Source organism: Mariprofundus sp. KV (genome assembly GCF_013387475.1).
Classification (GTDB): domain Bacteria; phylum Pseudomonadota; class Zetaproteobacteria; order Mariprofundales; family Mariprofundaceae; genus Mariprofundus.
Genome location: NZ_VWNB01000008.1, coordinates 57,672 through 115,342, shown reverse-complemented (window position 1 = coordinate 115,342; position 57,671 = coordinate 57,672). Strand labels below are relative to the sequence as shown.

Here is a 57,671-nt window from a genome sequence, read left to right as displayed (position 1 = left end):
ATCCAGTGGCGAACGTCAACGCACAGAACTGGCTGCGCTTATGCTACGCCAGACACCCATATGGCTGCTCGATGAGCCGACTGCACATCTCGATCTCAAACATCAGATTCACTGTATCAATATGATGAAAGAGGAGTGCAAACAGGGGCGTGCCATTGTCACGGTACTGCACGATATTCAGCAGGCGATGGCTGTTGCCGACCACCTCATACTCATTGATGGTAAAGGCGGTGCCGAATATGGTGAGGCGAAACAGCTTTTTGCAAGTGAGCGATTAACGAAGCTGTTTGATGCACCAGTCATCACACAGGGAACTGTTCTGGTTCCTGATTACGGAGTAATGAAATGAAATCACGCGATAAACGACAGGGCGTTGTGCTGGTACATACCGGCGAAGGTAAAGGCAAAAGCTCATCGGCTTTTGGTGTCGCTTTCCGCGCTGCGGGCTGGGGCATGAAAGTGTGTGTGATCCAGTTCATCAAAGGCAAATGGAAAACCGGAGAAGAGCGGGCAGCCAAACAATTCGATAACATCGAGTGGCATGCACTCGGTGATGGTTTCACCTGGGATACCAAAAACCCTGAGCAGGATATCAAAACCAGTCGTGAGATATGGGAACTCTGCAAAGCCAAGGTTCGCTCTGAGGAGTTCGATCTGGTGCTCTTCGATGAGATCAACTACTGCTCTGGTTACGGCTGGATCAGCGGCGAGGAGATCGCTACCTTTATCCGTGATGAAAAACCGCAGTGGATGCATATGATCCTCACCGGGCGTAATGCAGCCCCCGAAGTGATCGAGGTTGCCGATACCGTCACCGAGATGAAGATGATCAAACACGCCTATCAAAATGATATTAAAGCAACTCAGGGCATTGAATTTTGAGAGTACTGCTTGCCCACGGCTCTTCTGACTCGGCACATGCAGAACAGGTCGATGCCCTGGCAGGCAACGTTTCCACACTGCTTGGCGACTCGGTCACAACTGCCTTTCTCTCTGACGCCCGACTGCCTGCAGGAGCTGAGATCCTTCCTCTGTTTCTTGGTGCTGGCGTTCATGTCACGAAGGATGCACCTGCGCTTGCAGCTGTTTCAAATTGCCGTCTGCTACCGGCATTCAGCACTCAAACCGATGCCATCAGCTCCCTTATTCTTAAAAACAGTTCGCAGAACAGCATCTTTCTGCTCTATCAAACCACAGGTTTTGAGGCGCTGCAAAACAGACTGCAGGAGCATGGCCCGGTTGCCTGTCTGCATGGTGAGCCATCACTGACAACAGTTCTGCAACAGCAACATCAAGCAGGGGCTAGCGGCATAACCGTGCAACCGGTACTGCTGTTTCCGGGACACTCACTTGCTAGAGTTCGCAGCATGATCAGTGAATCTGCCATCCCCGATGTAACCGTTGCGCCCGTACTGAGTGAACTCGATGGTTTTGCCGAATTGGTCGCAGAGTGCTTCAGGAGTGCTGAATGAAACTTGATGCCCCTTTGCAATCCGGTGAGGTCGCACTGGTCGGTGCCGGTCCCGGTGCGGCATCACTGCTCACACTGGCCGCAGCAACACTGATCGCTGAGTGCGATGCTATTGTATATGACGCACTGGTCTCCGATGAAGTGCTGAATATGGCGGCCATCGGTGCTGAACTGATTGAAGCAGGCAAACGCGGTGGCAGACCTTCAGCCAGTCAGCATGATATCTGTGAGACACTGATTGAACTGGCCAGCGCCGGGAAACGGGTGGTACGCCTTAAAGGTGGTGATCCGTTTGTCTTTGGCCGCGGTGGCGAGGAGATGCGTGCGCTGGCCGCAGCCCGGGTACCTTTCCGGGTGATTCCGGGTATTACATCCGGGGTGGCAGCTCCTGCTATGGCCGGCATTCCGGTTACTGATCGCTCGGTTAATGCCACGCTGGCTTTTCTTACCGGTCATGAAGCCAGCGAGAAGAGTCGTATGGACTGGCAGGCGCTGGTAGAGGCGTTTCCGGTACTGGTCTTCTACATGGGAGCGCGGAATCTGCCACAAATTGCCGGGCGCCTGCTTGAGGCCGGTCTTGCACAACAGACGCCAGTTGCCATTATTCACGCTGCTACGCTGGATAATGAGCAGACGACAGTGACCACGCTGCAAGCGGTAGCCAGTGGAGAGGTCACGGCTCAATCACCATCGATTATTATTATCGGTGATGTGGTGAACGAAAGAATAAGCTGGAAGGATTAAGCCATGCCAAAACCGATGATGATGCCCTACAAACGCCACGCCATTATGTGCTGTGGTAAAAGCTGCGGAGAGAACCTGCCACTGCTCAACTATCTGAAAGATCAGGTGGTTGCTGCTGGTCTGGTTGTCGGTGATCCCGATGCTGTACGTGTGAACCGGGCTGGCTGCCTTGGTGTCTGCATGGAGGGACCGGTGATGGTGGTTTATCCTGAAGGGGTCTGGTACTGCAATCTGAATCAGAGTGCCATTGACCGCATCATCGAAGAGCATTTTCGTGGTGGCAGGGTTGTTGAAGAGTTCGCATTTTACAAGATGTAACAGCTTCTTACGTTCACCCTGTGGATGCAATCTCGCACACGAATCATCTAACCACTGGCAATAACAAAAGAAACCCTCTACGCTAGGCGGCGGGAAGCAGCCAGCAAAGGGGGCTGAAATGCGCTTAAACGGCTTGATCATCATCGTCTCACTGCTCTGTGCATCTTTTGCGCAGGCGGCCACGCCGACGCATAACCGAACCACCTTCGAAGCGGCTCGCGCAGCCCTGAACAGCAACGACCTTCACACCTATCAAACCCTGAAAGCCAAGATTCCAGACTATCCGCTTACACCCTATCTCGATATCTGGGAAGCCCGAAAAGCGCTTGCCAAGGGTAGTGACAGCACAGTTCAGGATGTCGTTGAACACTTTTCCGATATTCCTGAATCGATCAACCTGCGTGTGGCATGGCTTCATCATCTTGCCAAAAAAGGTGACTGGAAAAAGATTGGTCAACAGCTTGAAAAGTTTCCTGCTGATCGCAAGCGGACACCTGAGATTGCCATGCTCTCAGCATGGAAAGCTGGCGACACCAAACAGGCGCTGGCGCTCTTCTCCAAACGCTGGATCAAAGCGAAAAAAGTCAGCGGATACACACATCCGCTCTATCAACAGTGGCAGAAGTCTGGGCACCCCACACTCTATGAACGCTGGCTGCGCATTGACCACTATGCCAATAGCGGCAAATGGAAAAAGATAAAGGGCGAGAAACGCCATCTGCCAAAAGATCAGCAATCACTGATCAGCTACTGGCAGAAGATGCAGACCGATCCTGAAACGATGTTAAACCGGTTCCCTGCAATCCACTCGCCACTGATTAGCGAATTAATGCTTAATGATGGAGTGCAACGACTGGCTCGCTCCGATCCCGCCAAGGCGTGGTTACAGGTGCAGACACTTGCTCTTAAAGCCGGTCTCAGCGCAGCTTTCCTGACTGATCAGCAACGCCAGATTGCCCTGCGCGCTGCCCGCCGCCATATGCCTGAAGCGATCACCTGGCTGAACAGCCTGCCTGCATCGGCACAGAACGAAGATACCCGCAGCTGGCTGGTACGCCTGTATATTGTCAATCAGCAGTGGCCGCAAACTGTTGCCGCCATTGACGCCATGCCCGATAACGAACGCCAGCAGAGCAACTGGCTCTACTGGAAAGCTCGCGCACTTGAAATAACAGGCCATAGCGATCTGGCTGAACCGCTCTATCTTCTCTTGGCCAATGATCGCGGTTACTACAGCTTCCTCGCCTCTGAAAGGCTCGGCATCCCGCTCAAGCTCGAAAGCAGCATTGTTGATGCCTCCGCGGCGGCCATTGCAGAGGTGGCCAGCATGCAGGCCGTACACAGGGCTTATGAGTGGCTGCAGCTGGGAAGCAGCAACAAAGCCAGTCGGGAGTGGCATTTCGCCCTGCAAGATGCCTCCAAAGAACGTTGGGCTGCTGCCACCAATCTTGCCAGCCATTGGGGCTGGTTTGATCAGACGATTCGTTCCGCCTATAAAGCCGACAACCTTGATGCCCTTGAAGCGCGTTTTCCACTGGCTTTTGAGGAAGAGGTCAGATCCGCATCGATGGAGAGTGGCCTCTCCTCATCCGAGATCTGGAGCATTATCCGGCAGGAGTCAGCCTTTAATGCTCAGGCTGTATCCTATGTGGGAGCCAAAGGTTTGATGCAGCTGATGCCGCGTACGGCCAGAGCCGTGGCCAAACAACTTAAACTGCGCTCTCGTCATCCCGACCTGCTCTCTCCGGAGATTAATATTCGTCTTGGTTCAACCTATCTGGCCGAAATGAAACAGCGTTTTGGCTCTCTGGCGCTGGCGGCAGCGGCCTACAATGCCGGGCCACACAGGGTATCAAGCTGGCTGGAGCGCACAGCGTTTACTGCTCCGGAAGCGTGGGTGGAGGCGATCCCGTTTAATGAGACACGCCGTTATGTGCAGCAGGTGATGGCTTTTGTCACCGTCTATGAGTGGCGGCAGGAAAAAACACCGGGCAGCATGATCGCCAGGATCGGTGGCGAACTGGAAAAAGTGAGCCTGATCCAGGCACATTGATCCACATATAGCCATATTCGCCAGCCCTTGTTAGTCTGCGCGCCGAATTTGTGAGTGAGGTAATAACCCATGGCATTTGTAGTCACCCAACTGTGTAAGGATTGTGTCGATACCGCTTGTGTTGCGGTATGCCCGGTAGACTGTTTTTATCAGCCGAAAGAGATCTCTGATGAGACACCGAATATGCTCTTCATCTCTCCGGAAGAGTGCATCGACTGTGCGGTCTGTGAGCCTGAGTGCCCATGGGAAGCGATCTACCCTGAAGAGGATGTACCTGAGGTGTTCGAATCTGATATCGCACTCAATGAGCTCTGCGATGATGAACGTGACCTGTTTGATCTGGCAGAAGTGAAAGATCATACCCCGCCATCAGCTGAAGAAGTGGCTCAGAACAAGGCCAAATACGGCCTCTGATCTCAACAGGATCAATAATTCAGAACGCATGTGCGGGCAACTGCACATGCGTTTTTTATTTCCCCTATGAAAAGTGACCTTCCGCCACTGATCGGCATGAGCTTTGAGCAGATGGTTCAGCTCTGCCATGATGCAGGTGCCAAACCGGTGCATGCCGAGCGCATCGTTGCCTCCCTGTTTCGCTACTACAACAGTGATATCAGTGCTATTCCCGAACTGCCGAATATCCTGCGCAGCTATCTGGCCGAACACACCAGCATGTTTGAGCCCGAATGTACGGCGCTGCAACAGGCTGAAGATGGCACCCGCAAACTGCTGCTGAAAATGCCCGATGGCAGAGAGGTGGAGACTGTATTGATTCAGGGGCCGGGCCGCCTCACCCAGTGCATCTCCACCCAGGTTGGCTGTGCGGTTGGCTGCACCTTCTGCCTGACCGCAACCGCAGGTCTGACTCGCAATCTCTCAGCCGCCGAGATGGCTGCACAGGTGATCGCAGGCCAGAAGATCGGCGATTTCAAGGTGCGCAATCTGGTATTGATGGGCATGGGTGAACCGCTGCATAACTACGATGAGGTCGCGAAATTTGTGCGCATCGCCTCTGATCCGAAAGGCATGGCCTTCTCTCCCAACCGTATTACCCTCTCCACTTCAGGCATGGTGCCGGCCATCTACAGGATGATCGAAGACAAACTGCCATGTAATCTGGCCGTTTCGCTCAACGCTACAACCGATGAGGTACGGGATCGGGTGATCCCGATCAACCGCAAATATCCGATCCATACGCTGCTGGAAGCGGTGCGCGCCTATATCAAAGCGCGTGGTAACAAACGGGTGCTGATTGAGTATGTGATGCTGGCCGGAGTCAATGACACCGTGGAAGATGCCTATCGCCTCTGTGAACTGGTCAACGGTATGGGCTGCACAGTAAACCTGCTGCCATTCAACGCCTTTGAGGGTTCACCATTTCAGAGCCCAGATGATGCGGCACTCTCCGCCTTTCGCGAGATACTGGTTGCGGCGAATATCATCGCCGTGGTGCGCTCTTCCCGCGGCAATGAGATCTCTGCTGCCTGCGGCCAGTTGAAAACGGAAGTGGCACAGCGGCGCAAGTCGGCCGCATAAACAAAACGGCCCCTAAGGGCCGCCTGGTTAAACTGAACTTTCACCTTAACCGTCTGCTGATTTTACACCGCATGTATTTGCTCCAACGATGAGGTAAAGCGGGCAAAACTTAATCACTGCTGTCAGCACAAATACACTGCCTGCTGCAATCGCCACCATATTCCATGGTGCTGCCAAACCGCCCATATAACCAAATGCAATCGCAGCTGCACCAACCACTAAGCGTAAAACCCGATCAATTGTTCCTACATTTGCTTTCATTATTAAGCCTCCACTGAGAATCTCTTAGCTGATGGAGGGACTATAGACCTCTAAACATTATCGTTCCGTGATATTGTCACAGATCCTCAGTGGCCAGTCGTTTCATGGCAGCCAGATCGGACAGGCGCACCTCACCACGTTTGAGCATCACCAGTGAACGACGTTCAAAATCCTTAAGAATACGACTGACGACCTCACGCGCCGTGCCCAGTTCGGTGGCCAGCTGCTGGTGTGTCAGGCGCAGTGTATGGCTGCCGTCATCAAGTTCGAGCAGGCGACGGGCCAGGCGCACATCCATACGCCCGAAAGCAACATCCTCTATCAATGCCATCAGATCGGCCACACGATCCGAGATCATGCCCAGCGTAAATTTTCGAAAGGCGCTGTCTGAGAGCAGCTCATCAAAACGTCTGGCCGGAATCAGAGCCAGCTCGGTCTCCACCTCGGCAATACCCTCGGCAGGGTAGCGTTTGCCTCCCAGCAGACAGGAGGTGGTCAGCATACAGGTCTGCCCATCCTCCACCCGATAGAGCACTATTTCACGCCCCTCACTATCCATCTTCTGCACACGCACTGAACCATCGAGCACAAACACATAACCCTGACAGGCGTCACCATCACGAAACAGCACCGTACCCTTGGGCACCCTCATGGTTTTCAGTGCGGCAAGCTCGTCGCTCACTGCCCCGGAGAGTCCCGTTAGCGCCGGAAAAAGTGAAAGCCAGTCAGCTCTGTTCATTGTACCTCCAGATGCAAACGTCTGATGCCGCTTAGCGAGCGATCAAATTTCGCCCAACTCCACTGTCTGCCCGGATCCCACTTGCGCCCCGGCGCGATATCCTGATGACCGACAATACGTTGCCGGTTGATCGCTGGAAAGCGCTGCATCAGCTGCCTGCAAAGGCGTGCCGTTTCGCGGTACTGGGCCTGTGTGAAGGGGTGCGTTTCATCACCGATCATCTCAATGCCTATCGCAAAGTCGTTACACCCTTCACGCCCCTGCCATGCTGAAACACCGGCATGCCAGGCACGACGCTGACAGGGCACAAACTGGGTAATGCCACCCTTGCGATCGATCACAAAGTGGGCGGAAACCTTTAATCCCTGCAGATCGGCAAATGAAGAGTGAGCACTGCAATCAAGTCTGCCCATAAAAAGATCCTCGATATAATCCATATCAAACTGTCCCGCAGGCAAACTGATCGCATGCAACACAATCATATCAACCGCCATATCAGGTGGCCGTTCATTCTGATGAGGAGAGTTGATCCATCGCATGCCACTATCATGGTCTGTATAAAAGGTGATGTCATGCCTTTGCTTGGCAACCGGATGAATACTATTTTATTCAATGGAGGAATCGGGCATCATCTCCGCATGAACTCCATCTCCTCTGAGGAAAAAGCACGATTGATGAAGCTGGCGACCTACGCCTCCACATCGGTCGCCCTTACCCTGATTATCTGTAAAGCCGTTGCCTGGTTGATGACCGATTCGGTCAGTCTGATGGCCACCCTCATCGACTCCTGCCTGGATGCACTTGCTTCGATCATTAATCTCATCGCTGTACGTCACGCTCTGGCACCCGCCGATAAGCAGCACCGCTTTGGTCACGGTAAGGCCGAAGCGCTGGCCGGCCTTGGCCAGGCCACCTTTATTACCGGTTCAGCCATGTTCCTGCTGCTTGAGGCAATCTCCCACTTCTGGAATCCACACCCGATCTCAGAGATGCCGATCGGTGTCGGCATTATGGTTATCTCCATTATTGCCACCTATGGCCTGATGATGTTCCAGCAGCATGTCATTAACAAGACAGACTCCACCGCTATCAAGGCTGATCGTCTGCACTACAAAACCGATCTGCTGGTCAACGGCAGCGTGATCATCGCCCTGCTGCTGGCCTACTACGGCTGGGTTGGTTTTGATCCGCTCTTCGCCCTGATGATTGCCGGTTATATCCTCTACAGTGCCTGGGAGATTGTGCAGGAGTCACTGAATCTGCTGATGGATCGTGAAATGCCCGATGAGGATCGTCAGAAGATCAAGGCCATTGTACGCAGTCACCCTAAAGCGCTCGGCATGCATGATCTGCGCACCCGCAAGTCCGGCATGACGGTATTCATTCAACTCCACCTTGAACTCGACGATACATTAACCCTGATGAGAGCACACGAGATTGCCGATGAGGTCGAAGCGCTGCTACTGGATGCATATCCGGGAGCCGAGATCATCATTCATCAGGATCCGCACAGCCTGAACGAACCACAGCCGGAGTTTGTCGGGTGAAACCGCTGCTGCTGAGTCTGCTGCTGCTCTGCGGCATGAGTACGTCGACATGGGCAGCCACCGAAGCACTCGAAATCTATTTCCTGCCACTCTCCGATGCTGCTGCAGCGGTACGCAGCCAGCTCTCCGCTAATGGTAAAATCGCCCCGATACCATCCCGTCGTCTGCTGGTTATTGATGACGACAGGGAACACATCAACAAAGCAAAAGCACTGCTTAAAAAACTGGATCAACCTACCCCACAGTTTACCGCCGTGGTTGAGATCGAGGATATGAGCAGCAAGATCATCTCCAACGCCCGCGCCTCAGGTGCCGTCAGACTTGGCGATCTGCCAGGCGGCTGGGTGCAGCTGGCTCTCGGGAAAAACAGTCAACGCCACAACAGCACCCATCTGCATCAGCTGCGCATCAGTGCAACTGAACCGGCCAGACTGGAGAGCGGCACAATCCGCTCATTCAGCCGCGAGACCCGACTCTGGCTCAGCGGATATGGCATTGTGCAAGCCAACAGTGTCGAGATGGTTCCGATCACCTCGGGATTCAATGTCATTGCATGGCCGGTCGGCACAGATCAGGTGCGCGTACGCATCACCCCGTGGATGCAGCGACTGGAACCACAGGTAACCGGCAACCATGAGATGCTGATTGATCTTGGTACGGCCAGAAATCCTGCCACCCCGCCCTCACCCAATGCCAACATGCGCCTGAATGCCTCGCCGCAACTGCAAAATAATCCGGTCATTGAGATTGCCGGAGCCTCTACCGAGGTGACCATTCCACTGGATAAGACCGTCACCATTGCAGCATCGAGCAACGAAGCAGGCAGACTCGGCACCGCCCTGCTCGCCGGACGCTCTACTATCGGCAAAAGAGATTTTGTCATCCATCTGCGTGTAACCCGTTAATACCACTGCAGCTTAAGGAGAGCAGAACGCATGAGAAAATCACCGCTAACTGATCTCATTGGCATCGAGCTCAACCCTTCCAGTCATAGCGAAAAACTTATATCCGGCATCGGTGCTTTCATCGCCATTTTCGCCATCTATAACATCAGCTTTCTGATCCTAGGTGAAGATGCACTTCTGCTTGTTACCTCAATGGGTGCTGCAGCTGTACTGCTGTTTTCTGTGCCGCATGGTCCATTGTCACAACCCTGGCCACTGTTTGGCGGCAATATGATCTCCGCCTTTGCTGGCGTCAGCTGTGCCCAGTCTGTTCCGGATACATTTATCGCCGCCGCAGCGGCTGTCGGGTTATCCGTAACCCTCATGTATTACCTGAAATGCATTCATCCACCAGGTGGCGCTACAGCACTCTCAGCTGTGGTTAGTGGATCAGCAGTCGATTCACTCGGTTTTCAATATGTTATTACACCGGTACTGCTCAATGTGCTGGTTATTTTTTCGGTTGCAGTCCTGTTTAACTTGCTGTTCAAATGGCGGCGATACCCGGCCAGACTGGCTAAAGTCGAGGCAAAAAACAGTACGACCGCCAACGAGTCACCCATGCTCTCGCATCAAAGCATCGAGCATGCTTTAAGAGAGATTGATTCTTTCATTGATATCAGTGAAGAGGATTTAAACCGAATTTATCTGCTGGCCAGTGAATATGACAATTCAACTGAAGTAAAAAAAGGTGTGAATAAGCCCGGTCAATAAAAGCTAGCGTTCCAGACGATACCACTGGGCTTTTTTCTGCTGCCAGAAGTCGCGGTATTCCGGGTCTGTCACTTCGCCATCACGATTGGCATCTATCTCTTTAAAGCGATCCTTGGCGCGCTCATTGACCATCAGCAGATACTCATCGAGTGAAACACCTTCACTTGCATCCTGATCCAACTCAAGAAAGCGATCGACAATCTTGTCGGTGGCGCTTTTTGGCTCAGCCCATGCGCTGTTTGCACTTAGCAGCAGTGTCATCAGGAAAATCGAACGGATCAGCATGGTCACCTCACATCAGTTTGACAGGCCTTCCGTGGCCTGCATGGATACTTTGAGAGTATCCATAATTGCCGTGAACGGCAGGTGACGGCATCATATCCAAATTGATTTCAGCAGGCGAGGGGAAACATGAAGGCCTATCTAGATTTAATGCGCCATGTGCGCGATCACGGCAACCAGAAGGGTGACCGCACCGGCACCGGCACCAAATCGGTATTCGGCTACCAGATGCGCTTTGATCTTTCTGAAGGGTTCCCGCTGGTCACCACCAAAAAGGTGCACCTGAAATCGATCATTCATGAACTTCTCTGGTTTCTCAGCGGAGATACCAACACCCGCTATCTGACCGACAACGGTGTTTCAATCTGGAATGAGTGGGCGACTGAAGATGGATCACTCGGCCCGGTTTATGGTTTCCAGTGGCGCAACTGGGCTACACCTGATGGCCGTCTTGTCGACCAGATCTCGGAACTGATCGAACAGATCAAAACCAAGCCCAATTCACGCCGCCTGATTGTATCGGCATGGAATGTCGCTGACCTGCCGGATGAGTCGATCTCGCCACAGGCCAATGTCGCCAATGGCAAAATGGCACTGCCTCCCTGCCACACCTTTTTCCAGTTTTATGTCGCCGACGGCAAACTCTCCTGCCAGCTCTACCAGCGCAGTGCCGATATCTTCCTCGGCGTGCCTTTTAATATCGCATCCTACGCTCTGTTTACTATGATGGTTGCACAGGTGTGTGACCTGGAGCCCGGTGATTTTGTACACACCTTCGGTGATGCCCACCTCTACTCCAACCACATGGAGCAGGTAGAGACACAGCTGGCCCGCGAACCCTTCACCCTGCCAACCATGAAGATCAATCCCGATGTTAAAAACATCTTCGACTTCACCTATGACGATTTTGAACTGATCAATTATGAGTGCCATCCCGGCATTCGTGCCCCGATTGCGATATAGAAAGCACTCTTTGGAGAAGGTCAGGAGGTGACCCGATGAGCAGTTATCAAACCGGCATTCTCGCCGATGTGCCTGCACAGGCACGTTATCTTAGCTTCTCTATCGATGCCGATGGTGACCTGAAAGAGGCGCTGCGGCAGCTGGCTGGATTTGCTGATGGTGATGCTACTGTTGTCGGCATCGGCGCATCGGTAACCGAAGCCGTTGCAACAGAGGTGGCCGGATTAACCAGCTTCCCGATCTTTGAGGATGCGCTGGTTGAGGTTCCTGCCACACACAGTGATCTCTGGTGCTGGCTGCGCGGGGATGATCGCGGTGCGCTGGTGCATCGGACACATCAACTGGTCAACCTGCTGGCGGACGGCTTTATCTGCGATCAGATTATAGACGGCTTCCGCTATGATATCGGTCGAGATCTCACCGGTTATGAGGATGGCACGGAGAATCCGGTCGATGAAGAGGCGCTGAAATGCGCGATTGTAGCAGGAGCAGGAGCAGGCATGGATGGCTCAAGCTTTGTGGCAGTGCAGCAGTGGGTGCACAATCTCGATGATTTCCTCTCCCGCCCTCAATTAGAACAGGATGAGACCATTGGCCGGCGCAAATCCGACAATGAAGAGCTCGAAGATGCTCCCCGTACTGCCCATGTCAAACGCACGGCACAGGAGGATTTCAGCCCTGAAGCCTTTGTCGTTCGCCGCTCCATGCCCTGGGCTGACGCCGCCCATGAAGGGCTGGTTTTTGTTGCCTTCGGCCACAGCTTTGATGCCTTTGAAGCACTACTGGAGCGCATGGTCGGAGCCGATGATGGAGAAATTGATGCCCTGTTCAGCTTTACCACACCGGTAACCGGCAGTTATTTCTGGTGCCCCCCTATGCTCAATGGGAAGCTCGATCTGCGCAGGCTGGGGTTATAGTGCCAACGCTAAAGCCGTTGCAATCGGCGGCTGATTTCCTGAGCCTTGGCCAATGAGCAAACCAATGATCTCCCTGATCTGGGGCATGGATCGCAACCGACTGATCGGCAAAGAGAACGGGCTGCCGTGGCGTCTGCCTGCCGACATGGCCTGGTTCAAAAAAAGCACGATGGGCAAACCGATTCTGATGGGGCGCAAAACCTACGAGTCAATCGGTCGCCCTCTGCCCGGCCGTACCAATCTGATCCTTACCCGTCAATCCGACCTGAACATTGAGGGCTGTACGGTCATTCACTCCATTGATGAGGCACTGGCGGAAGTAGCGGATGCCGATGAAATTATGGTGATGGGTGGCGCAGAGATCTACGCACTGCTGCTGGATCAGGCAGATCGGCTCTATATTACCGAGATCGACGGCAGCTTTGAGGGTGATGCATGGTTCCCCGAGTTTGATCTCAGCTTATGGCGAGAGACCAGCCGCGAAGAGTATCTTCCAGATGAGAAGAATCTGTATGCCTACGCCTTTATCACCATGGAGCGCATCACAGTCTGATCAAGGCAACAACAGGCTCTAACAATCAGATTCCGGCAATCAGCTTGCGATTGGTGCGGATCATCGCCTGAATTGTCTTCACATAAGCCATGCCGCGTTCGGAGTATGATTTAAGACCCATGGCCAGCTTCTCGGCATCCAGTGCCTGCTTCTGTTGACGCAATGCCGATCTGATTTGACGGAATTCGCGATAGGCACGACTGCGATTGATGTTCCGGATATAGGCCTGCACAGATTCTGCCGGCGAACTAAAACGACGCACCTCATGCGTTGAACCGGCGTTACGCTGGCTGGGTACAATGCCGCACCCCTTCGAGTAACACCACTGACCGAAATAATTTTTTCCCTCTTTGGCGAAACGGGACTGACCCCATGCTGACTCATTGGCTGCCTGCACCAGCGCCATCTCTACCGGCACAACACCAACCCGCCTCAACAGCTTATCCCAGAACTGCTGATCAGGCTGCCCCTGCAGCTCCAAATTATATCTGGCTGCAACAGTCGTCAGCCACTCCAGATCCGACGACTCCAAGGCATCCGAGGTACGCATCTCAAGCAGGCGACCACGCAGTTCCCGCAAGCGATTGTTCTCTTCAACAACAAATGGCTTCATGTAGGCGAAAAAGCGGCGTTTCTTCTCAGCTGTACTCATCACCTTGGGCGCTTTTTTCTGCACCACCTCTTGCACAGCCGGCTCTGCAGGTTTTTCCGCGACCGCCTCTTGCACAACCGGTTCTGCAGGTTTTTCCGCGGCCACCTCTTGCACAACCGCCCCTGCAGGCTTTTCCGCGACCGCCTTCGGCTCTACTTTGGCACATGATGCCAATAGCACTGTGGCCAGCATGGTGAACAGAATACGATTGAATCGTGTGGAGTGTTTGGGGGTCAGATGATCAGAGTTCATAGCTGCAACCTTGCCGGGGAGTAGGGAGTCAGACCGTGATGGGTAACACAACATAAGCGAGCATTTTACAGCCATCTCTACCGCATGCAATCGATCTGCTAGGTTCAGCCCATGAAAAGTGAATCCACATCCTCGTTTTATAATCTTGGCCCTGAGCAGGTGCTGCAGGCGGTTGAGAGTGCAGGCTACCACTGCAACGGCCAGCAGATGGCGCTCAACTCCTATGAAAATCGTGTCTATATGGTTGGTATTGAGGATGGACCATCGCTGGTGGTGAAGTTCTATCGCCCCAACCGCTGGAGTGATGCGGCGATTCATGAAGAGCACCAGTTTACGCTGGAGCTAACTGAATTTGATATTCCGGCCGTGCCGCCACTGACCATTGCAGGAGAGACACTGTTTCATTTTGAGGAGCACCGCTTCTCTCTCTACCCACTGAAGGCCGGGCGCGCTCCGGATCTGGAGAGTGAGGAGCAGCTGCAGCAACTCGGTCGTTATATCGGCCGCATCCATGCACTCGGCGCAACACGTGATTTTGAGCACCGGCCGACACTGGATGTACACACCTTCGGCGATGCTTCATATGAATTTGTCATCGAAAACGGTTTTATCCCTCTCGAACTGGAGGCTGCTTATGAGGCGGTGGCTGAAGAGCTGCTGGACACCGTTGAGTCCCGTTTTGAGTCGATTGACCCGCAACTGATCCGCCTGCATGGCGATGGTCATCAGGGTAATATCCTCTGGGATGTCTCCGGTCACGGGGCTGGCAACCCCTATATCATCGACTTTGATGATGCCCGCATGGGCCCTGCCGTTCAGGATCTCTGGATGTTTTTATCAGGTGAAGCTGATCAGATGAGCAGTTCCCTCGATATTCTTCTCTCCGCCTACAGTCAGTTCTGCGATTTCGACTGTCGTGAGCTCTCGCTGATTGAACCGCTACGAACCCTGCGCATCATGCATCATGCCGCCTGGCTGGCTCGACGCTGGGATGATCCGGCCTTTAAATATGCATTCCCCTGGTTCAATACGCAGAGCTACTGGGAACAGCATATTCTGATGCTCAAAGAGCAGGTTGCCGCCATGCAGGAGCCACCACTACAGTGGTTATAGACAAATCAGTACTGCATTCGTGCAGTCGCTAAAGTAGAGTGCGCGACATGGAAGAGCGACTGATTGAACTGGAAACCAAAATCTCCTATCAGGATCACCTCATTGGTGAACTTAACGATGTGGTGACCCGCCAGCAGAACCAGATTGACCGGCTGGAAAAAGCGATGTCGCGGCTGCATGAGCAGATGAAAAGCGGCAGTGATTCAGGACTGGCGCGGCCTGATGAAGAGGCCCCTCCTCCGCACTATTAAGCGCACGTTTAACCTCTCATCTGTGGGGAGCAGCCTCCTGCAACAGTTGTGCCTGTTTCCGTTCGCACAAAGCAGAGCTATAGTTGCCAGATCACTGCTACTGGATAATTAATATGTCTGAAAAACCCTGGGGTGGCCGTTTTGAGTCCCCTACCAATGAATTTGTAGAAGCATTCAACGCATCGATTGATGTGGATGCCCGCATGTATGCCGAAGATATCGCCGGATCACGTGCTCACGCCAAGATGCTGACGGCACAGGGCATCCTCTCTCAGGAGGATTGTAACGCGATCCTGCGCGGTCTCGATGAGATTACCGGCGAGATCAACAGCGGCGAATTTGAATTCACCATCGCCCTTGAAGATGTGCATATGAATATTGAGGCGCGTCTGACCGAGAAAATCGGTGATGCCGGCAAACGACTGCACACGGCGCGCTCCAGAAACGATCAGGTTGCTACCGATACCCGCCTCTATCTGCGTCGTCGCACAGCCGATATCGTAGCTCGCATCCGTCATCTGCAGAGGGTGCTGGTAGCACTGGCCGATGAACATGCCGACACCATTATGCCCGGCTTCACCCACCTGCAGACAGCACAGCCAGTCACACTTGGCCATCACCTGCTGGCTTATGTCGAGATGTTTGATCGCGATGCCGGTCGCTTTGCTGACGCCTCAAAACGCATGAATCGCTGCCCTTTAGGATCAGCTGCACTGGCTGGCACCACCTTCGCCATTGATCGTGTTATGACTGCCAAAGAACTCGGTTTTGATGGCCCGACCAGCAACTCTCTCGATGCTGTTTCTGACCGTGACTTTATTATGGAACTGCTGGCTGCTGCATCGATCAGTGCGGTGCACCTCTCCCGCTTCTCCGAAGAGCTGATCCTCTGGATGAGTGCCCAGTTCCGCTTTATCGATCTTCCTGATGCTTTCTGCACAGGCTCATCAATCATGCCGCAGAAGAAGAATCCCGATATGCCTGAGCTGGTGCGTGGTAAAACCGGGCGCATTATCGGTGGTCTGGTTGCCATCCTCACCACGGTGAAATCTCTGCCGCTGGCCTACAACAAGGATATGCAGGAGGACAAAACCGCTATTTTTGACGCCTTCGACAACCTTGAGGGAAGCCTGCGCGTTTTTGGTGACATGCTGCCCGGCATCACCGTTAACAAAGCGGTACTGCATCGCGCTGCATCCTCCGGTTTTGCAACGGCGACTGATCTTGCCGATGCACTGGTGCGTGCAGGTGTGCCGTTCCGGGATGCGCATGAGATCGTCGGCAAATCGGTCGGCCACTGTATCAAAGCTGACATTGAACTGCATGAGATGGATGATGCGGCCTGCAGTGCCATTGACGCACGTCTGAGCGTGGATATGGTGCGCGCACTTTCAGTCGAGAGTTGCGTGGCAGCACGTGATCATGTTGGCGGCACAGCACCTGCCCAGGTGCGTATTCAGGTTGCAACCTGGAAAAAGGAGCTGAAAAGCTAATGAAATCCAATCGTCTGTTTCACACCCTGACCATGCTGATGCTTGCAGTACTGCTGCTTGGCGGCTGTGGCCGCAAAGAGGCACCACAAATAAGCTCAGCCGACATCAAGCCGGAAATCGTTAATATGGTCTATAAGGCTGAAATTGCGCTGGTGCACATGAACTTCTCACTTCAAGGCAATCCGGCCGGTGTCGGTTATCAGATTGACCGCACCGTAGAGGATCCCTACTGCAAGTGTCCGGGATTCTGGCGCCGCTATCAGGATCAGACCCCCAGCCCAAAGCTGCTCGAGAAACCGATCAATAAGATGATCACGTTGACGACCAAAGATCAGGAGTATCTCTTCCGCATCCGCGCTTATGACATTGATGGCAATATCGGACCATGGAGCAAGACCATGCGCGCCAAATATCACGACCCGCTAGGCGACTGATCATGCAGGAGAAATCACATCAGGCTCGCCTTGAACAGCTGGGCGCTTACCCGTTTGAGCGTCTGAAGCAGCTCTTTGGGGATATCACGGCCAATCCCGATCTGCCTCATATTGATGCCGGCGCAGGTGAACCGCGCCTGCCGCTGCCAGCCTTTGTCGCAGATACCCTCAACAGCCATATCGGCGGCTTTTCCAAATACCCCTCGACCATCGGTGGTTTGGAGCTGCGGGGGGCGATTGCCAACTGGTTGATGCGCCGCTATGGACTGACAAACGTTGATCCGGCCACACAGGTATTAACTGCCAACGGCACCCGCGAAGCGCTGTTTGCCATCGCGCATGCTCTGGTAAACCCTGACTGCGCCGCCGATGACAGGCCCGTTGTGATGATGCCCAACCCGATGTACCAGATCTATCTGGGTGCTGCCTATACCGCAGGAGCTGATCCCTGGCTGCTGGCATGCAACAGTGAAACCGGTTTTGCGCCTGATTTGAGTGGTGTTGAAGAGGATATCTGGCGAAGAACCGCGCTGGTCTATGTCTGCTCACCATCCAACCCGACCGGCTGGATAGCTGATGAGGCCTATTACGCTGAGCTGCTGGCGCTTGCCGATAAGTATGATTTTTATGTTGTTTCGGATGAGTGTTATTCCGAGATCTACTGGCAGGATAAACCTGTTGGCCTGCTACAGGTGGCTGAGAAGCTTGGCCGTAAAGGTTTCTCTCGCTGTCTGGTGATGAATTCACTCTCCAAGCGCTCTGCGCTGCCCGGCATGCGATCAGGGCTGATTGCAGGCGATGCAGAGCTGATTAAACGCTTCACCAAGCTACGCAGTTATACAGGGCCTGCTACACCTCTGCCGCTTCAGCACGTGGCTGCTGCTGCATGGTCAGATGAGAAGCACGTAGAGGAGCATCTGGATGTTTACCGTCAGAGTCTGAAGGCCTTTTTCGATATTTTCGGCGGTCAGATACCAGCCGGCTCGTTTTTTGTCTGGCTGCCGGTTGCTGATGATGAGGCCTTTGCCAGGGCTGCCTATGAGCAGCAGGCGGTAACAATACTACCGGGCAGCTATCTGGCTGCTGCGGATGCGCTGGGCATCAACCCCGGCTCAGGTTACATTCGTGCAGCCCTTGTCGATGGCCCCGAAGCCGCTGCAGAGCTTGCCCGCCGCCTCAAGGCAGTAAGGATTTAATCATGAAAACACCTCTGAATGTTGAAACCACCTTGCGCGAGCTGGCGGCAAGCGGCAACACCGTGAACTGCTACATCTACGATACAACCGAAATGCGAACCAAAATCGCTCACCTGACCGAAATCATGCCTGCCGGTGTTGAAGTCTTTTATGCCATGAAGGCCAATCCGCATGCCGCTTTTCTTGCCGCCGCACTGAAGGCCGATGCCAAAGGCATTGAGATCGCCAGCCTTGGCGAAGCGGAAAAAGCGGTGGCTGCAGGTTTTGATCCATCGCGGCTGATCTATACCGGCCCCGGCAAATCACCTGAAGAGTTGAGCTGGGCAGTAGAGAATGGCATTCGCACCGTTCATATTGAGTCTCTCACTGAAGCACACCGGCTTAATGCCATCGCAGAGCGAGCGGGCAAAACTCAGGATGTACTGCTGCGCATCAACGCCGACTTTGATATTCACGAAGCCCAGACCACCTTCTCCGGTGGCTCCAAAAAATTTGGTGTGGATGAGGAGAAGCTGGCCGATATCCTGCCTCAGATTCTGGCCCTTACATCCCTTAACTTCCGCGGTCTGCATGTCTATGCCGCCTCCGGTGTTCTTAACGTGGACGATCTGCTGAAAAACTGTGAACTGGTATTCGGCATGGCCAGACAGATTGAGACCGATTTCCCCGCTGTGCTCTGTGACATCATCGATTTTGGTGGCGGCTTTGGTGTCGATTACCTTGAAAGCGATCACGATTTTAATCCGCAAGCCTATGCCGATGGCCTGCAAGCACTGATTGAACGCTACGGCTATCAGGGACGCACCTTCTTCCTTGAGCTGGGGCGTTATCTGGCTGCCGACTCCGGCTGGTTCTGTACCGAGATCCTTGATATCAAGGACTCGCGGGGTAAAAAGCAGGTGATCTGTGCCGGTGGCATCAACCATTTCCGACGCCCGGCTGCACTGGCGATCAATCATCCACTGGCCATTGTAAAACTAAACAGACCAGCCCTGTTTGATGGACAGGAGTCGATCAGAAAAGAGGCGGTCTACTTTGGCGGTCCGCTCTGCACCGGCGCCGATAAGCTGGCCAACAATGTCTATGTCGAAAGCGCCGATATCGGTGACATCGGTGTATTCGGTCTGGCCGGAGCCTACGGGCTGACCATGTCGAACATGGAGTTCCTCAGCCATGAAAGACCCGATGAGATTGTTTTAAGCTAAAGCAGAAGGTTGCCGAGACTGGATTGCAGCAGGCAACTCTATATAGTTGTTACTCACAAAATTACTTTAACAAGGTTAATACAGGAGTTTGTCCGTGAATCATTTACAGAAAGTCATTGAAGGCGCTTGGGATACAAAAAATGAGTGGGATATGCGATCGGCCACAGCCGAAGTTCGCGACGCTGTTGAGCACACCATTCAGTTGCTGGATGATGGTGGCGTACGTGTCGCCGAAAAAGATGATGCGGGCAACTGGATTACTCAGGAGTGGCTGAAAAAGGGCGTGCTGCTCTACTTCAAACTGCACGACAATCAGGTCATCCACGGTGGCGGCACCAACTACTACGATAAGGTTCCACAGAAATTTGCCAGCTGGGGCGAAGACATGTTCCGCAAAGGCGGCATGCGTGTTGTTCCTCCCGCATCGGTTCGCAAAGGTGCATACATCGCACCGAAAACCGTGCTCATGCCCTCCTATGTCAATATCGGTGCCTATGTTGATGAGGGCACCATGGTGGATACCTGGGCGACTGTCGGCTCCTGCGCACAGATCGGTAAAAATGTTCACCTCTCAGGTGGTGTAGGCATCGGTGGCGTTCTCGAACCACTACAGGCCACCCCTACCATCATCGAAGATAACTGCTTTATCGGCGCCCGCTCTGAAGTGGTTGAAGGCTGCATTATCCGCGAAGGTTCAGTGCTCTCCATGGGTGTCTATATCGGTAAATCGACCCGTATTTACGACCGTGAGACCGGTGATGTATACTACGGTGAAGTTCCACCTTACTCCGTGGTGGTATCAGGTTCGATGCCGGGCAAATCCGGTGGTCCTAACCTCTACTGCGCGGTGATTGTGAAAAAGGTGGATGAGCAGACGCGTTCAAAAACAGGCATTACGGAGCTTCTCCGCGAGGCCTGATCCGCAACTGGGGGATTAGAGATGTCGTTGAGCAAGATGGAAACCAGCATTGAGATCAATCGTCCGATCAGTGAGGTGATTGCCTTTGTTGATGACTGCAACAATGACCCGATGTGGCAGACATCCATACTGGAGTCGCGCAAGAAGGGCGATGGTGAGCCTTGTGTTGGTACCATCTACCACGTCAAAGAGAAGTTTCTCGGTCGCGTCATTGAGCAGGACTGGGTTGTCACTGAACGCAACCCCGATGGCAGCTACTGGGCAGCCAAAAGCACTACCGGCCCGTTTCCGATGCAGGCTACAATGGAGTTTACAGCCAACGGTGACGCCACCATTGTCACCCGCACGTTGAGCGTGGATGTGGGTCGCTTCTTCAAGGTGGCGTCTCCTGTGGTCGGACACATCGCCAAACGGGAACTTGAGATGGATTTTGCCAATCTCAAAGAGCTTCTGGAAGCCGCGATTTAAACCAGATGTTCACAACCCAACTGAACAAGGCCCCGATGAATTCGGGGCCTTGTTTGTTACAGGCAGATTAGCAATGCGCTGTCTCAATGAATAAATATTCATCTTTGATCCATTTTTCATTTATACCTACAGGCGCATATTGCGCCATCTTTTGACCTCAGGAGGGGATTATCTCATGCGACAGATTACAATGCTCACTCTGGCTCTACTGGTTGCTGCTCCTGCAGCCCATGCGGAAAATGTACTTGAGTGGCTGGAGTCATCGGCCAACGCGATCAGCAACAAAACAGCCCACGCGCCTGCAGATAGTGCCGAACTGCTGACACTGGAGAACAAAGAGAGTGAGATGTATCCGCAGCCCTCTCCGGACGGCAGGTATCTTCTGACCCTCTCGCATCAGGGCAAGCACGCCTCGATCAGCCGCCGCTACAGTGAAAATGGTGATCCGGCCAACACGGTTATCGCCAATGATGTGCGGGCACTGGACTCCTCAGGCTGGAAAGATGAGGGGCATATCTACTACCTCTCAGATCGCGCTGGCGGCCTCGGCCTGTGGGAGAAGATATCCGATGGCGAAGGCATGCAGCGCCGCATCCAATCGCTGCACGGCGCCCTCACCCAACCACTGGTACTGGCCGATGAGTCAATTATTGCTGTGCGCATGAGGCCCATTGACTATAAAAAGAAGATTACGAACAAAAGTAAACATGATGATTTTAATAACTGGCAGGTAGCAGGATTCACTTCTGAAATCGTTCGTTTTAACCGGGATGGTTCTGAGCACGTACTGGCGGAGGGTATCAATCCGGCCCTCTCACCGGATGGTAAAAGCATTGTGTTTGCCATGCAGGCAGGGCGCAGCATGCATCTGTTCCGGATCAACACCGATGGCACCGATCTGATTCAGGTCACCGATGCCAGGAGTGTCGATGTGCAACCCTCCTGGAGTAATGATGGCCAATGGATCATCTTCACCTCCAATCGTGCTGATGCGGACATGCGTAAAAAAGAGAAATCACAGTGGGATATCTGGGCTATCGGCAGTGATGGCCGCAACCTCACCCAGATCACTCGTGATACAGCCCGTGATGGTGCTGCCCGCATGGGCAAGGATGGTCGTATCTATTTCCACTCCGATCGCGCTATCAGCAAGGAGATGCTTAACCAGCATCAGGTCAAATCAGCAGCAGCCCACAGCTTCCACATCTGGACTATCGGCTGGCCAACAGCTGCTCAACAGTAAAATCCAACCCCGATTATCAGAAGGCCCCGCATGGGGCCTTTTTTTATTATCATCAAAATCACTTGTCTTGATAAACATCCAACCCTCACATGTTGATCCGGCCTCTGTCGAAGCCTCTCTGAAGCGATTGGAAGAAGGTCGCTTCTCCTATGAATCGTTGATAGCGGACACTTTGAGGCACTGCAGTGCCCTCTTATGTGCCAGTGCAATCATCTTTTTACTGTACTGGGTTTTGGGTGGCTTGATACCGAACTGCTCAATGATCATGTCCAGCACAACAGGGTCGGAATCACCATCGACCAGCTCACTTAAGGCAGCCTTGGCAAATCGTTTGCGCCTTGTCAGCTCAAAGATACGCAGTGCCCGGGCCAGATAGATATGGGGTTGATGCTTCAATCAGCGAGCCAGCAGATCCCAGGCCTGCAGATATTCACCAAGATGAGGACGGGAATCGGATTCTGTTTCGAGATAGTTGCGGATACCGATCAGGGTGCGGGCATATGCACCTTCAGTCAGTGCACCGCAAAAGAGCTGCTGGCGCAAAAAGATCAGCATCGTCGATAAGACATCGGTTTCGCAGTAGTTACGGATTGCTTGAATCTGCCCCGTCTCAAACATTTCACGCACATTCTCCCCGGCGGTATCCAGTTTGCCGGGCACATTAAACACTGCCGCCACCTCATCCATTGAGCAGCGGGCCGAGGCTCCGAAATCGGAGAGCACTTCGATCAGATCGCAGTGATACTCTCTGGAGTAGCGGGAGTCATAACCGTTCCATTTATCACCCTGCGTAAACCAGCGCGGGCATGAGAGACCATGTGCCATAGCCCGGTATTTCAGTACCGGCACATCAAAACCGCGACCGTTAAAACTGACCAGTTGCGGTGCACGCGTCTCAATCAGATGGAAAAAGCCCTCCAGCATCTCTCGCTCACTGCTTTTTGCTTCGCCGCCGGTAGCCAGCCTGCGCATCACCAGCTCCCCCCCCTCTTCACCCGGCTCATGGATCAGATGGCCATAGGAGATGGCCACCACCTGATGAAATGGCTGACGCGGGAAGTCGTTACGACCATCAGTCTTCTCAAGGAAGTAGTCGGAGAGGGTATCACGCGCTTCGAAATCATTGAGATCAGGCAGGCGCAGTATCCGCCGCGCACTATCGGCATCCACCACCGTTTCAATATCGAATACGATCACATCACGACGCATGCTTATTTCCCTCTTCTTAAGAAGCGCATCAGCAGCTCCCGCTCACCCAGTAGTAAAGCAGAAATCAGGAAAACTGCGATGCCACCGACCACTGCCATAGCGACCCAGCCAAACTGAATGGCACCGCCATCAACAGGGAAGACCCAGACAAGGTTGTTAAAAAGATAAAGTCCGGCAAACATCAACAGGCTGGCAATGGTTGCGGTGATCAGGCGGCGCGCTGTTTTGTCACTGAACAGTGAGCCGTAGCTTTTACTGAGCCTGATATAGAGCAGCACCACATTCACAAACGCTGCCAGCGAGGTGGCCAGCGCCAGTCCCACATAACCCCAGAACTGCATCAAGATCACCGCCAGCACAATATTCACTGCCACACTGATTGCTGCATATCGCATCGGTGCCTTGGCATCCTTCTCAGCATAACAGGCGGTGGCCAGCAGGCGCACCCAGCAGAACGCGATCAGTCCGACTGCATAGGCCTGCAGTGTGGCTGCAGTGGCAATACTATCGGCATGGGTGAATGCACCACGTTCAAACAGCGTCACAATAATGGGTTCGGCAAGATAGATCGCACCCACCACACACGGCAGTGTAATCCATGTCAGCCAGGCAAGCCCTGAACGCAGGTCATCTGCAGCTGCATCCTGATCCCCTTTGGAGATATGTCCGGAGAGCGCTGGCAGCAGTGCGGTACTCATGGCGATACCAAACAGTGCCAGCGGCAACTGCACAATGCGATCAGCGTAGTAGAGATAGGAGACCGCTCCGCTCTCCAGCAGCGTGGCCAGAATCGTGCCGACAAGGATATTGATCTGTACCGCAGCAATGGCCAGCACAGCAGGGCCGAAAAGACGCATTGTTTCAGCAATCGCATCCTGTTTGAAATCAAAGCTGATGCGCGGTACCCAGCCGATCCGTTTCAGGGCTGGAAACTGGATCAGCAGTTGCAGGAAACCACCCAGCAACACTCCGATAGCCAGAGCCATAGCAGGACTTTCAAAATAGGGGGCAAGCACAATAGCGGCAAAGATAATGGCCACATTCAGCAGTGCCGGACTTGCTGCCGGTACAGAGAACTGTTTATAAGTATTAAGAACAGCCCAGGCCATTGCCGCCAGCGAGATCATCGCCAGATAAGGGAACATCCAGCGGGCCAACTGCAAAGCCATAGCCCAGCGATCCGCCTCATCGGCAAAGCCGGGCGCAAAGAGATAGAGCAACCACGGCATCAACAGCATGCCAAGCAGCGTAAAGCCGGTTACGGCAAATAGTAGCAGTGTCGCCAGCGCATTAAGGAAGCGGTGGGCATGTGCCTCACCCTGCTGGCGCTGATCAGAAAGCACCGGCACCAGTGCCACAGTCAGCGTGCCCTCGGCAAACATACGACGGAAAAAGTTGGGCAGCTTGAAGGCGACAAAAAAGGCGTCGGCAATCGGTCCTGCTCCGAGAATACGGGCCAGAAAGATATCCCGGACAAAACCGAGGATACGGGAGAGCATCGTCCAGCTCCCCACCTTGGATGCGGCCCGAATCAGGCCTGAAGAGCGCCTGTTTTCAAGCTGATTTGACTTGTCATTTTCTATCGCCATAATCCGTCGCCCTTTTCTAATGCACCCTAACCGGTGCGCTGCGAGCCTAGCGTCGCAACGGGAGAAGGGCGAGCCTGACGGTAGCCCGTCGCTAAAGGCCACAGTTTTTTGGGAATGAACCCAAGGGGGTGATGTTTTTACATGCCAGGAATTAGAGTTAATTCTGATGAGCCGTTCGAAATCGCGCTTAAGCGTTTCCGTAAACAGGTTGAAAAAGGTGGCGTCATTTCCGAATGCCGTCGTCGTGAGTGCTATGAGAAGCCTTCTATCGCTAAAAAGCGTAAGGAAGCTGCTGCACGCAAACGTTTAATGAAGCGCCTTCGCCGTGTACGTATGCGCGAGAACCGCGACTACTAAACAGAGGCTTGTGTATGTAAAACAGATAAAATGCCGGGCCTTATGGTCCGGCATTTTTCATTTATAACTTAAACTTTTTACCACATTGAACACAGACGAAAAAAGAAGATGCATACTGAGTTCATGTGAGCATAATAATGATCTTCTCTGGAATTTATTTTGACTCTCTTTGTGCCCTCTGTGTCTCTGTGGTGATCATAATTCTGGATAGACCATCCCATTTCGGAGTATTCCATGCTGCAACAGTTAACCGATGATATGAAAGCCGCCATGAAATCAGGAGACAAGCTCAAACTCTCCTCAATTCGCATGCTGCGCGCCGCGATCAAGAACAAGGAGATCGAGGTCGGTCATGAACTCAGTGAGACAGAGGCACTGGATGTTGCAGGAAAAATTGTGAAACAGCGGCTGGATGCTGCAAATCAGTATGATGCGGCTGGTCGTGCTGAACTGCGCGATAAAGAGCTGGCTGAGGCCGCTATCTTTCAGGCCTACCTGCCTGAGCCGCTCTCCGATGAAGCGCTGACTGCGCTGATCGATCAGGCCATTGCCGACACCGGTGCAACAAGCATGCGTGATATGGGCAAGGTAATGGGCATTGTAAAAGCCAAAGCAGAGGGACGCGCCGATATGGGCAAACTCTCCGGCATTGTTAAATCCCGGCTGGGCTAAAAAACCCTGCAAACCTTGCAATTTAAGATATTAGCCACTACATAATAACCTATGGCCAACTTTCCACCTTCATTCCTTGATGAGGTGCTTTCGCGCACTGATATCGTTGAGATCATTGCGCGCCATGTGGAGCTAAAGAAGTCCGGTTCCAATCTGATGGGCTTATGTCCTTTCCACCATGAGAAATCCCCCTCCTTCTCCGTTTCAGCGGATAAGCAGCTCTACTACTGCTTTGGTTGTGGCAAAGGCGGTGGCGCATTCCAGTTTCTCATGGAGCATGACGGTTACCCCTTCCCGGAGGCTGTTGAATATCTGGCTGAAAAAGCGGGCATGGAAGTCCCCAAAGAGACACAACGCCAACCCGGTGATGAGGAGCGACAGAAAAAGGCCTACGATCTGCTCGCCCGTGTTTCGGATGTTTTTGCCAGCGCGCTGTATGGCCCCAGCGGTGGCAAAGCCGTTGAATACATCCAGCAGCGCGGACTGCCCGAAGCCATCGTGCGCAGCTACGGTTTGGGTTACGCACCGGCTGGTTACGGTTTTATACAGAAAGCGATCGGCAGTGATAACCGCACCAACGCCCAACTTGAGGCGATTGGCCTGCTGTTTAAGGGCGACCACGGCTATGGTGACCGCTTCCGCGACCGGCTGATGTTTACCATTCGTGACCGGCGTGGCCGCGTTGTCGGGTTTGGTGGGCGCGTGCTTGGTGAGGGTGAGCCGAAATACCTTAATTCGCCTGAAACCAGCTGGTTTCATAAATCCGATCTGCTTTATGGGTTCTCAGAGCATCGCGACACCATCAGAAAAGAGAAACAGCTGCTGATCGTTGAAGGGTACATGGATGTGCTGGCACTGGCTGCCTACGGCCTGAAAATCGGCCTGGCACCACTGGGCACGGCCATCGGCGAAGGTCAAATTCGCGAGATTTTCCGACTCTGCGACACACCGGTCTACTGCTTTGATGGCGATCGTGCCGGTCGTCAGGCGGCCTGGCGGGCGCTGGAGAGAATGATGCCACTGCTCAAAGCAGAGCTCTCACCAAAATTTCTCTATCTTCCTGATGGTGAAGATCCCGATTCACTGCTTGCCAAAGAGGGGGCTGATGCCTTCCGTGAAAGAATGAAAGAGGAGTCAAAGCCAGTGCTTGAAACCTGGCTGATGGGGTTGAAGCTGCTTGCCGGTCAGGGTGCAGAGGGGCGCGCGCGCATGGCCAAGAAGGCCGATGCCATGCTTGCCACGATGACCGACAGCTACCTCGCACAGGCGTGGCGACAGGAGATTGAACAGACCACCGGCATCTCCTTGAAACAGCAGCGCAGGCAATCATCAGCCACCCCTTCAACCCGGGCAGCAGATGAGCCTGTAAAACTGAATGAGATTGAAGACCGCTTTCTGGCCGGTCTTATACAGAAACCTGAACGTTTTCGAGATCTCCCCGACATTGCAAACAACTTTTTCCTTGACAAAGGAAGAGTGAAATCGTTATACATGCGGGCTTTTTCGATAATAGCGGACGCCGAAGACAACAATACCGACATCGCGAGACAACTGGCACAGGAATCCCCTGAAGACCAAACATTGATTTCTCGCTGGGTGAATCAGGCAACCGTCCAGGATATTGAATACGAAAGTCTGTTATTGGACATGGAATCCAATGATATTCGTTGGCGTTTGAAGCGCGGACCGGATCTCAATGAGTCGGTACTGCTGCAGAAACGTTTAAGAGAGCTGCAGAGCCAACAACGTAAACTTACTGAACTGTTGAACGAAACGGGAGCATAACCGCATGTCGAAGAAACCAGAGCAAGTTAACATCCGCGAACTTGGAAGCCTGATGGCTAAAGGCAAGCAGGCCGGATACATCACCTATGATGAGCTCAACAAACATCTGCCCGAAGATCTGGTCTCTGCCGATCGTATTGAGCAGCTGATTAACGTCTTCACCGAAATGGGTGTTGAGGTGGTTGACCCCGAGCGTGCACCTACCGGTGCTTATGCCATGCGCAAGGATCGCCTGCGCAAAGAGGACTCAGCACTGCGTGCCGACACCTCACAGCTGGGAACAGTAGTCCGCATTGATGATCCGGTACGTATGTACCTGCGCGAAATGGGCACCGTAGAGCTATTGACCCGTGAAGGCGAAATCGAGATTGCCCGCCGTATCGAAGAGGGCCGCATGCAGGTGCATGAGGCGATCTGCCTCTGCCCATCCACCTTCCGTGAAATCATGCTGCTGGGTGAGCGCATTATCGAAATCCGCGATGAAGCGATTGAGACCGGCGAAGAGCCAAACTTCCGAGACATCATTGATGTTGATGAAAAAGTAGTGAATGCCGCAGCAATTAAAGAGTATGAAAATCGCATGAGCCGCAGTGAAGATGAGGATGATGAGCCTCTGGATATCGAGCCCAAGCTTGATGGTGAGCAGCTCTCTGAAGCAATCAAGGCGCGCACTGCCACACCTGACGGTACGCCGATGATGGAGACCATCATCACCAAGGAGGAGCAGCTGGAGGAGGCACTTGGCCACTTTGCCAATGCCAAAGAGTTCCACGACAAGTTTATCGCCGTGAAAAAACAGCTGGCCAAGAAACCTGATGATCCGGCACTGCTTGCCAAGAGCCGTGAAGTCCTTGATGGCATGTTGATGGAGCTGGTAAGCATTCCTTTCTCACCTCGTCAGCTTGATCAACTGGTACAGCGCTTTAAAAATGCTGTTGAACGCGTGCGTCGCTTTGAGCGCACCATCCGTGATTTTGCACTGGCTGCCAAAATGCCACGTAAGATGTTCCTTGAAACCTTCCCTCCGAGCGAAACCGATGAGCGCTGGGTTGATAACATCATCAAAAACAACAAGGAGGCTGCCTGGGCTGAAGGCCTTGAAGCGATCTCGGGCAAAATCAAAGAGAATCAGCGCCGCCTGAAACGCGTTGAACAGGAGACCGAGATGGAGGTTGACGAGCTGAAAGATGTGGCTCGTAAACTGACCATGGGCGAAGCCAAGATGCGTCAGGCCAAGCGTGAGATGATCGAAGCGAACCTGCGTCTGGTGATCTCTATTGCCAAGAAGTACACCAACCGTGGACTTGGCTTCCTCGACCTGATTCAGGAGGGCAACATCGGCCTGATGAAAGCGGTTGAGAAGTTTGAGTGGCGTCGTGGTTATAAATTCTCCACCTATGCAACATGGTGGATTCGTCAGGCCATCACCCGCTCGATTGCCGATCAGGCACGCACCATCCGCATTCCTGTACACATGATCGAAACGATCAATAAGATGATGCGTGTTTCCCGTCAGATTGCCCAGGAGATCGGTCGTGAACCGACTCCGGAAGAGCTGGCTGAACATCTTGAGCTGCCGGTTGAGAAGGTGTTGCAGATCCTTGAGGTGGCCAAAGAACCGGTATCGCTTGAAACACCGATCGGTGATGATGAAGACTCCCAGCTGGGTGATTTCGTAGAAGATGAGAATGCCGAGAATCCACTGGATGCAGCAGTCAGTGCCGCACTGGCTGAGGCTACGCTGGAGGTTCTGGAGAATCTTACCGATCGTGAGCAGAAGGTACTGCGCATGCGTTTCGGTATCGGCATGAACACCGACCATACACTGGAAGAGGTGGGTAAACAGTTCGGCGTGACACGTGAGCGTATTCGTCAGATTGAAGCCAAGGCACTACGCAAGCTTCGTCATCCATCACGCGCACAGAAGCTGAGAACCTTTGCTGATACGCCTGAATCGGCCATGCAGGCAGAATCACTTCGCTAACAGCGACAGCGCAAACAAAAGAGGGGGCCATAAAAGGCCCCCTTTTTTATGGTTCCAAAAGACAATCAGATCGCTGGAACATGGATCCTTTCAATGGCTACTGCTTTGCCTGTTACCGCATCAATGGTAACCATCGTGGCAAAGATACTTGCCCCCTTTTCCACTGCCTCAAAGCGCTGCGGCAGACGCTGCACCATACGATAGAGTGCCCCCTCCACCTGCATACCGATGATCGACTGGTAGGATGCGGTCATACCGATATCAGACTGATAGGCGGTGCCACTGGCATGCACAGTCTCATCACAGGTCGGTACATGCGTATGGGTGCCATAGACAAATGAGGCGCGCCCATCCAGATGCCAGCCCATACCCATCTTTTCACTGGTCGCTTCAGCATGCATATCGACCAGCACAATCGATACATCATCAGGAATCTCCTGCAGGGCTCTATCGGCAGCAGCAAAGGGGCAGTCCCACGGCCCCATAAAGACCTGACCGATCAGATTCACCACAGCGATCTTATGACCGCACCGGCTCTCTTTCACCGTCCAGCCGCGGCCGGGTGCATGCACACTAAAATTCATCGGTCGCACGAATCGATCATCCTCATCGATCAGATTGAGAAATTCACGCTGATCCCAGCAGTGGTTACCATTGGTGAGAACATCCACGCCAAGCCTGAACATCTCATCAGCCACTTTGCCGGTAAGGCCAAAGCCGTGGGCAAGGTTCTCACCATTGGCGACAGTAAAAGCGATATCATATTGATCAATGAGAGTCGGCAGATGATCAGCAAGTGCTCTGCGACCTGCTTTACCAATAATATCACCGATAACCAGCAGATTCAGCGTTTCGGACACCTGATAACTCCCTCTTCTGTAATAACAAAATCCATCGGCATATCATGCCCTTCAGCAGGCACTTTCGCGACCTCCTGACAGGAGAAAGCCAGGCCGATCACCTGATAGATCTCTTCTCTATGCTGTGAGAGCCAGAAATCGAAACAGCCCTTACCCATACCGAGCCGATTGCCATGGCGATCAAATGCAGTCAGGGGGCAGAGCAGTGTCGTAATGCCACTGTCGCCCTGCCAGATGTTATTGCCATCGGGCTCAAGAATACCGAACACACCGCGACGCCAGCTGCTCCGAGCCGTCACCTCATGCCACTCCATATGCTCATGATGGTGCGTCACCGGCGCAAAAAAACGCCGCTCCGCCATCGCAAACAGGCTATCGGTATTCACCTCCGAGGGCATGGCGCGATAGGTAAGGATCATATCGGAGAACTCGGGCTGAGCATTCAGGTGAGTCACAAGGTGTTGCTGAATCCCTGCTGAGTAACGCTGCCGATCATCAACAGAGAGCTGCTGACGCGAAGCCAGAGCCGCTGCTCTTAGAGCACCCTTATCAACAGGATCAATAGTCATTGGATATCAAAATGGAGGTGCAGATACAAAGGGAGGTTTGGGGCGCCCCCACGCTGGCGTCGTGGCAAACAGTCGTCGAACCCTCTAACAAGAGGTGGGCGCCGCACTCCAGCTTCAGGTATCCCGGTTACGGGACGCTCACGGCCAAAGTAGGTAGGCTCCCTTTCGACAAGTATCGGCTCAGGCAACATTTCTGCCATTCGATCAACGCAGGGGCGCTTTCGCTAAACCTTCTGCTTGTGATACTACTCCGTCAAATGCAGAGATCAAGGAATCCAGTCCCTCCACTTTACCCTCTTTATCTTTCAGCAGTTCACCTGCCAGATTCAGTGCTACAAGGGTAAGAAGGCGATCGGAACCGACGGTAGTACCCATCTGCCTGATCTCATCAATATGCTCCTGCACAAGGTTTGCAGCAGCAGTTACCTGACCAGGATCTTCATCGGTCATGATCGTAAATGAACGACCCATCAGGTTAATTTCAACATGCTGACTCATAAAGCCTCACCCTGATTGGAGATCAGATCATCGAGCTTTTCCATGGCGTGCTCAACACGAGCCTTGGCCTCAAGACGGCTGTTCTGCAACCCCTCCAGCTCACTCTCAAGCTTCTGCACCTGATCACGACGCTTGCGCAATTCGCTCTCAGCAATACGCACCACTTCACGCATGCGATGATTATCAGCAATAATTTTTTCCATATTGCGCCGAATTTCCGACAGATGATCGGCCAGTGCTTCGATGCGACTTTCAAGTGCTTGTTGGGGAGATTCATGCATAACGCTGATATTGAATCACCAGAGTGAATCAGGGTCAACCATTAGAAATGGCCGCCACATATTTATCACTGGGAAAATGCGCCTTCGATATCGGCCAGGAATGGAAACCACTCAATCAACCAGCCTGAAACCACACTGAAGCTGCCGAGAAAAATAAGCACGCCAACCACTATCAGCAACAGTCCGGATATCTTCTCGATCAGGTCAAAATGGTGTTTAAATCGCTGTGACCAGCGCAGGAAGCTATCGGTTGCCAGTGCCGCCAGCAGGAATGGAATGGCAAGACCCAGCGAGTAGGTGGCCAGAAGCATCACGCCGCGCAACATCTCAGCCTGAGCTCCGGCCACAGCAAGAATGGCTCCGAGAATCGGACCGATACAGGGTGTCCAGCCAAAGGCAAATGCCGCACCGAGGATAAGTGCGCCCATCCCATGCTTGGCATTCACGCCACCGGCGTCGAATCGCGCCTCCATCATCAAAAACGGAATGCGAATGATCGCTGCATAATGAAGACCAAAGATGACGATGATTACACCGGCAACCTTTCCGAGAATCGCCATATTACTCAGCATCCACTGGCCGATCAGTGATGCCGAAGCACCAAGGGCAATAAACACCAGGCTGAAACCGGCAACAAACCAGAGCGACTGGCTCAATGCATGCCTGCGCACTGAAGCATCAGCCCCGTCATGATGACGCAGCTCATTGACAGACACACCGGAGATATAGGAGAGATAGGCTGGAACCAGCGGCAACACGCAGGGGGAGAGGAAAGAGAGCAGCCCCGCCACCAGAGCCCCGGCATATGTAACTTCAATCATTCATCACTCCTGTGCATTCGTGCCGATACTAGCATCGACCTCCCCATAGACCCAGTCACCATACGCATCTGTTGCATCGAACTCTCTCCAGATCACCTCAGGCAATTCATATGGGTGCGCAGCAGTCAGATATAAAACCGTACTATCACGAAGCGAAGGGCTGGTTTTGATGGTCAGACAATACTCATCTTCCACCTCAAGCTTGCCCTGCCAACGGTAGATCGATCTGCCCGGACCGCTGATATGAACACAAGCGGCCCGCTGCATCTCTACCAGCGCTGTTGCCAGCTTCTCTGCTGCGTCCATCGTGCCAACACTGGTTTTAATAAGACAAACTTTTTGCATGCGCTATAATAACCTATTCACACATCAGCGAAAGCCTGTTGTCCAGCTATACTCAGCCTGTTAGAAATGAGTGCCAATGGAGGAGCCCATGTCTGAAGCGATCACTACTATTCTGGATGAGACCCGCATATTTAACCCGCCACAAGGGCACCGGGGTCACATTGCTTCGATGCAGGAGTATGAGGCCATACGGGCACAGTTCGAGAGTGATTCGGATAGCACATGGCGTGATCTGGCTCGTGAGCACCTGAGCTGGCAACAGCCATTCACCCGCGTCCTGAACAGTGAACATGCCCCCTTCTTCCGCTGGTTTGAGGATGGCAAGCTCAATCTCTCGGAAAACTGCCTTGATCGCCATGTTCAGGCAGGCCTTGGCGAACGCACCGCCATCATCTGGGAGTCCGAAGCCGGCGAGGTGCGCAACTACAGTTACAGGCAGCTGCTGCATGAGGTGTGCCGTGCAGCCAATGCCATGAAAGAGATCGGCATCAGGGCTGGTGATCGGGTGATCATCTATATGCCGATGATCGCCGAAGCCGCTATCGCCATGCTCGCCTGTACCCGCATCGGGGCTGTGCACTCGGTGGTCTTTGGTGCCTTCTCTCCACAGGCGCTACGTGATCGTATCGAAGATGCCGGAGCAAAACTGGTGGTTACCGCTGATGGCGGCGGCCGCCGCGGTGGCATCCACGCCCTCAAACCCAATGTTGATGAGGCGCTCTCCGAGGGCTGCCGCACCATCTCGCATGTGCTGGTGGTTCGCCACGCCGGCAACGAGATCAACTGGTCTGCCGGCCGTGACATCAACTGGCATGACGCCCTCAATGTTCAACCGGGCCATTGCGAACCGGCCTCGCTGGATTCTGAACATCCGCTGTTTATCCTCTACACCTCCGGTTCCACCGGCAAACCCAAGGGTATCCTGCACTCTACGGCCGGTTACCTGCTCTGGGCGCGTCTGACCATGCGCTGGAGCTTCGACTTCCGGCCTGAGCGTGATCTCTTCTGGTGTACCGCCGATGTCGGCTGGATTACCGGCCACACCTACTCTGTCTACGGCCCGCTGGCCAACGGCGGTACCACCGTGATGTATGAGGGTGTGCCCACCTACCCCGATCCCGGTCGTCTGTGGAAGATCTGTGCTGATCATGGCGTCACCATCTTCTACACTGCGCCTACAGCCATTCGCGCCCTGAACAAGGCCGGTGACAAATGGCCAAACAGCCATGACCTCTCGAAACTGCGCGTGCTCGGCACAGTGGGTGAACCGATCAATCCTGAAGCGTGGATGTGGTACCACAAGGTGATCGGTAAAGAGCGCTGTCCGATAGTCGATACCTGGTGGCAGACTGAAACCGGCGGCCACATGCTCGCTCCGCTGCCCTTTGCCACTCCGACCAAACCCGGCTCAGCAACCAAACCCCTGCCGGGTATCGATGCAGCAGTGGTCGATGAGGAGGGCAAACCGGTTAGTGAGGGCGGTGGCCTGCTGGTGATCCGCAAGCCATGGCCATCGATGCTGCGCGGCGTCTGGGGTGATGATAAACGTTATATCGCCACCTACTGGAAGAACTTTGGTGGTCGCTACTATTTTGCCGGTGATGGTGCTCGCCGTGATGAAGATGGCTATTTCTGGATCATGGGTCGTGTGGATGATGTGCTTAATGTATCCGGTCACCGACTTGGCACGATGGAGCTCGAATCAGCACTGGTTTCGCACGAGGCCGTTGCTGAAGCAGCCGTTGTCGGCCGCCCTGACGCCATCAAAGGCGAGGCGATCTGCGCCTTTGTCGTACTCAAATGTGAAGTCAGTGAAACACTGGCTGCAGAGTTGCGTGCCCATGTCGCCAAAGAGATCGGCGCCATCGCCAAACCCGATGATATCCGTTTTGCCGATAGCCTGCCGAAAACACGTTCGGGTAAAATCATGCGGCGCCTGCTCAGGGATATCGCTGCTGATCGGCCGATCACCTCAGATGTCTCAACGCTGGAAGATCAGTCAGTTGTAGAGCAGTTGCAAAACAGTCGGCTCTAGCAGCTACTGACCGTGGAGGCGACCTGAAAAAAGCACACCTGTTTCGTCACCCGGTAGGTATCTTCCCGCCGGGAGCCCGCTGGTATCTTGCATGGATCGCCATTCTCTCACTGCTCTGTGTAGCCGTGCACCTCTCTCTGCAGATACAGGCACAGGAACAGGCCGAAGAGGCTGTTTACAAGTGGGCGAAACGTGCTGATGTCGAGATTGGTGATGTGCGCTACCACCTGCTGCGCAACGGTCTGATCCTTCGTCAGATCAATATCAAACGAGGAAGCGATGCGCTTAATATCGAGCACATGCTTGTTCGGGCCGAGCCACAACAGCTAACCGGAGATAACCCGAAAATCGGCAGCATGCAGATCACCGGCCTGCATGCGCAGCTGCATCGCGATGAAACACTCTCGCTCTGGCAGCAGGAGAGACAGCTTCTACGCCTCTGGCAGGCAACCCATGCCATGATCATTGATGGTGGAGAACTCGCCATTTATCTTGATAATTCCAATCCTCCGCTGATTCTCTCCGACCTTCAGCTCTCACAACAGGCGCTTGGTGAGATGCGCAGAATCACGCTCACATCCAGAGTCAACGGTGCACCGGTTCAGGCTAGCTGGCTCAGATCGGCAGGGGGCGACGGAGAAGAGAGTGGCAGCGTAAGCTGGCGACATATCGACCTCTCCCAACTGACCAGGGCGGCGCACCCCGGCCCGAGCTCCGGCTTTCTCTCAGGCGAGATGGAGTGGCGCAGAGATGCGGGCGAAGCGGCGGCAATCTCTCTGCTTGGCGAGCTAAGGGTGAATCAGCAACATGACGAGAAGGCTCTGCACGCTTCAAAGCTGCAGTGGCAGGGTACCCATTCAGACAGCGGCTTAAAAATCGCCATACATACCGGTGGCTGGCAACTGGAAACATGGAGCCACCACCTCCCGATCATTGCAAACCGACAACTCATCGGCGCAAGACTCGATGGTGAACTGATCTGGCAGCGTGATGAGAGAGGCTCCCGTTTTAGCAGCCAACAGGGCAGCCTTGATCACCTCACCTTTGCACCTCTGGCGGATGAGAACCTTGGCAACTGGTCCATCGAAAAGCTGGATTATCACGATATGAGGCTGGACTCCGCCCGGCAGATATTTGCAGCCCGCGACATCAAACTCTCAAAGCCACTCATCTCCTACCAACCACAGTTACAGCGTCGTGCCGACAGGCAGGTGCTGGCTCAGCCCTGGCAGTACGATATCGACACGATTGAGATTGAATCTCTGAGTATGCTGCTTGCACTTGATTCAGGAAACATCCAGCTCTCGGAGCTCAATGGCAGCTGTTCAATCTCCAATACAGGTATAAACAGCATTATACTCAAGAGTATGAAGAACCGGGATGAGGATCCGGAGTGGCAGATCAGGGGAGAGATTGAAGGGCAGCATGGCAACTTCAATCGTGCGCAATTGAAGATAAAAGGGGCTCATATTCCGCTAACCCAACTGCGCCCACTGATTCCGCTCAAAGGCTCGGAGAGCGCCCCGTTGATGCTTGATGGTACAGCATCCCTCGCTACCGAGGCTGCTTTCAACAGTGGCGTCTGGCTGTTTCATGGCAGCGCCAGCAGTGAAAACCTGATTCTCGCCCATGCCGGCAGCCGCTGGATGGCTGAAAAAATATCAACCACCTTCGGCCCTGTCGGCACAGGTAGCGACAGCCAGCATATACAATCACTGGTCGCCGAAAACTGGCACTATATTGCTCCCCTGCAGCCGCTGCCGCCCTATCTGAAAAACAGGCGTGATACTGAAGCTGCAACCGGACAGCAAGCATGGTGGGCTGAAAATCTGGCTGCTGGCAAATGGCTGGTGGATGAGATTCTCTGGAAGAGTGGAAGTGTAAGCGTCGGACAAGCAGACGCCTACTGGCTCAAAGATGCGGAGCTTCAGCTCACCACCCTCTCACCGCAGAACCCCTCCGTCCTCTCACTACAGGGAGCGATGGGAGGCGGCCTGCTCAAGCTTGATGGCCAGTGGAGTCCGCTCTCCAGTTACGAACAGTTTCTCGGCACTATTACCCTTGAACATGCCACCCCCTTCTTCCTCTCTGAATGGATGGTCGCATCAGGCTTCCCTAAACCGATTCAGGGGCGAATTTCAGCCTCACTGAATATCAGGCAGGGTGAATCTGCAGAGCAGTATCTGGGCAACGTGCAGCTTTCGCTCTATCGCGTGAAGCTGGAGCATGCTGTCACAGCTAACGACCCTATGATCAATCGGGTCGGCTACAACAGCATCGATCTGCTTCACAGACTGGAGAATGAAGAGCGGGAGATAACGATCTCGTTGCCTCTTGGCGGAGAGTGGCAGCGTGAAGCACCCGACATGGAGGGCCTTGGCCTGCAACTGCAGAAGCAGCTGCAGGCGTTGGCTCAGCGCCCTGCTGCAGCCTCAGCAGCGCCTGAACAGCGCGGTGCGAAAGTGGCAACACGCATTCGACTGCATGAGTCCGGCAACCTCTCCCTGAATGAGCGTACCCGCCTGCGCAAAGTGCTGAAGAAGATGCATGAGGATCCCGCGCTGATTGTTGATCTAATCCCGAAATGGAGTGGTGAGAGTCTCAACTGGGATTCAATGCAGCGCATCGAGTATAGCCAGATGCTGATCGAGCGTTTTCTCAACCATCGCGGCATCAGCAAACAGCGCATCTTTCCTGCAGCCCCCACAGACAGGGATCGTGCCCGCGAAATCGCCTCGATCTGGGTTACACTCAACAGAATCGATTAGACCTTAACCGCCAAGCCGTGCTGCTGTTCCAAATCCGGGCAGCCCTAGAACATCATCTCGGCAGCAAGTTTCGCCTGAATAAACTGGCTGTGATGCAGCCCCATCAACTCGGCCATGCGCCTGAGAAGCTGCTCCTCATATGGGTCTACGTGCCCATCGGCCATCGCCACGCACCAGAGCTCAGAGAGAATCTCTTTGCGCTCATCGGTAGAGAAAGATTTTACCACCGTAGCGGTAAACTGATGCAGATCCAGCGCCTGCTCTGTCTCGATAGCAGCCACTTCAATCAGCTCATGCACCTCAGCCTTAGAGAGGCCAAAACGCTTCTCAATGGCCAGAACGATCTCACTGCGCTCGGCCTCATCCAGCTTCCCGTCCATGCGCATCACTTCAACCATCAGTGCAGTCACCGCCAGCGACACCTCATGCCGGCGCTTCTCCTGCGGCGTATCAGCAGCCCTTCTCCACAATGTCTGAAGCTTTTTGATCATGTTTGCCCCTTTGCATATTGATGCCGTGCAAGAAGCATAGGGATGAGATGTAGCTTGGCAATCGACCCATGAAGGTTAGCCTGCGCGGATGGTCCTTGCCCTATTCCTTATCTTCTCAATTCCTATCGGCTGCTTTGCCGCATGGTTCGGCTGGAAGGCTTATAAACTCGGCAGAAAAAGTATCGTCTTTGCAATGGCCTGGATCGCCCTCCTCTGCTTCGGCTCTGCTCTGCTCTTCGGTGCATGGGGTTACCTTTTCGCTACTGCGGCATAAAGCCTGACCGCACAAAATCGTCTATAGTAGAAGCATGCAGCAGCGTGTTCAGCTATATATTGGCCCGCAACTGGCCCGTTACGGATTCGGCGAAGGCCACCCCTTCGGGCCTGATCGTATGGATGCCTTCTGGCAGGAGACAATCAGACAGGGTTTAGACAAAAGGGTTTCGATTACCGCTCCAGTGATGGCGAATCGGCAAGCCCTTGAACGCTTCCACACGCCGGAATATGTTGATCGTGTCATCGCCTGCTCCGAATCTGGAAGCGGCTATCTCGACTACGGCGACACTCCCGCCTTCAAAGGCATCTATGAAGCTGCCGCAACGGTGGTCGGTACCGTACTGGCAGCAGCAGAAGAGGCTATCAACGGCAGCCATCAACGCTGTTTCATCCCCATCGCAGGCCTGCATCACGCCCGCCGCAATATGGCAGCCGGTTTCTGTGCCTTTAACGATGCCGGAGTCCTGATCGAAACACTGCGCAGTGAATATGGGATCAGACGCATCGCTTATGTTGAATTTACTAGGAAGTAAGTATCGGTTGCATATTTACCCATTTTTAGCCATCCACTTAGATTGACATAGGATTAATATTTGGTTGCACATTTCAGTCTATAACGAAAATGATATCTAACTGCGTTACGGGCCAACCTAGTCACCCATGATGATGGAAGAATGGCCAGTGGCACGGAATAGACGAAGGGCGACTTTCGGTCATTCGGGAAATATCGAAATATGAAAGTTTATCCCTAGTTTTCAAAAGAAATCTGCGAATGAGACTGTAAATCCAACTGTGTAAATATTTCAATCACTTAAAGCTGAAGTTTCAGACTTACAGTGTCAGTTAAGAGATGTTATGCATAACAACCCAATTTTCAACTAACGCCAGCGTTAACCGGTATGCCGTAATAGTGTTTATTTGTGCTATTTGAGTACAAAATAAACACTATTACGGCATGGCCGAGTTGAACGCTTTTATTATGTGTCGATTTCACCGCTCTTAAAAACCTTTGAGCGAAGCATCGATTTTTTTATGTAACTTAAGATTGGTTAGAAACTTTAATGTTGCCAAACATTCCAGTGTTAATAAGCAGGTTCCAAACCTTTTTCATAGTTAATCCTGTTTCTTGGTTTACAAAAAGCGAAGACCTACTTCCATGGGGTGAGCCTAAAAAATAAGGTCGCATTGTCTCCCAAGTTTCTCCGCATGTTGCCCATTCCCAGCAGGGTACTTCCTTTTGAAGCATAAGCGGGATTGCGACCGACGCGGGTATCATGCCATTATTGGAGATTGGTTTTATCCAATCACAGCGTACAAGTATAGGCGTGGCATGAGATTGATACATTTGAACATCAAGCCGTTCTGCCGTGATCTTCGCAAAAGGGTTATAAGGCAATGCTTCAACAGAATCCATGATTTCTTGACCATCATCATAAGGGCAAGTAATAAAAGCATTAACAAAATATCTAGTATGGTCTAAACCTTTATAACCGCAGCTGTCACTAGGAACAGTTGCCGGGGAGTGGTCGTTATGATGAGTAACTAATGGATGCCAAGAGGGGTAACTCTCAACAGCTGGGCCATATTTATTCACAATATCGAAAAGCTTATCTTCGCTTCGCTCTCTTTCGCCGGCTTCAATACCTCTCGGAATAAGATAATTTCTTACCGACTCAATTCCACTGCTAGCGGATTCATCTGCTCTAAATGCCATAAGTCTCTCCTTTCATCATTCAAAAACAACATGGTATCCATATTCTGCGCACAAAGCAACCACTTCATGCGCAGAATGTAATTGTTATGTTGTCTTGAGAGGGCCTTAATTAAATGCGATTGTTCAAACAAGCCATCTAATGAAATTATAGATAGCACTGGATATTAAGGTGAAAACAAGGAATTTAACCTTACCTGTCTGGGTGACATATAAACTTTTACAAAAGATTTCCGACTGTCCATTCATGGCCGAAAGCCTGACTCTCCACTCTGCCTGACGGATGCGTGCAGCGAGCTAGATCAATCAGCTCGACTGCGGAAAGGAGCGGTCATTGGCAAACGGCTGCTATCGGCCATTCAACACTTAAGAGATTAAATAAGATGCAAAGGCTTAATGGCGCAAACAATGTGGCGGACTATTCCCTCATGCTAGAAGGAACGTAAAGTCCGTGAGACTTGTCTTCTAACTCCGATAGCGGAGGGATTTCTTGCAGCCATTCTTCAAAAATACTGGTTGTTATTCGTTCTCCATGAATGCAAATTCCTGGTTCAACTCTTAATTCACCTTCCTTTGGTTGTATGTCGAGACCTTCTCGTACAATGCCTGCTAAGCTAAATTTTTTATTATTGGACCAAATTATTGGCCCGCCACTCATTCCCGATAAATTATTAATTCCCTTATGGTCCGAAATAGTATCTTCAAGTAAAAGGCCGCCATCTGCAGTGGTCTGAATGCTTGCCAGGCATGCTGCAATTTTTACGCTTAGGGTATTTAATTTGTTGCCTTTTTGGATAGACCGTTCTACTTCTGGATAACCGGATGCGATAACTGTTATTGGCAGCGTGTCTTTTCGTGTGAAGATAAGAGGCTTTCGGCCCAACCTAGTAATTGAATTAAGATTTACTCTTGCAATGGCAACGTCAGGTGCGGGTCTATCCTCATGCTGCGGGACTGGAGTAAGTCTGTAGTTAAAGTGGTGGTGAGTATTTCCGATCGGTGTATAAAAACCATATCCATCAATGGCTGGTTCTGCATCGTACTTTTCAAATTGCTCTTTTTGCCACTCGGTATTTTTATGATCTAGTGCTTCTAATACATGGTTGGCCTGCCACATTCATTACAGTCTGCAATTAATACTCGGTTGCTTTTTTTGTGTCAAAATTAGCCCCTAGCGACATCTACTCTTTAATTAATAAGCAGGTATATAGCGCCTACAAGAGCTTGCATTGTAGAGATCGTCAATTGCAAGAGACGAACTTTATTAACAGTTTTTGAATCAATGTTCTCACTGCTTGGCAGGAGATACACGATCAACATGGATGCAAACCCAAACAGATAGCTGAAAATTGAAGCTCCCATCCAATAATCAAAAACAAATAGATTAATCCCAACAAATAGTGGCGCGATATCAGTAAAAGAAACCTGTAAAGAGAACCACACAAGACAGACAGGTAATAGCATTATAATTAAACTAATGCCTAAACTTTTCGCTGCTGAATAAGTTGTATTATTCTCCTCAATATGGTTTCTAAGCAAAATATCCAATTTAAGAAACGTCAAAATTATCGGGCGTTTTTTCTCTTTTGCAGTTTCTGAAGCAGCGTGCAGGAACTTTTTAACTAGGTAAATAATTAACATTACTAATAATACAGGAAGAGCTGCTATAGTCATAAAGATTGCCGCCGCCCCTTTAAATAAGGTACACGCTCCTTCTGACAAGTCTGTTTTGCTCTGGTAATGGAGATCTTTTGTTATTGTATCAGATATTAGGTTTGAACCAATCGCAGCAGATATGAAAGGAACAAGATACAAAAAGTAATGTGTTTGAAGCTTAAACTTATTAGCTACCGCTTCCGATACGAACTCTTTTTTTAGAAAAAAGTCCAGATCAGCAGACAAGGTTTCGATAAACCAAAGACCAAAGACTGACGTGGCGATCAGCAACAAACCTGTAATCACCACTGTAGATTTCCCAGTATCCGAGTCCCGAATCAACCCAAGAATAACTACTAACAACAATATATATGACGACGCAAGAACAAGTAATGTCTGATTACTGAAAAGCGGATCCATCCGATAAGAAGCTTCAGTTGCAGCTTCAGCAAAAGTGCTTGAATAAAACAATAAAACAATCGGGCTCAAAAACCGAAACACATTTAACTGATTCATACAATCACCTCTCCCAAGTTCGGATAGCAGAATATGAGCACACCGAGTAAAAGCAATCTATGGAAAAAAGTTACCCTCTAAAAACAACCTTGTTTTGCTATCTCTCTACAGTTAATTTTTTCCTAGAGGAGCATCTAAGTTTTCACACGGTTCTCAAAAAACAGTGCCATAGTCTCTTCAACATCCTGCGACATTTTTGCTTCTAACGCAGGGTTCATTTTCTTCTCCTGTGGAATGGCGAACGGCATATACATTCGTGCCTTTAGTTTTATTATGGTTCGTATATATATCCTTGTTGTTTCTAGACCCGCATGACCAAGCTGCTCCTGAAGAATTTCCTGGAATGTAGTAGCAAGTCTCACGTCAGGTTCAATGTTATTTAACCTGCAATAGTTCCATAATGTGTGAGTTGCACCTGTATGCCTCAGCCAATGAGGACTAACATTAAGTCCCGTTGCTCGAAATGCCTCTTCGATCATATAAGGCTTAATTGGTGTACCATTCGCGTTCAACCATAAAATGTCCTCTGGCAATACACGCCCTTGACCGAAACGTAGCGTCGCATTCTTTCGCACCAAGTATTTCGACTCAAACAGTTCTTTTCGCTCTTGATAATATGGTTGAATATAGTCCTCATAAATCGACTGTAAGGTGAATGGGAAAACATCAATTTTGATCAGCTTATTACCTTTGGCTCGACACCTATATTTCTGCGTGTCGCCTCCAACTCTTTGGAACTCCGGCCAAACTTGGAAATAATCATTCAGGTCGTTTTTATGCAATGGCATTTCGCAGGTGTTGCTCACCCTGAGAAAGGTTTGCATCATAGTTTGAGCCATTACTGCATAGACAGGGTCAATTTCCAGCAACCGACTATACAGCTTTCCATAAATTTCGATTGATATCACACGATCTTTGTAGTCACTCGTAACAACCGTATTCTTGTGCCCTTCATCTTTGGAATAAGTAATACCATTATTTGATTTCGTATGGCTCAAAAAATCATCATTGCTATCGCCGTATCGCTTATGAACGGTTTGGCGGGGAAACCGAGCCTTGGTTCTGATGCCTTTCTTAGCTAAATAATCATAAAAGTCACGAAGTCTAGTGTGCCTGGAGTTAAAGGTTTCATTAGAGTTTTTCTTCGTTTGTTCATTCAGTATCGGAAGAATGTGGTCATGGTAATCAGCCTCGCAAAATTGAATACAATTGTGGGCTAGCGCCTCTAAAAACATCTTGAGGTCATAGGCGATTTGTCTCAGCGAACCCTCGTCGACTGAGGTCATATTTTCACGGATACGATCCGGATAAAAATACCGAACAACCAAATATTCCGCCAATTCCTTGAACAAGGTCACTCCGTTGATCCATGGAATAGGCACTGGGAAATTAGCCGTTTTAAAAAACTTGATTTCCATATTCAAACCCTAAAAAACACGTATTGCTCATGCTGCTTATTGCCTAGCCCACTCCAAGTTCCACCGTTCATGGTTGCCTCACAATAATGAGTTGATCAATCCATGTTTCATCGTATGGATCCGGTTTTTCTAACTGTTGAAGTTTCATCGATAATACATCATCAGTTAGTTGTCGGTCAGAACTTCGGTTATCCCGATTACGGCCTCGAATTGTTTCCATATCTGTATCGAAATAAACACACGCCTTCGGAAGGTCACCGAATCGTTGCAAGGAGTGCACAAGCTTTGCGCGTTCAAACCTTTCAAGGTTTGTTGCATCAAATATTACTGGGTGACGATCTCCCGCAAGCACCGATTCCTCTGCCCATGTGCTTTTTCCAGCACATGGCAACCCAACTAGTATGTATAACCGCATAGCCAACTTTCGGCTAAGCGCTAGCTCCAATTTCGAATATGATTTTTTCCATGCTTCCTCTTCATATCGTTCGTTGCCAAATTTGTAATGACCTTCGACATTGCGAAATTTATCAGGGCTAATGATAGTGCGAACGATATTGAGATTATTGGCGACCTTGCTTGGCTTTGGCGTGCTCATGCTTTCATTTTCCAGGTGGATTAACCGCGCCTGCAACTCTGTTACCCGGTTTTTTTCACGTTCTAGTTTCTTCGGACATTCTTCAGATAATAACTCAAGATAGGCTTTTTCCTTGATCATTGGACCAACAGACAGCTTTACCGCATCCAACTCATCTTCAAGCTGTTTAATCCGAACCTTGTCTTCAGATATTTCTTTTTTTTGACTGAATCCTGCTCGGAACTCCTTTATATCATCTCCGACTTTGCGATAGGCCGCAGTAATTTCAGGGGTCTTTTTCAATTCGCGATGACCCAGCACTAATAAACGCTCAACCCCTGCAGCTTTACAGATCGCATTTATTGAGCAGTCATTGATTAATCCAGAGGAACGGGCGCATTCTTTAGTACGACCAAATTCTTCTCGAAGAGCGGTTAACTTTTCATCGTGAGTTCTATCATCGCGCTTCTTAGACATTGATTGTCACCTCAACGTCAAAAACTTTTTTCATATCGGGTCCGTACTGTCGAATAAACTGTCTTGCAGACTCAATAAAATGTTCCTGTGTAAACGCATTCCCCTGTTGGTGCCTAATGAGCGACTCATAATATTTAAGCGATTTTAATATGCTCTCAGACCAGGGCCCAATCATGGCTTCACTGCATTTGCTACCAATACACATTTGGGGATTGATGTCGTTCATCAGATCGAGCAACTTTTTATCGATATCCTTTACTTTGTCTCTATGCGCCTTCTTAGCACAGGGCGGCTGTGAAGAATCGGCTGGGTTACGCATGCACCTGACTCCGAAGGGAGTCATGAATCCGCAAACTGTTTCGTCCAGTATTCGCTGCTCTAGCATTTCAGAAAATTCTTGGACTATTTCTGCATCCGTAGCAGCAAAACTGAGACTTTTATGCTGCTCATACCCCCGCTCTAACTGCAGCCCCTTGGTTCCACCTAATCGTCCATTTCTTGCTGCCTCTGCCATATTTAAAGCCATCGCTTTAGCCACTGCTTCTTTTTCCTTCTGTCGTTGTTTTATAAATAAAGGATTATTTCGAAGATAGGTAGTGGGCATCACATCATTGCTATGACCAAATAAACGACGTACCAATAAAACTGATAGAGATGAAGACGCACCAAGCCACCCGGCAACGGTTGATCGATAACAGTGCGCTGTTGTTTCTGTGCCAGTGTTATTCCTTATGAAAGGGATACTAAAGTGATCTGCGAAACCTCGAAGCATATTATTCAATAATGTGCCTGCTGCTATCCTTCCATGTTTGCTAGGTGCCCAGTATTCACAAGAATCTAGAATAAATTCCGAATTTTGATCCGTTTTTAGTTGCTCAAGCAAACGTATTGCTCGAAAGGTTTGCTCAGGAACAGGTATGTGAATCGCATTCCCAGTCTTTTTTAGATAAGTGGATATGTAATAAAGCATGTCCACTCGGCCGGATGGTTTGCAACAACCAACCTTTAAATGCCTCACATCAATATTCCGTAGTCCCGAAGTGAGCAAAATAATGTTCACACACGCTGCTTTCGTCAGTTTAAATAACACGCTCCACCAAGAAGCTGATATAAAGACTCTAGTTTTCACTTTGGCATGGATCGGTGGCAAAAGATCATTAAATTTTGGAACATACTTTTTTTCGAACCTACGAAGTGCTGAAGCTAGGAAATCCCTGTGTTCACCTTTTCGCCGAGAAGAACGTACGTCATTATAGAACTCAATTAACTTGTCTGCGCGATCAAGAAACGCCATCGACCTTTCAATCAATGGCTGCGTAGTTTCAGGTGGAAGTGCTTCATATCCAGCTTTTTCTTTAAAAACCAGACTTAAGTCAGAACTGCGAATCTCCACCCACTTGGTGACTGTTTTGTTGGCAACAGTCCATGGCAACGGCTGCTCAAGGGAGAACAACGATAACTGCTCTCCAAAAAAATTCGAAAAAGCAACAAAGTCGGATAAGCGATGACAGAATCTTGTAGCAACTTCCAGATTATTTGATTCAGTAAGCGCAGCATCAATTACTACGCTTATATCTACATCCGTAATTTGACTTAGACCGGTTAAAAAATCACCGTCTCTGCCAGTTAAAATATTCTTTCTTTTAATTACCTCAATAAAGGGCCGAAGCTGGCTCAGCATATTATCTAAGGTATGCAACTGAGTGTCGCGGTTCTTCATCCACCTCAGAACAACAAGCTTACACAGTAGAAGTAAAGGCCAGTGTTTCTCCCTATCCACATAGACGTTCCAAGGTATTTTTTCATACCCAACCTGCGTATCGTCTGGATCAATGCGCCAGTCGTCTTCTGTAAATTTGCTTGATGACCCTGGGATTAATGCGTCTTTATATTCTGCTTCGATATCACGCAGTATCGTCCATTGTGCTTTTGCAAGCGCTTCATCTTTTTCAGACTCATGAATGTGTGTTGGTTTGTGTTCTTGCAACGTTACTGTAGCACTACTCATACTTAGATCTCACTCATAATAATTGGTGGTAAAGTTACTTTTCCTGATTTCGCACTTGCCCAGGCCTCTTCAACAAGACGGCTACCGTTTTTTCTGTTTTTCTTTGCGTAGTTATCAAGGGCATCATGAGCGATCATCCAACGGTCTTCCCATAATGCTGGCCAGATAACAGGGTCGATATTGCGATTTTCTTCATATTGTATAATTCGAGCGCAAATATACGGTAGGTGCTCTTTGCAAATCACACTTCGCTCGCAGCCCAAACATAAGTCGTAGTGGGTGCATTCATTACTTATTGATTCGCCATGACTCGGATACTCTGGATCCTCGCATTCGCACAGATAGACAGTCTTTTTAGTCTTTGGCATTTTATCTTCGGTTATAATGCGGCCTTTGAATTCAATACCTTCTTTTAATTTTTCAGAAGTAATGGTGGCAATCGCAACGTCGATAATTCCACGGCCTCCTGATGTCTTTAAAATATAGTTATTTAAAGAAGTGCTGAGGTTTCCGTGGTTTAAATCTTCTCTCAATTGACTTGCAAGCTGATTAGCGTCTTGAATATTTTCCATGTGCTCATACAGCTTCCCCGCAGCAAATACCTTACGGAACTTTGTTGTATCTAATGACTTTAACATTTCTCCACTTTCAATCATTACCGGATAGTTTTTCAAAAAACCTTCAGCACTCCCTCCAACGCTCCATCCTCGACCGAAACTCGGAGCCACTTCGAAAAATGGCCCGTCAAAATCAGTTTTATAATATTTTTCGTAATCTATTAACATAGAATACAACGGTGATGTTATTGGAATCGGAATAGGGATTTTTTTTGCACGCGCTTTCCCCGTTTTATTTTTAAAACCAAACAGCTCTACTTCAGGATTATCGTTCTTTCCGACAAAAAGGCTTTCTAATCTTTTCAAAATAGATTTACCATTTTCATCGCGGGATGGGATAGATAATGCAACTTCCTTATTAACGCCGCACTGCATCATTAAAAGGTTTGCCAGGCAATAAGACAGCTGGTGCATGACTCCTTTTTTGTCTGTTCGCCCACGTTTTTTTATATGGAAATCCATTAAGGTAAGGCTAGATTCTGGACAGAACCCATACCGTTCACCCATAGCTTGTCTGAATTTGACAAGATTGACTCGAATATCTTCATTACGGGAGCTAACGCCCCTTATGGCTAATACAAAATCTTTTCCGGCTATTTTATGCCACAGTAAATAGTGCCCCACGATCAAATCATAAAATTTTTCATTGCCCAGCCATTTTGCAATTAACTCAGTAATGTCCGTATAGAACTTCGGGCGCTTTCTACCAGCCCATTTTATAAAAACATGCTTTCTGTCGGGGTGTATCCAATTATCAGGCATGTCTTTTTCAGCAATTTCATGCATATGTTTTAAGTAGCCGATGCGGCGTTGAAATCCTGATATAAACACAGCAAGAAGTTGATACATTTCGGCATCCGAGTATGCATTATCAGCAAACAATTCTGAGGTATGTTCATAATTAGGGTTGTTGACTTGCTTGGTTTTTTTAAACCTTATCGTTTTCAAGTGATCATTTAGTGAGGTTGGCGGATAGCTCATAAAAATGTATCGGGCAGTGTTGAAAGTATTTTTTGCACTAATTCTAGAGTCAGAACCAGTCAATTCACGAAAGTCACTCCAGTGATTATAAGTAATCGAAGAAAGCGTACAATCAGTTGGAATAGCTATCAGAGAGGCAAGGCAGGACATAAATTCTTTTAGGGAACTTATTAGATTGGCAACTCTATTGCGCCCCCATTCTTTCCCAATCATGCTGAACATACACAGTCTAGCAACGTCTTTAGCGAATGATTCGGAAAACCCAAGTTCAACAATATATTTGCAGAGTGGAGTGGATACCAAAGCAGAACACATGCCTGGCAATACCCCCCCAACACAGTGGAACTCTCCATCAAAGGAATCTTTTAACTTGCAGGTGTCTTCTACCTCGCTCGGTGTTGGTGACATAAAAAAAACTCGCGTAAGAATGCATTGCTTTCGAGCGTCTGTATGAAGCACATCGAAAAAGTGCTGAAACACCGGCAAGCCTTCGCTTGTCGGAGTAACCTCAGTGTTTAACTCTGCCTTTATCTCAACTGGCGGCTTACTTCTTCTTCCCATCGGGGTCGGCCCTCTCTACGAAATGGCCAGAGACGATACAGAGACCTTGCACCCAATGTCAAATTTTCCTTTATAATCAAATAGATAACGGGCAGAACAAGCAAAATAAGACCATCAAGTATTAGGGCCAAGTTATTCAGAGGTGATTCCTTTTATTGAATGCTGGGGTATTCATTGCCCACGGAAAATACACCAATTTCCGGAAACCTATTTATGTCAAAACTTAAAAAGTGATGTGGTGGATCTACTCAGAGCACACCATTGAAGTATTATGCAGCTTCCGAGAACACACTCTTCCCGTCACCCTGATAGCTTTCATAAACATGCTCGAAAACAGCTGTGCATTTGCGTTCGTACTCATCCTTGTCATAAGGCACAGGCAAACCTTCATCCAGCGCATCTTCGATGGCCATGCGTACTCTGGCACGTGAGGTCACCCGCTGACGCCATCCAATCACCAGCAGTCCACGCAGTTTTTCCAGCAGTAGGTGCGCGACTTTTTTCACCTCGTCACGTTCTTCGCTTGTCAGTTTCGGAGCCGGTCGAGTCAGAATATCCATTACTGTTAGCTCTTCCTCACTCAGATTCTCGCGCACATGGCGGGACTGCTCTTCGGTGAGGATGTTAGAGAGCGACAGTAGCTCTTTAAACACCTCTTCGATATTGCGGCTTCCGGTGTTGTAGGAGTCGATCAACTGACGGAACTTCTCCAGATAATCGGCCCGTGTCCTGTTTACCCGAACCATCTGCTCTAGCTGTACGCGCACCGCAGCCTTCAATCGTTCCAGATCTGTGTTACTCGGTTTCTTCTCTTTAAAGCGGTTCTTCAGTGCCGCGAAATCAATCTTGGAAAGATCGATCTTGCCGTGCATTGGGCTAGAGGGTTCCTTGATAGTGAACTTATCTGCTCCAATCGACTCATCCAAAAGCTCCTGAATACCCTGCATAATGATTGAAATGTCAGGTGGATCAGTGACGTTCTTGATCTGGTCAGCAATGGCAGCGACACAACCACAACGCTGTGCAAACCGTGATGCCAAAGGATGCGGTTTTACTGCTCGGTAGAGGCTGTTCACCAGAGCGGCCTGAGTGAGATAAGCGCGCTTGATATCTTCCGGATTCATCAGCCTGTCAGCCGCCTCATTGATCGCTCCAATACGGGCAAAGTTGGCTGTCGGAGTAGCCTCCACTTCAGTCAGGCTCACACCATTCTGTGAGCAGAAACCATCCAGAGCCGTAAGCGTTTCTGACAGTGCATCGGCCAGTTCCTGCTTATCACGCACCGGCATTGAGCCACCGCCACCCTGACCGTAGATCGCCAGTGCCTTTTCAAGTGATACAAAGACATTGGCGTAATCGACAATCAGGCCGCTCTGCTTACCCGGATAGACTCGGTTGGCGCGGGCGATGGCCTGCATCAGCGTGTGATTGCGCATTGGCTTATCGAGATAAATCGACGATACACTCGGTGCATCAAAACCTGTCAGCCACATGGCGCAAACAAAAACCAGCCGCAACGGATCATTCGCATCCTTGAACTTCTCATCGAGCTTCTCATCGAGCATGCGTTTACGATGCGGCACGATGTCGACACCAACCCCCGCCATCTGCTCAATCTCGTTCTGCCCCGGTGATACCACCACAGCCATATCCGTCTCTTTCATCAGGTCGACTTTTATTCGGAGTTCATCAATCAGCGGATTATCCAGCGTCATAACAGCCAGGTCGGCTTCCACCTGTTTCAATTCCACATCCCAGCAGCGGCGCACCTTGTCATACATGCGCAGTGCCGTGGCTTTGTCGATGGCAACTACCATGCCTTTACCCTGGAAACCTCGTGCGAGGAAGTGACGCACAATATCCTGTGATACCGTATCCAGTCGGTCATCACGGGTAATCAGGTGATACTGCCGGCCAAGCTCACGCTCAAGCTTCTTCTCAGCCTCGGCATCCAGTTCAGCCTCTTCAATCAGAGCATAGATATCATCATTTAGATCCGGATTATCAAGATGCAGTTCAGGTGTGCGGTTCTCATAGAAGAGCGGCACCGTTGCCCCGTCCTCGATTGACTGCTGGAAGTCGTAGATGGAGACGTAATCACCGAACACCTCACGGGTACGCTCCTCGCCAGCAATCAGCGGGGTGCCTGTAAATGCTACAAAGGTGGCATTAGGGAGAGCTGCTCGCATGTTCATGGCCAGCGTGTCGTACTGGCTGCGATGCGCTTCATCGGTCAGAACAATCACATCCTTGCGGTCACACAGTACCGCATCATCCTGAAACTTGTGGATCAGCGTGAATACGTAACGGTTGTTTCCGGAGAGCAGTTCTCTCAAATGTACGCCGGAAGATGCATGACAGGCATTCGCATCGGTGACCGCTCCACAGGCCGCAAAGGTGCGGGCAATCTGCTCATCCAGCTCCACACGGTCGGTGATAATTACGAAGGTCCAGTTTCCCGGATGTTTGCGCAGAATCTTCTGTGCAAAGAAGACCATCGAGAAGCTCTTGCCCGAGCCCTGCGTCTGCCAGAAGACACCGCCACGACCATGTCCTTCATCGCGGGCATTGAGTGTGGCATCAATGGCATTGTTCACGCCGAGGAACTGATGGTTCTGACCGATGATCTTGGTCAGCCCCTGTTTGTGCTCAGAAAAGAGCGTGTAGTTCTCCACCATATCAAGCAAGCGAGACGGTTCACATAAACCGCGCAACATCACCTCTAGTGAGACCCGGCGAGGCTCATCCTCACGTTCGATACGCTTCCACTCGAAGAAGCGCTCCCATTCGGCTGTAAGCGAACCCACACGGCTCTCTGTTCCGTTGGATGCGATCAGCAAAGCATTACTCCAGAAGAGTGCAGGAATGCCGTTCTGCGCGTGTTTATAGCTTGTCAGGTTCTCATCAAAGCCATTTCTGGCCGACACTCCCGGCCTCTTCAGCTCAATCACCACCCAGGGGATGCCGTTCACAAAACCGATCAAATCGGGACGGCAGGTATAGAGCGGCCCGGTAATGGTCATCTGGCTAACCAGCAGGAACTCATTGTTTGCCGGATTGTTCCAGTCGATCAACTGCACCCGCTCGGTCTTAACCCCACCCTTCTCATGGTCGGGAATGGATACCTTCACGCCATCGCGCATCAATCCCCATAGCTCACGGTTGGCTGATTCTGGTGTCGTAGCCGAACGGTCACGACTCACTTCATCTATCGCTGCATTGATGGCTACTTCAGGAAATCCAGAATTCAACCTTTGAACTTTAGAGCGCAGCCGAGCACCAAGAATCACTTCGCCTTTAACATCACGTCCTAGCGTACCCTCAGCCCCAAGCATTTCATCGGTGGCGTTAACAGTCTCCCATCCCAGCTCCCCAAAGAGCTGGATAGCAGGCTGTTCGACTAGACCGTCTTCTGAATAATCAGACATTGGTTCCGCTGCCGTATGAATTTATACTTCTGCTTGCCTCTTGCACCAATTCTTCAGCACTATAATTCATCTGGTCCTCGTACTTATCTCTAAAGAGCTTAAATATCCAATCAAAAACTAAAGGGGTTCGTTTTCGGTTATCAAAAATTTCATTTTGTAACGACCTAGATTTAAGGGCAAATTCTGGTGAATCTGGATTGCAACATGCAGCAGCCCAAATTCCCTCGGCATGATTTCTTAACTCATCGAGTCTTTGGGCTGACTCCATCTGTTCAAGGAACTGTCTAACTCCAACGGTAATGGCTGGCGCAAGAGGTAGTATTGCCCCAAGGAAAAGCGCCTCAACAGTCAGACCTCCAAATAAACCTATTCCAACAATTAACAGCAAAATGAATAAAATGATGCCTAGTATCCATGCAGCATAGCGCTTTCTCTGAGTAGCATCCCACCAACAATTAGTCCTCTGGCAAACCAGCCTAGCCATTGCTATTGGAAGCTCTCCAACCACGGGGGCATACCAGTTTACAAGTGTTGGATGCTTACCTTCAACTTTTTTGTATCTATCAGACTGCTCTTTGACTTCCTCTGGTGCTGGGGGGGGGCCAGCCTTAATTTCATTCCATGGCATCTGAAGAACATCACAATCAAACAGCTCTTGAATCTTAGCGGCCTTAGCTCTCAAACGTTTTTGCCATGGCGTGAGAAACAGAATGTCTGAAAGAACAACGGTCAAACCCCAAATAGCAGCATAACCCACAATGCTACGATCAACCAAAACTGAAATAGTCCAAACTATTGCAATGGGAGCTGCCAGAGTAATTTGTACTCCAAATATCTTTTTTGCCGTCGCATAAAGATTTCTTTGAGCAGCTAATCGATCAAGTTGTTTGGGAGAGTTTTGCTCTTCAGGAATATTGTTCATCAGTAGTAGTATGTTGGGAACTGGTCATTATATAGTAACCGCCACCAATAAAATGCATCGGATGTCTTGGTAGCGCTATCAGCAGCAAGCGCCTTTTCAGCTCTGGAGACAGCAATCTGAAGTTTGGATAATGCATCTTGTTTCATGGCTTCGGTCTTACATGGGACAATGTAGCCCGAACGTCCCATAGGGTCTTGCATCATTGCCAGTTCACTGTCCAACAGCATTTTCAACACCCTCTTCACATCAATGGCATAAACAATGACATCCTCTCCTAAAGCATATTTAGCTGTTTGCATTTCTAAATAAAAAGATGAAATGGGGACATTGCAATAATACTTCCAGGCTTTAATAAATCTAATCAGCGGCTTGGCTTTCCCACCCCGTTCAGAATTAGCATAATTACTATAGGCATTATGAGCATCTGGACATACGCGCATCCACCCTCCAGAGCAGTCTGCGATTTCATATATTTTGTAGTATTCGTCTTCATTAACAAAGTCCGCAGGCACGATCTCTGTGTGTTCCGCTGCCTTGGTCCCAAATGGTATTGCAACAGCAGGGCAGCTTACTTGGACTCCTGTTCGAGGGAATCTGGTATCCAGTGTGGTTTTAACTTTTGACAGCGTATAAGTTGAATTCTGATTCAACTGGCTTGTTGGGAGGCTCGCTAGATAATCCACATCACTGTAGCCCGCTATGCTCGTTCCATTTCCAAAGGAGCCTATTCGAACAAAGCGATTCATTTTATAGCTGGCTTCCAAGCAAGCTTTAATAGAGGCACGGTGCTTCTTCACCGCTTCTGACTCTATAGCAGAAGGCGTGAGTTTAGTTAAAAAGTCCTTAAATCCTTCGTCAACTGTTCGCGGCATACAAATCCTCCGAAGTTAGAGAGCATTGCTGAACACTAATCTGACCACTTAATAGCTTCGGCAGTAGCAGGTCGCGAGCCTGCCGTAAGTTTCCACTGAGCCGAGAGGCCCTGAGGATTTCAGAAAATATTGGCACCACAAGGCGGTGGTAGTTAATCAACAAGTCACTTGGTGGGGAAATAATCTCCATAGCCTCAAACTTACCCTTATTGACGTTGCCCATCGTTGCGCCATTGGAACCTAAATTCTCAAGTCTCTGCTTTGACCCTTGAAGGCAAAAGTAGAGGTATTCTCTATGTTCAGAACTGTTCAGGGCCACGGAATTAATCTGCTGATTCGTCTGACATTCTTCAGTTGTCAGAGAAACCACACCAATGGTTCCAATACAGCTCACGCAAATGGAGCCAACGGGGAGTGTTTTATTTGTTTGGGACAAGGCCCCTGCATCAGAAAGTCGATCTACTGTATCTAGAATGAACATGTTTCCATGCATATCCGGGGTTTTTACGAATTGGTTATCCTCACCGTAAAACGCTGGGTTAGATTTGCTTGGCGTTTTTCCCGTGATCACCTTTCCAAAGTCTTTAACTTGCTTCACCTCCCACCCTTGCGGAATGGGTCCAAGGGGGGAATCAACGAGGGGGACTTCCTCATGGCCGGGATAGCGGAAATGGACGAACCATTCGCGGCAAAGGCTGCGCGCCATCTCTTCCAGAATCCTGATCCGCCGCTGGTTGTTTTCGATCAGCTCATCATAGGCCGACAATATCCCCGCAATGCGCCGTTGAGTAGTCAGAGGGGGAAGTGGCAACCCAACCCCCATCAAATCGCTCCCTCTAATTCCAGACACCGCCGTTCGTGTTGCAATTGAGGCAATTATCGCTCGGCCAAGCGGCGAAGAAAAAAGATAGAACAGAAACCTAGGCTCGGCGACTTGCCGATTTGGCCGTGCTCGAATAATAGATGATTCGAAGGTGAGGAGTTCCGACGGATTAACAACCAATGAACATTTCCCTGCGCCCTCGAAAACCAATGAACGGCGAGCAAAGAGAAGATCCCCATCTTTCAGGCCTGATTTCCGTTCCTCAACTGCCGTCAATTCAACTCTCTTCATTTCTTGCGCAGAGATGAAATCGAACCCAAAAAGTTCACCCATATTTACAACACGAGTTCCTTTTCCGTGAAATTCTTTCTTCTTGTAAATTCCGTTGCGGACAGGCTCTGAAAGCATCGCGTTGAACGGCAACAATTGCCAATCTAAAGGTAGCTTCTCTGCAAAGGCACGCAATGGATCGCTAATCGTTATCATGCAGCCAATATCTCTGCCACATTGGCTGCAATGACCGCTTCTAATTCACGCGCCTCCGAATTGAGCACTTCCAACTCTTCGTTGAGGGCTTCGAGTTTTTCCTTGAAATCCTCATCGCTCAGATCTTCGCCGGGGGCGACACCGACATAGCGACCGGGATTAAGACTCCAACCCTGTGCCTCTATCTCAGCAAGCGTAGCCGCTTTGCAGAGACCGGGGATATCAGCATATGCAGGTGCATCACCGAACACCTCTTTTAGCTTCGCTTCTGTCTCTTCGCCACCCAGTGTGAGATCAACATATTCGCCGCGATAGAGACGCACGACATTGGCGATGAAGCTGCTCTGTGCCTCCGTCCAGTCGCGATGGGCACGGTCAATCTGGCGATAGATATGGCGAGCATCGATGAACAGCACCTGATCCTCGCGAGGGGTTCCCTTCTTACCCTTGTCGAGGAACCAGAGGGTGCAGGGCAGCGTTACGGTGTAGAACATGTTCGGGCCAACGGCAACCATCACATCAACACCCTTGGCTTCAATCAGTTGGCGGCGCAGCTCCATCTCTGAGGAGCGGGCATCGGCAGCAGAATTGGCCATCACGAAGCCGGCACGGCCCTGATCGTTCAGGCTGGAGTAAAAGAGCTGAATCCAGAGGTAGTTGCCGTTGTCGGTGCGCGGAAGTCCGAAGGGATAGCGACGACCTTCGCCGACATCGGATTCCAGCCGCTCCTTATCCACGGCATTCACATTGAACGGCGGATTAGCCAACACAAAATCGAACTGGCCGACGGCACTGTGGGGATCATCGTAATAGGAGTTGATATGACCACCGTGGCGGATATCCCCCTCAAGACCGTGAATGGAGAGGTTCATGCGAGCCAAACGACCAGTTTCGTCGGTCTTCTCAACACCGTGGATAAATAACTCATCGGCTGCTGACTTGTGATGCTCGGAAACAAAGCGGGCGGACTGCACAAACATACCACCGGAACCACAAGCGGGATCAAGCACCTTGCCGTGGAAGGGTTCGATCACCTCGACCAGAAGGCGAACGATGGAGGATGGCGTATAGAACTCACCACCCTTCTGCCCCTCAGTGCGGGCGAATGCGCCGAGGAAGTATTCGTAGATGCGACCAAAGGCATCGTATTCGAGACTGACCGGAATCTCGGAGACCTTCTTCAGAATATCCTTCAGCAGAGTGCTTTCGAACAGCTGATAGGAGCGTGGCAACACACCGGCAAGCTGAGGATTAAACTTCTCCACCTCGGCCATCGCATCATTGATCGCCTGGCCGATATTGCCACCTTCCGGCATGGCCAGCAGATGCGCGAAACGGGCAGTCTCAGGCAGATACATGACACTTTCAGCATGATAAGCGGCAGGATCATCCACACGGGAACCGGAGCGCCGCGACGATGCGCCGGCAGCATCCAGCTCGGCACGACGCTGCTCAAAACGGGTTTCGGCAAAGCGCAGAAAGATCATACCCAAAACTGGGGCGGAATACTGCGCTGCAGTCAGCCCAGAATTGGCCCGAAACTGATCGGCTGCATCCCAAAGCCTTTTCTCTAATGTATTGTTTGCCTGATCTTTCTCAGATGGTGCAATCCACTGCATCTACTCTCTCCCCATGTCCCTATCTTCGCTAGTGTAGCAGAGATTTTGATAACGTGAATGACTGCCCTCTAAACCTCAATCATGGGGGGGTGTAAATCCTAGTGTAATTACACTTTACACCTACATTTACACTGGAATACACCTCTTTAAGCGCGCATACCTGCAACAGTGTGAATATCAGCAACTGTTTTTCC

Annotated in this window: 58 protein-coding genes and 1 other RNA gene (1 of these 59 only partly in view); 31 read left to right on the top strand and 28 right to left on the bottom strand. The window is 50.9% G+C overall.

The window, feature by feature from the left end:
* The 8 genes from F3F93_RS08175 to rlmN form a co-directional block, all read left to right on the top strand.
* A protein-coding gene (locus F3F93_RS08175) for an ABC transporter ATP-binding protein (RefSeq protein ID WP_241697047.1) crosses the window boundary here: on the top strand, positions 1-349 show its 3' portion. The gene continues 374 nt to the left of window position 1, outside the view; the window shows 349 of its 723 coding nt (coding positions 375-723); its start codon lies off the left edge, out of view; the stop codon is at positions 347-349.
* Positions 346-882 (top strand): cob(I)yrinic acid a,c-diamide adenosyltransferase, encoded by a 537-nt coding sequence (gene cobO / locus F3F93_RS08170; protein WP_176958690.1) that lies wholly within the window; start codon positions 346-348, stop codon positions 880-882. The genes F3F93_RS08175 and cobO overlap by 4 nt, the downstream gene beginning before the upstream one ends.
* On the top strand, positions 879-1,472 hold the full coding sequence (locus F3F93_RS08165; protein ID WP_176958689.1) for a hypothetical protein: 594 nt from the start codon (positions 879-881) through the stop codon (positions 1,470-1,472). The genes cobO and F3F93_RS08165 overlap by 4 nt, the downstream gene beginning before the upstream one ends.
* The gene (gene cobA, locus F3F93_RS08160) at positions 1,469-2,215 is read left to right on the top strand and encodes a uroporphyrinogen-III C-methyltransferase (RefSeq protein WP_176958688.1); all 747 of its coding nucleotides are present in this window, start codon (positions 1,469-1,471) and stop codon (positions 2,213-2,215) included. The genes F3F93_RS08165 and cobA overlap by 4 nt, the downstream gene beginning before the upstream one ends.
* A gap of 3 nt (positions 2,216-2,218) precedes the next feature.
* Positions 2,219-2,533: a ferredoxin gene (locus tag F3F93_RS08155; protein ID WP_176958687.1), complete on the top strand. Its 315-nt coding sequence runs from the start codon at positions 2,219-2,221 to the stop codon at positions 2,531-2,533.
* Positions 2,534-2,651: 118 nt separating this feature from the next.
* Positions 2,652-4,586, top strand: coding sequence for a lytic transglycosylase domain-containing protein (locus tag F3F93_RS08150; RefSeq protein ID WP_176958686.1), 1,935 nt, complete (start codon positions 2,652-2,654; stop codon positions 4,584-4,586).
* Between the two features lie 69 nt (positions 4,587-4,655).
* A complete protein-coding gene (locus F3F93_RS08145; RefSeq protein ID WP_176958685.1) occupies positions 4,656-5,000 on the top strand; it encodes a ferredoxin family protein in 345 nt (114 codons plus the stop codon).
* Between the two features lie 66 nt (positions 5,001-5,066).
* Complete coding sequence (gene rlmN / locus F3F93_RS08140) at positions 5,067-6,122, top strand: 23S rRNA (adenine(2503)-C(2))-methyltransferase RlmN (RefSeq protein WP_176958684.1); 1,056 nt, start codon at positions 5,067-5,069, stop codon at positions 6,120-6,122.
* A gap of 45 nt (positions 6,123-6,167) precedes the next feature.
* On the opposite strand, the gene F3F93_RS08135 is transcribed toward rlmN, so the two are convergent.
* The 3 genes from F3F93_RS08135 to ampD all read right to left on the bottom strand — a co-directional run bounded on the left by F3F93_RS08135 (position 6,168) and on the right by ampD (position 7,661).
* Positions 6,168-6,383: a DUF2892 domain-containing protein gene (locus F3F93_RS08135; protein WP_176958683.1), complete on the bottom strand. Its 216-nt coding sequence runs from the start codon at positions 6,381-6,383 to the stop codon at positions 6,168-6,170.
* 76 nt (positions 6,384-6,459) lie between these two features.
* Entirely contained in the window at positions 6,460-7,122 is a 663-nt protein-coding gene (locus F3F93_RS08130; protein ID WP_176958682.1) for a Crp/Fnr family transcriptional regulator, read from the bottom strand.
* On the bottom strand, positions 7,119-7,661 hold the full coding sequence (gene ampD, locus F3F93_RS08125; protein WP_176958681.1) for a 1,6-anhydro-N-acetylmuramyl-L-alanine amidase AmpD: 543 nt from the start codon (positions 7,659-7,661) through the stop codon (positions 7,119-7,121). The genes F3F93_RS08130 and ampD overlap by 4 nt, the downstream gene beginning before the upstream one ends.
* Positions 7,662-7,760: 99 nt before the next feature.
* Between ampD and F3F93_RS08120 the strand changes: the two genes are divergently transcribed.
* From F3F93_RS08120 to F3F93_RS08110, 3 genes are read left to right on the top strand one after another with little or no spacing between them, the layout of a single operon-like run.
* A complete protein-coding gene (locus tag F3F93_RS08120; RefSeq protein WP_176958680.1) occupies positions 7,761-8,669 on the top strand; it encodes a cation diffusion facilitator family transporter in 909 nt (302 codons plus the stop codon).
* Positions 8,666-9,574 carry a type II and III secretion system family protein gene (locus F3F93_RS08115; RefSeq protein ID WP_347239230.1) on the top strand — a complete coding sequence of 303 codons (909 nt, stop codon included), beginning with the start codon at positions 8,666-8,668 and terminating at the stop codon, positions 9,572-9,574. Before F3F93_RS08120 ends, F3F93_RS08115 begins: the two co-directional genes overlap by 4 nt.
* Before the next feature lie 30 nt (positions 9,575-9,604).
* Positions 9,605-10,327 (top strand): HPP family protein, encoded by a 723-nt coding sequence (locus F3F93_RS08110; protein WP_176958679.1) that lies wholly within the window; start codon positions 9,605-9,607, stop codon positions 10,325-10,327.
* Positions 10,328-10,330: 3 nt separating this feature from the next.
* Here F3F93_RS08110 and F3F93_RS08105 read toward each other — a convergent pair whose 3' ends face one another.
* Positions 10,331-10,612 carry a thymidylate synthase gene (locus F3F93_RS08105; protein ID WP_176958678.1) on the bottom strand — a complete coding sequence of 94 codons (282 nt, stop codon included), beginning with the start codon at positions 10,610-10,612 and terminating at the stop codon, positions 10,331-10,333.
* Between the two features lie 126 nt (positions 10,613-10,738).
* Here F3F93_RS08105 and F3F93_RS08100 point away from each other — a divergent pair, with 126 nt between their 5' ends.
* From F3F93_RS08100 to folA, 3 genes are read left to right on the top strand one after another with little or no spacing between them, the layout of a single operon-like run.
* Entirely contained in the window at positions 10,739-11,572 is an 834-nt protein-coding gene (locus F3F93_RS08100) for a thymidylate synthase (protein WP_176958677.1), read from the top strand.
* 35 nt (positions 11,573-11,607) lie between these two features.
* Positions 11,608-12,489: a Dyp-type peroxidase gene (locus tag F3F93_RS08095; RefSeq protein ID WP_176958676.1), complete on the top strand. Its 882-nt coding sequence runs from the start codon at positions 11,608-11,610 to the stop codon at positions 12,487-12,489.
* 52 nt (positions 12,490-12,541) lie between these two features.
* Entirely contained in the window at positions 12,542-13,042 is a 501-nt protein-coding gene (gene folA / locus F3F93_RS08090) for a type 3 dihydrofolate reductase (protein ID WP_176958675.1), read from the top strand.
* A 25-nt stretch (positions 13,043-13,067) separates the two neighbouring features.
* On the opposite strand, the gene F3F93_RS08085 is transcribed toward folA, so the two are convergent.
* On the bottom strand, positions 13,068-13,946 hold the full coding sequence (locus F3F93_RS08085) for a glucosaminidase domain-containing protein (protein WP_176958674.1): 879 nt from the start codon (positions 13,944-13,946) through the stop codon (positions 13,068-13,070).
* Between the two features lie 111 nt (positions 13,947-14,057).
* Between F3F93_RS08085 and F3F93_RS08080 the strand changes: the two genes are divergently transcribed.
* The 9 genes from F3F93_RS08080 (at position 14,058) to F3F93_RS08040 (ending at position 22,268) form a co-directional block, all read left to right on the top strand.
* Complete coding sequence (locus F3F93_RS08080; protein WP_176958673.1) at positions 14,058-15,059, top strand: serine/threonine protein kinase; 1,002 nt, start codon at positions 14,058-14,060, stop codon at positions 15,057-15,059.
* Positions 15,060-15,106: 47 nt separating this feature from the next.
* Positions 15,107-15,310 carry a SlyX family protein gene (locus tag F3F93_RS08075; RefSeq protein ID WP_176958672.1) on the top strand — a complete coding sequence of 68 codons (204 nt, stop codon included), beginning with the start codon at positions 15,107-15,109 and terminating at the stop codon, positions 15,308-15,310.
* A 113-nt stretch (positions 15,311-15,423) separates the two neighbouring features.
* On the top strand, positions 15,424-16,803 hold the full coding sequence (gene argH / locus F3F93_RS08070; protein WP_176958671.1) for an argininosuccinate lyase: 1,380 nt from the start codon (positions 15,424-15,426) through the stop codon (positions 16,801-16,803).
* Positions 16,803-17,237: a hypothetical protein gene (locus F3F93_RS08065; protein WP_176958670.1), complete on the top strand. Its 435-nt coding sequence runs from the start codon at positions 16,803-16,805 to the stop codon at positions 17,235-17,237. Before argH ends, F3F93_RS08065 begins: the two co-directional genes overlap by 1 nt.
* Positions 17,238-17,239: 2 nt before the next feature.
* Positions 17,240-18,433, top strand: a complete 1,194-nt coding sequence (locus F3F93_RS08060) for an aminotransferase class I/II-fold pyridoxal phosphate-dependent enzyme (RefSeq protein ID WP_241697046.1) — start codon at positions 17,240-17,242, stop codon at positions 18,431-18,433.
* A 2-nt stretch (positions 18,434-18,435) separates the two neighbouring features.
* Positions 18,436-19,638: an alanine racemase gene (locus F3F93_RS08055; protein WP_176958669.1), complete on the top strand. Its 1,203-nt coding sequence runs from the start codon at positions 18,436-18,438 to the stop codon at positions 19,636-19,638.
* A gap of 94 nt (positions 19,639-19,732) precedes the next feature.
* Complete coding sequence (gene dapD, locus F3F93_RS08050) at positions 19,733-20,557, top strand: 2,3,4,5-tetrahydropyridine-2,6-dicarboxylate N-succinyltransferase (protein WP_176958668.1); 825 nt, start codon at positions 19,733-19,735, stop codon at positions 20,555-20,557.
* 21 nt (positions 20,558-20,578) lie between these two features.
* Positions 20,579-21,025, top strand: coding sequence for an SRPBCC family protein (locus F3F93_RS08045; RefSeq protein WP_176958667.1), 447 nt, complete (start codon positions 20,579-20,581; stop codon positions 21,023-21,025).
* A gap of 175 nt (positions 21,026-21,200) precedes the next feature.
* On the top strand, positions 21,201-22,268 hold the full coding sequence (locus F3F93_RS08040; protein ID WP_176958666.1) for a PD40 domain-containing protein: 1,068 nt from the start codon (positions 21,201-21,203) through the stop codon (positions 22,266-22,268).
* A 147-nt stretch (positions 22,269-22,415) separates the two neighbouring features.
* Here F3F93_RS08040 and F3F93_RS08035 read toward each other — a convergent pair whose 3' ends face one another.
* From F3F93_RS08035 to murJ, 3 genes are read right to left on the bottom strand one after another with little or no spacing between them, the layout of a single operon-like run.
* A complete protein-coding gene (locus tag F3F93_RS08035; protein WP_176958665.1) occupies positions 22,416-22,664 on the bottom strand; it encodes a hypothetical protein in 249 nt (82 codons plus the stop codon).
* Positions 22,665-23,477: a 3'-5' exonuclease gene (locus F3F93_RS08030; RefSeq protein ID WP_176958664.1), complete on the bottom strand. Its 813-nt coding sequence runs from the start codon at positions 23,475-23,477 to the stop codon at positions 22,665-22,667. It lies immediately after the preceding gene.
* 2 nt (positions 23,478-23,479) lie between these two features.
* Entirely contained in the window at positions 23,480-25,066 is a 1,587-nt protein-coding gene (murJ, locus tag F3F93_RS08025; protein WP_176958663.1) for a murein biosynthesis integral membrane protein MurJ, read from the bottom strand.
* Positions 25,067-25,207: 141 nt separating this feature from the next.
* Here murJ and rpsU point away from each other — a divergent pair, with 141 nt between their 5' ends.
* The 4 genes from rpsU (at position 25,208) to rpoD (ending at position 29,864) form a co-directional block, all read left to right on the top strand.
* The gene (rpsU, locus tag F3F93_RS08020; RefSeq protein ID WP_176958662.1) at positions 25,208-25,423 is read left to right on the top strand and encodes a 30S ribosomal protein S21; all 216 of its coding nucleotides are present in this window, start codon (positions 25,208-25,210) and stop codon (positions 25,421-25,423) included.
* Positions 25,424-25,657: 234 nt separating this feature from the next.
* Positions 25,658-26,095 (top strand): GatB/YqeY domain-containing protein, encoded by a 438-nt coding sequence (locus F3F93_RS08015; protein ID WP_176958661.1) that lies wholly within the window; start codon positions 25,658-25,660, stop codon positions 26,093-26,095.
* Positions 26,096-26,146: 51 nt separating this feature from the next.
* On the top strand, positions 26,147-27,880 hold the full coding sequence (gene dnaG / locus F3F93_RS08010) for a DNA primase (protein ID WP_176958660.1): 1,734 nt from the start codon (positions 26,147-26,149) through the stop codon (positions 27,878-27,880).
* Between the two features lie 4 nt (positions 27,881-27,884).
* Positions 27,885-29,864, top strand: coding sequence for an RNA polymerase sigma factor RpoD (rpoD, locus tag F3F93_RS08005; RefSeq protein WP_176958659.1), 1,980 nt, complete (start codon positions 27,885-27,887; stop codon positions 29,862-29,864).
* A 65-nt stretch (positions 29,865-29,929) separates the two neighbouring features.
* On the opposite strand, the gene F3F93_RS08000 is transcribed toward rpoD, so the two are convergent.
* The 7 genes from F3F93_RS08000 to cutA all read right to left on the bottom strand — a co-directional run bounded on the left by F3F93_RS08000 (position 29,930) and on the right by cutA (position 33,238).
* Positions 29,930-30,724, bottom strand: coding sequence for a YmdB family metallophosphoesterase (locus F3F93_RS08000; RefSeq protein ID WP_176958658.1), 795 nt, complete (start codon positions 30,722-30,724; stop codon positions 29,930-29,932).
* Positions 30,709-31,293 (bottom strand): 5-formyltetrahydrofolate cyclo-ligase, encoded by a 585-nt coding sequence (locus F3F93_RS07995; protein ID WP_194335008.1) that lies wholly within the window; start codon positions 31,291-31,293, stop codon positions 30,709-30,711. Before F3F93_RS07995 ends, F3F93_RS08000 begins: the two co-directional genes overlap by 16 nt.
* Positions 31,294-31,334: 41 nt before the next feature.
* A non-coding RNA gene (gene ssrS, locus F3F93_RS07990) (6S RNA) lies at positions 31,335-31,512 on the bottom strand.
* Positions 31,498-31,791 (bottom strand): cell division protein ZapA, encoded by a 294-nt coding sequence (locus F3F93_RS07985; RefSeq protein WP_176958657.1) that lies wholly within the window; start codon positions 31,789-31,791, stop codon positions 31,498-31,500. The genes ssrS and F3F93_RS07985 overlap by 15 nt, the downstream gene beginning before the upstream one ends.
* Positions 31,788-32,072 carry a hypothetical protein gene (locus F3F93_RS07980; RefSeq protein ID WP_176958656.1) on the bottom strand — a complete coding sequence of 95 codons (285 nt, stop codon included), beginning with the start codon at positions 32,070-32,072 and terminating at the stop codon, positions 31,788-31,790. The genes F3F93_RS07985 and F3F93_RS07980 overlap by 4 nt, the downstream gene beginning before the upstream one ends.
* Positions 32,073-32,137: 65 nt before the next feature.
* Positions 32,138-32,893: a cytochrome c biogenesis protein CcdA gene (locus F3F93_RS07975; RefSeq protein WP_176958655.1), complete on the bottom strand. Its 756-nt coding sequence runs from the start codon at positions 32,891-32,893 to the stop codon at positions 32,138-32,140.
* A gap of 3 nt (positions 32,894-32,896) precedes the next feature.
* Positions 32,897-33,238 (bottom strand): divalent-cation tolerance protein CutA, encoded by a 342-nt coding sequence (cutA, locus tag F3F93_RS07970; RefSeq protein WP_176958654.1) that lies wholly within the window; start codon positions 33,236-33,238, stop codon positions 32,897-32,899.
* Positions 33,239-33,314: 76 nt separating this feature from the next.
* On the opposite strand from cutA, the gene acs reads away from it, so the two are divergent.
* Positions 33,315-35,273 carry an acetate--CoA ligase gene (gene acs, locus F3F93_RS07965; RefSeq protein ID WP_176958653.1) on the top strand — a complete coding sequence of 653 codons (1,959 nt, stop codon included), beginning with the start codon at positions 33,315-33,317 and terminating at the stop codon, positions 35,271-35,273.
* A 125-nt stretch (positions 35,274-35,398) separates the two neighbouring features.
* A complete protein-coding gene (locus F3F93_RS07960) occupies positions 35,399-38,041 on the top strand; it encodes a hypothetical protein (RefSeq protein WP_176958652.1) in 2,643 nt (880 codons plus the stop codon).
* A gap of 44 nt (positions 38,042-38,085) precedes the next feature.
* On the opposite strand, the gene F3F93_RS07955 is transcribed toward F3F93_RS07960, so the two are convergent.
* Entirely contained in the window at positions 38,086-38,532 is a 447-nt protein-coding gene (locus F3F93_RS07955; protein WP_176958651.1) for a TerB family tellurite resistance protein, read from the bottom strand.
* Positions 38,533-38,620: 88 nt separating this feature from the next.
* Here F3F93_RS07955 and F3F93_RS07950 point away from each other — a divergent pair, with 88 nt between their 5' ends.
* Both F3F93_RS07950 and F3F93_RS07945 read left to right on the top strand, forming a co-directional pair.
* Positions 38,621-38,806 carry a hypothetical protein gene (locus tag F3F93_RS07950; protein ID WP_176958650.1) on the top strand — a complete coding sequence of 62 codons (186 nt, stop codon included), beginning with the start codon at positions 38,621-38,623 and terminating at the stop codon, positions 38,804-38,806.
* A gap of 34 nt (positions 38,807-38,840) precedes the next feature.
* Positions 38,841-39,341 (top strand): hypothetical protein, encoded by a 501-nt coding sequence (locus tag F3F93_RS07945; RefSeq protein WP_241697044.1) that lies wholly within the window; start codon positions 38,841-38,843, stop codon positions 39,339-39,341.
* A 506-nt stretch (positions 39,342-39,847) separates the two neighbouring features.
* On the opposite strand, the gene F3F93_RS07940 is transcribed toward F3F93_RS07945, so the two are convergent.
* The 12 genes from F3F93_RS07940 to F3F93_RS07885 all read right to left on the bottom strand — a co-directional run bounded on the left by F3F93_RS07940 (position 39,848) and on the right by F3F93_RS07885 (position 57,477).
* A complete protein-coding gene (locus F3F93_RS07940) occupies positions 39,848-40,522 on the bottom strand; it encodes a hypothetical protein (protein WP_176958649.1) in 675 nt (224 codons plus the stop codon).
* Positions 40,523-40,937: 415 nt separating this feature from the next.
* Entirely contained in the window at positions 40,938-41,636 is a 699-nt protein-coding gene (locus F3F93_RS07935) for a hypothetical protein (RefSeq protein WP_176958648.1), read from the bottom strand.
* A gap of 71 nt (positions 41,637-41,707) precedes the next feature.
* A complete protein-coding gene (locus tag F3F93_RS07930) occupies positions 41,708-42,691 on the bottom strand; it encodes a hypothetical protein (protein WP_176958647.1) in 984 nt (327 codons plus the stop codon).
* Positions 42,692-42,825: 134 nt separating this feature from the next.
* On the bottom strand, positions 42,826-44,109 hold the full coding sequence (locus tag F3F93_RS07925; RefSeq protein ID WP_176958646.1) for a hypothetical protein: 1,284 nt from the start codon (positions 44,107-44,109) through the stop codon (positions 42,826-42,828).
* Between the two features lie 67 nt (positions 44,110-44,176).
* Positions 44,177-45,160, bottom strand: coding sequence for an AAA family ATPase (locus tag F3F93_RS07920; protein WP_176958645.1), 984 nt, complete (start codon positions 45,158-45,160; stop codon positions 44,177-44,179).
* Positions 45,153-47,168: a site-specific integrase gene (locus tag F3F93_RS07915; RefSeq protein WP_176958644.1), complete on the bottom strand. Its 2,016-nt coding sequence runs from the start codon at positions 47,166-47,168 to the stop codon at positions 45,153-45,155. The genes F3F93_RS07920 and F3F93_RS07915 overlap by 8 nt, the downstream gene beginning before the upstream one ends.
* Positions 47,169-47,170: 2 nt before the next feature.
* Positions 47,171-49,327, bottom strand: coding sequence for a hypothetical protein (locus tag F3F93_RS07910; protein ID WP_176958643.1), 2,157 nt, complete (start codon positions 49,325-49,327; stop codon positions 47,171-47,173).
* A 269-nt stretch (positions 49,328-49,596) separates the two neighbouring features.
* A complete protein-coding gene (locus F3F93_RS07905; protein ID WP_176958642.1) occupies positions 49,597-52,755 on the bottom strand; it encodes a type I restriction endonuclease subunit R in 3,159 nt (1,052 codons plus the stop codon).
* Positions 52,748-53,677, bottom strand: a complete 930-nt coding sequence (locus tag F3F93_RS07900; RefSeq protein ID WP_176958641.1) for an S-4TM family putative pore-forming effector — start codon at positions 53,675-53,677, stop codon at positions 52,748-52,750. The genes F3F93_RS07905 and F3F93_RS07900 overlap by 8 nt, the downstream gene beginning before the upstream one ends.
* Positions 53,677-54,549 (bottom strand): nucleotidyltransferase, encoded by an 873-nt coding sequence (locus F3F93_RS07895; protein WP_176958640.1) that lies wholly within the window; start codon positions 54,547-54,549, stop codon positions 53,677-53,679. The genes F3F93_RS07900 and F3F93_RS07895 overlap by 1 nt, the downstream gene beginning before the upstream one ends.
* Positions 54,533-55,858, bottom strand: coding sequence for a restriction endonuclease subunit S (locus F3F93_RS07890; RefSeq protein ID WP_176958639.1), 1,326 nt, complete (start codon positions 55,856-55,858; stop codon positions 54,533-54,535). The genes F3F93_RS07895 and F3F93_RS07890 overlap by 17 nt, the downstream gene beginning before the upstream one ends.
* On the bottom strand, positions 55,855-57,477 hold the full coding sequence (locus F3F93_RS07885; protein WP_176958638.1) for a class I SAM-dependent DNA methyltransferase: 1,623 nt from the start codon (positions 57,475-57,477) through the stop codon (positions 55,855-55,857). The genes F3F93_RS07890 and F3F93_RS07885 overlap by 4 nt, the downstream gene beginning before the upstream one ends.
* Positions 57,478-57,671 lie beyond the last annotated feature (194 nt).

Bases quoted from the DNA above. Each gene is read 5' to 3' on its own strand.
- cobO (WP_176958690.1), top strand. From the start codon at position 346: ATGAAATCACGCGATAAACGACAGGGCGTTGTGCTGGTACATACCGGC.
- cobA (WP_176958688.1), top strand. From the start codon at position 1,469: ATGAAACTTGATGCCCCTTTGCAATCCGGTGAGGTCGCACTGGTCGGT.
- F3F93_RS08155 (WP_176958687.1), top strand. From the start codon at position 2,219: ATGCCAAAACCGATGATGATGCCCTACAAACGCCACGCCATTATGTGC.
- F3F93_RS08150 (WP_176958686.1), top strand. From the start codon at position 2,652: ATGCGCTTAAACGGCTTGATCATCATCGTCTCACTGCTCTGTGCATCT.
- F3F93_RS08145 (WP_176958685.1), top strand. From the start codon at position 4,656: ATGGCATTTGTAGTCACCCAACTGTGTAAGGATTGTGTCGATACCGCT.
- rlmN (WP_176958684.1), top strand. From the start codon at position 5,067: ATGAAAAGTGACCTTCCGCCACTGATCGGCATGAGCTTTGAGCAGATG.
- F3F93_RS08135 (WP_176958683.1), bottom strand. From the start codon at position 6,383: ATGAAAGCAAATGTAGGAACAATTGATCGGGTTTTACGCTTAGTGGTT.
- F3F93_RS08130 (WP_176958682.1), bottom strand. From the start codon at position 7,122: ATGAACAGAGCTGACTGGCTTTCACTTTTTCCGGCGCTAACGGGACTC.
- ampD (WP_176958681.1), bottom strand. From the start codon at position 7,661: ATGCGATGGATCAACTCTCCTCATCAGAATGAACGGCCACCTGATATG.
- F3F93_RS08120 (WP_176958680.1), top strand. From the start codon at position 7,761: ATGAACTCCATCTCCTCTGAGGAAAAAGCACGATTGATGAAGCTGGCG.
- F3F93_RS08110 (WP_176958679.1), top strand. From the start codon at position 9,605: ATGAGAAAATCACCGCTAACTGATCTCATTGGCATCGAGCTCAACCCT.
- F3F93_RS08105 (WP_176958678.1), bottom strand. From the start codon at position 10,612: ATGCTGATCCGTTCGATTTTCCTGATGACACTGCTGCTAAGTGCAAAC.
- F3F93_RS08100 (WP_176958677.1), top strand. From the start codon at position 10,739: ATGAAGGCCTATCTAGATTTAATGCGCCATGTGCGCGATCACGGCAAC.
- F3F93_RS08095 (WP_176958676.1), top strand. From the start codon at position 11,608: ATGAGCAGTTATCAAACCGGCATTCTCGCCGATGTGCCTGCACAGGCA.
- folA (WP_176958675.1), top strand. From the start codon at position 12,542: ATGAGCAAACCAATGATCTCCCTGATCTGGGGCATGGATCGCAACCGA.
- F3F93_RS08085 (WP_176958674.1), bottom strand. From the start codon at position 13,946: ATGAACTCTGATCATCTGACCCCCAAACACTCCACACGATTCAATCGT.
- F3F93_RS08080 (WP_176958673.1), top strand. From the start codon at position 14,058: ATGAAAAGTGAATCCACATCCTCGTTTTATAATCTTGGCCCTGAGCAG.
- F3F93_RS08075 (WP_176958672.1), top strand. From the start codon at position 15,107: ATGGAAGAGCGACTGATTGAACTGGAAACCAAAATCTCCTATCAGGAT.
- argH (WP_176958671.1), top strand. From the start codon at position 15,424: ATGTCTGAAAAACCCTGGGGTGGCCGTTTTGAGTCCCCTACCAATGAA.
- F3F93_RS08065 (WP_176958670.1), top strand. From the start codon at position 16,803: ATGAAATCCAATCGTCTGTTTCACACCCTGACCATGCTGATGCTTGCA.
- F3F93_RS08060 (WP_241697046.1), top strand. From the start codon at position 17,240: ATGCAGGAGAAATCACATCAGGCTCGCCTTGAACAGCTGGGCGCTTAC.
- F3F93_RS08055 (WP_176958669.1), top strand. From the start codon at position 18,436: ATGAAAACACCTCTGAATGTTGAAACCACCTTGCGCGAGCTGGCGGCA.
- F3F93_RS08045 (WP_176958667.1), top strand. From the start codon at position 20,579: ATGTCGTTGAGCAAGATGGAAACCAGCATTGAGATCAATCGTCCGATC.
- F3F93_RS08040 (WP_176958666.1), top strand. From the start codon at position 21,201: ATGCGACAGATTACAATGCTCACTCTGGCTCTACTGGTTGCTGCTCCT.
- F3F93_RS08030 (WP_176958664.1), bottom strand. From the start codon at position 23,477: ATGCGTCGTGATGTGATCGTATTCGATATTGAAACGGTGGTGGATGCC.
- murJ (WP_176958663.1), bottom strand. From the start codon at position 25,066: ATGGCGATAGAAAATGACAAGTCAAATCAGCTTGAAAACAGGCGCTCT.
- rpsU (WP_176958662.1), top strand. From the start codon at position 25,208: ATGCCAGGAATTAGAGTTAATTCTGATGAGCCGTTCGAAATCGCGCTT.
- F3F93_RS08015 (WP_176958661.1), top strand. From the start codon at position 25,658: ATGCTGCAACAGTTAACCGATGATATGAAAGCCGCCATGAAATCAGGA.
- dnaG (WP_176958660.1), top strand. From the start codon at position 26,147: ATGGCCAACTTTCCACCTTCATTCCTTGATGAGGTGCTTTCGCGCACT.
- rpoD (WP_176958659.1), top strand. From the start codon at position 27,885: ATGTCGAAGAAACCAGAGCAAGTTAACATCCGCGAACTTGGAAGCCTG.
- F3F93_RS07995 (WP_194335008.1), bottom strand. From the start codon at position 31,293: ATGACTATTGATCCTGTTGATAAGGGTGCTCTAAGAGCAGCGGCTCTG.
- F3F93_RS07985 (WP_176958657.1), bottom strand. From the start codon at position 31,791: ATGAGTCAGCATGTTGAAATTAACCTGATGGGTCGTTCATTTACGATC.
- F3F93_RS07980 (WP_176958656.1), bottom strand. From the start codon at position 32,072: ATGCATGAATCTCCCCAACAAGCACTTGAAAGTCGCATCGAAGCACTG.
- F3F93_RS07975 (WP_176958655.1), bottom strand. From the start codon at position 32,893: ATGATTGAAGTTACATATGCCGGGGCTCTGGTGGCGGGGCTGCTCTCT.
- cutA (WP_176958654.1), bottom strand. From the start codon at position 33,238: ATGCAAAAAGTTTGTCTTATTAAAACCAGTGTTGGCACGATGGACGCA.
- acs (WP_176958653.1), top strand. From the start codon at position 33,315: ATGGAGGAGCCCATGTCTGAAGCGATCACTACTATTCTGGATGAGACC.
- F3F93_RS07955 (WP_176958651.1), bottom strand. From the start codon at position 38,532: ATGATCAAAAAGCTTCAGACATTGTGGAGAAGGGCTGCTGATACGCCG.
- F3F93_RS07950 (WP_176958650.1), top strand. From the start codon at position 38,621: ATGGTCCTTGCCCTATTCCTTATCTTCTCAATTCCTATCGGCTGCTTT.
- F3F93_RS07945 (WP_241697044.1), top strand. From the start codon at position 38,841: ATGCAGCAGCGTGTTCAGCTATATATTGGCCCGCAACTGGCCCGTTAC.
- F3F93_RS07940 (WP_176958649.1), bottom strand. From the start codon at position 40,522: ATGGCATTTAGAGCAGATGAATCCGCTAGCAGTGGAATTGAGTCGGTA.
- F3F93_RS07935 (WP_176958648.1), bottom strand. From the start codon at position 41,636: ATGTGGCAGGCCAACCATGTATTAGAAGCACTAGATCATAAAAATACC.
- F3F93_RS07930 (WP_176958647.1), bottom strand. From the start codon at position 42,691: ATGAATCAGTTAAATGTGTTTCGGTTTTTGAGCCCGATTGTTTTATTG.
- F3F93_RS07925 (WP_176958646.1), bottom strand. From the start codon at position 44,109: ATGGAAATCAAGTTTTTTAAAACGGCTAATTTCCCAGTGCCTATTCCA.
- F3F93_RS07920 (WP_176958645.1), bottom strand. From the start codon at position 45,160: ATGTCTAAGAAGCGCGATGATAGAACTCACGATGAAAAGTTAACCGCT.
- F3F93_RS07915 (WP_176958644.1), bottom strand. From the start codon at position 47,168: ATGAGTAGTGCTACAGTAACGTTGCAAGAACACAAACCAACACACATT.
- F3F93_RS07910 (WP_176958643.1), bottom strand. From the start codon at position 49,327: ATGGGAAGAAGAAGTAAGCCGCCAGTTGAGATAAAGGCAGAGTTAAAC.
- F3F93_RS07905 (WP_176958642.1), bottom strand. From the start codon at position 52,755: ATGTCTGATTATTCAGAAGACGGTCTAGTCGAACAGCCTGCTATCCAG.
- F3F93_RS07900 (WP_176958641.1), bottom strand. From the start codon at position 53,677: ATGAACAATATTCCTGAAGAGCAAAACTCTCCCAAACAACTTGATCGA.
- F3F93_RS07895 (WP_176958640.1), bottom strand. From the start codon at position 54,549: ATGCCGCGAACAGTTGACGAAGGATTTAAGGACTTTTTAACTAAACTC.
- F3F93_RS07890 (WP_176958639.1), bottom strand. From the start codon at position 55,858: ATGATAACGATTAGCGATCCATTGCGTGCCTTTGCAGAGAAGCTACCT.
- F3F93_RS07885 (WP_176958638.1), bottom strand. From the start codon at position 57,477: ATGCAGTGGATTGCACCATCTGAGAAAGATCAGGCAAACAATACATTA.